This is a genomic window from Thalassobaculum sp. (assembly GCF_040219615.1).
Lineage (GTDB): Bacteria > Pseudomonadota > Alphaproteobacteria > Thalassobaculales > Thalassobaculaceae > Thalassobaculum_A.
The window spans coordinates 1-56,948 of the sequence record NZ_JAVJSE010000022.1; the positions used below are offsets into that span (position 1 = coordinate 1).

The 56,948-nt window shown below is 72.0% G+C and carries 44 protein-coding genes and 1 tRNA gene; 24 read left to right on the plus strand and 21 right to left on the minus strand.

Going from position 1 to position 56,948, the window contains the following annotated elements; genetic code table 11:
• Positions 1-216: 216 nt before the first annotated feature.
• Together RIC31_RS12700 and RIC31_RS12705 are read right to left on the minus strand one after the other, a co-directional pair.
• On the minus strand, positions 217-1,893 hold the full coding sequence (locus RIC31_RS12700; RefSeq protein ID WP_350107689.1) for a Rieske (2Fe-2S) protein: 1,677 nt from the start codon (positions 1,891-1,893) through the stop codon (positions 217-219).
• Between the two features lie 106 nt (positions 1,894-1,999).
• Entirely contained in the window at positions 2,000-2,320 is a 321-nt protein-coding gene (locus tag RIC31_RS12705) for a hypothetical protein (protein ID WP_350107692.1), read from the minus strand.
• Positions 2,321-2,573: 253 nt separating this feature from the next.
• On the opposite strand from RIC31_RS12705, the gene RIC31_RS12710 reads away from it, so the two are divergent.
• The 3 genes from RIC31_RS12710 to RIC31_RS12720 all read left to right on the plus strand — a co-directional run bounded on the left by RIC31_RS12710 (position 2,574) and on the right by RIC31_RS12720 (position 4,603).
• A tRNA-Ser gene (locus RIC31_RS12710) sits at positions 2,574-2,663 on the plus strand.
• A 59-nt stretch (positions 2,664-2,722) separates the two neighbouring features.
• Positions 2,723-2,959, plus strand: coding sequence for a GIY-YIG nuclease family protein (locus RIC31_RS12715; protein ID WP_350107695.1), 237 nt, complete (start codon positions 2,723-2,725; stop codon positions 2,957-2,959).
• A 471-nt stretch (positions 2,960-3,430) separates the two neighbouring features.
• Positions 3,431-4,603: a DNA sulfur modification protein DndB gene (locus RIC31_RS12720; RefSeq protein WP_350107698.1), complete on the plus strand. Its 1,173-nt coding sequence runs from the start codon at positions 3,431-3,433 to the stop codon at positions 4,601-4,603.
• Between the two features lie 635 nt (positions 4,604-5,238).
• Here RIC31_RS12720 and RIC31_RS12725 read toward each other — a convergent pair.
• Positions 5,239-5,865, minus strand: coding sequence for a class I SAM-dependent methyltransferase (locus RIC31_RS12725; protein ID WP_350107701.1), 627 nt, complete (start codon positions 5,863-5,865; stop codon positions 5,239-5,241).
• A 102-nt stretch (positions 5,866-5,967) separates the two neighbouring features.
• Here RIC31_RS12725 and RIC31_RS12730 point away from each other — a divergent pair, with 102 nt between their 5' ends.
• Positions 5,968-6,870, plus strand: coding sequence for a LysR family transcriptional regulator (locus tag RIC31_RS12730; RefSeq protein ID WP_350107704.1), 903 nt, complete (start codon positions 5,968-5,970; stop codon positions 6,868-6,870).
• A gap of 36 nt (positions 6,871-6,906) precedes the next feature.
• Here RIC31_RS12730 and RIC31_RS12735 read toward each other — a convergent pair whose 3' ends face one another.
• The 7 genes from RIC31_RS12735 to RIC31_RS12765 form a co-directional block, all read right to left on the minus strand.
• Positions 6,907-7,497, minus strand: coding sequence for a dioxygenase family protein (locus RIC31_RS12735; RefSeq protein ID WP_350107707.1), 591 nt, complete (start codon positions 7,495-7,497; stop codon positions 6,907-6,909).
• A gap of 34 nt (positions 7,498-7,531) precedes the next feature.
• Positions 7,532-8,209, minus strand: coding sequence for an ATP-binding cassette domain-containing protein (locus tag RIC31_RS12740; RefSeq protein WP_350107710.1), 678 nt, complete (start codon positions 8,207-8,209; stop codon positions 7,532-7,534).
• Complete coding sequence (locus RIC31_RS12745) at positions 8,206-9,900, minus strand: ABC transporter permease (protein WP_350107713.1); 1,695 nt, start codon at positions 9,898-9,900, stop codon at positions 8,206-8,208. Before RIC31_RS12745 ends, RIC31_RS12740 begins: the two co-directional genes overlap by 4 nt.
• Positions 9,901-9,927: 27 nt before the next feature.
• Entirely contained in the window at positions 9,928-11,145 is a 1,218-nt protein-coding gene (locus RIC31_RS12750) for an ABC transporter substrate-binding protein (RefSeq protein WP_350107716.1), read from the minus strand.
• A 136-nt stretch (positions 11,146-11,281) separates the two neighbouring features.
• The gene (locus RIC31_RS12755; protein WP_350107719.1) at positions 11,282-12,190 is read right to left on the minus strand and encodes a diguanylate cyclase; all 909 of its coding nucleotides are present in this window, start codon (positions 12,188-12,190) and stop codon (positions 11,282-11,284) included.
• Positions 12,183-16,232, minus strand: coding sequence for a response regulator (locus RIC31_RS12760; protein WP_350107723.1), 4,050 nt, complete (start codon positions 16,230-16,232; stop codon positions 12,183-12,185). Before RIC31_RS12760 ends, RIC31_RS12755 begins: the two co-directional genes overlap by 8 nt.
• A 113-nt stretch (positions 16,233-16,345) precedes the next feature.
• On the minus strand, positions 16,346-17,968 hold the full coding sequence (locus RIC31_RS12765) for an AMP-binding protein (RefSeq protein ID WP_350107726.1): 1,623 nt from the start codon (positions 17,966-17,968) through the stop codon (positions 16,346-16,348).
• Positions 17,969-18,096: 128 nt separating this feature from the next.
• Between RIC31_RS12765 and denD the strand changes: the two genes are divergently transcribed.
• Positions 18,097-19,092, plus strand: a complete 996-nt coding sequence (gene denD, locus RIC31_RS12770; RefSeq protein ID WP_350107729.1) for a D-erythronate dehydrogenase — start codon at positions 18,097-18,099, stop codon at positions 19,090-19,092.
• 5 nt (positions 19,093-19,097) lie between these two features.
• On the plus strand, positions 19,098-20,456 hold the full coding sequence (locus RIC31_RS12775) for a flavin-containing monooxygenase (protein WP_350107732.1): 1,359 nt from the start codon (positions 19,098-19,100) through the stop codon (positions 20,454-20,456).
• Between the two features lie 49 nt (positions 20,457-20,505).
• On the opposite strand, the gene RIC31_RS12780 is transcribed toward RIC31_RS12775, so the two are convergent.
• Together RIC31_RS12780 and RIC31_RS12785 are read right to left on the minus strand one after the other, a co-directional pair.
• On the minus strand, positions 20,506-21,054 hold the full coding sequence (locus RIC31_RS12780) for a class I SAM-dependent methyltransferase (RefSeq protein WP_350107735.1): 549 nt from the start codon (positions 21,052-21,054) through the stop codon (positions 20,506-20,508).
• A 35-nt stretch (positions 21,055-21,089) separates the two neighbouring features.
• The gene (locus RIC31_RS12785; protein ID WP_350107738.1) at positions 21,090-23,192 is read right to left on the minus strand and encodes an aminotransferase; all 2,103 of its coding nucleotides are present in this window, start codon (positions 23,190-23,192) and stop codon (positions 21,090-21,092) included.
• 79 nt (positions 23,193-23,271) lie between these two features.
• Here RIC31_RS12785 and RIC31_RS12790 point away from each other — a divergent pair, with 79 nt between their 5' ends.
• A complete protein-coding gene (locus tag RIC31_RS12790; protein WP_350107741.1) occupies positions 23,272-23,757 on the plus strand; it encodes a DUF1178 family protein in 486 nt (161 codons plus the stop codon).
• Positions 23,758-23,761: 4 nt separating this feature from the next.
• Here the strand turns inward: RIC31_RS12790 and RIC31_RS12795 are convergent, their stop codons facing one another.
• A complete protein-coding gene (locus RIC31_RS12795; protein ID WP_350107744.1) occupies positions 23,762-24,643 on the minus strand; it encodes a LysR family transcriptional regulator in 882 nt (293 codons plus the stop codon).
• A gap of 97 nt (positions 24,644-24,740) precedes the next feature.
• Between RIC31_RS12795 and RIC31_RS12800 the strand changes: the two genes are divergently transcribed.
• Together RIC31_RS12800 and RIC31_RS12805 are read left to right on the plus strand one after the other, a co-directional pair.
• Positions 24,741-25,445, plus strand: coding sequence for an RraA family protein (locus RIC31_RS12800; RefSeq protein ID WP_350107746.1), 705 nt, complete (start codon positions 24,741-24,743; stop codon positions 25,443-25,445).
• Positions 25,446-25,495: 50 nt separating this feature from the next.
• Complete coding sequence (locus RIC31_RS12805; RefSeq protein WP_350107750.1) at positions 25,496-26,230, plus strand: SDR family oxidoreductase; 735 nt, start codon at positions 25,496-25,498, stop codon at positions 26,228-26,230.
• A gap of 19 nt (positions 26,231-26,249) precedes the next feature.
• Here RIC31_RS12805 and RIC31_RS12810 read toward each other — a convergent pair whose 3' ends face one another.
• Together RIC31_RS12810 and ubiG are read right to left on the minus strand one after the other, a co-directional pair.
• Positions 26,250-27,260 (minus strand): Gfo/Idh/MocA family protein, encoded by a 1,011-nt coding sequence (locus RIC31_RS12810; RefSeq protein ID WP_350107753.1) that lies wholly within the window; start codon positions 27,258-27,260, stop codon positions 26,250-26,252.
• Positions 27,257-28,093 carry a bifunctional 2-polyprenyl-6-hydroxyphenol methylase/3-demethylubiquinol 3-O-methyltransferase UbiG gene (ubiG, locus tag RIC31_RS12815; RefSeq protein ID WP_350107755.1) on the minus strand — a complete coding sequence of 279 codons (837 nt, stop codon included), beginning with the start codon at positions 28,091-28,093 and terminating at the stop codon, positions 27,257-27,259. The genes RIC31_RS12810 and ubiG overlap by 4 nt, the downstream gene beginning before the upstream one ends.
• Positions 28,094-28,255: 162 nt before the next feature.
• Between ubiG and RIC31_RS12820 the strand changes: the two genes are divergently transcribed.
• The 9 genes from RIC31_RS12820 to RIC31_RS27805 all read left to right on the plus strand — a co-directional run bounded on the left by RIC31_RS12820 (position 28,256) and on the right by RIC31_RS27805 (position 40,888).
• On the plus strand, positions 28,256-29,485 hold the full coding sequence (locus tag RIC31_RS12820; protein WP_350107758.1) for an aspartate kinase: 1,230 nt from the start codon (positions 28,256-28,258) through the stop codon (positions 29,483-29,485).
• A 323-nt stretch (positions 29,486-29,808) separates the two neighbouring features.
• On the plus strand, positions 29,809-32,064 hold the full coding sequence (gene ptsP, locus RIC31_RS12825) for a phosphoenolpyruvate--protein phosphotransferase (RefSeq protein ID WP_350107761.1): 2,256 nt from the start codon (positions 29,809-29,811) through the stop codon (positions 32,062-32,064).
• A 268-nt stretch (positions 32,065-32,332) separates the two neighbouring features.
• A complete protein-coding gene (locus tag RIC31_RS12830) occupies positions 32,333-33,802 on the plus strand; it encodes a RodZ domain-containing protein (RefSeq protein WP_350107764.1) in 1,470 nt (489 codons plus the stop codon).
• Positions 33,803-33,932: 130 nt separating this feature from the next.
• A complete protein-coding gene (ispG, locus tag RIC31_RS12835) occupies positions 33,933-35,057 on the plus strand; it encodes a flavodoxin-dependent (E)-4-hydroxy-3-methylbut-2-enyl-diphosphate synthase (RefSeq protein WP_350107767.1) in 1,125 nt (374 codons plus the stop codon).
• A gap of 28 nt (positions 35,058-35,085) precedes the next feature.
• Positions 35,086-36,330, plus strand: a complete 1,245-nt coding sequence (gene hisS, locus RIC31_RS12840; protein ID WP_350107770.1) for a histidine--tRNA ligase — start codon at positions 35,086-35,088, stop codon at positions 36,328-36,330.
• 9 nt (positions 36,331-36,339) lie between these two features.
• A complete protein-coding gene (gene hemA, locus RIC31_RS12845; protein WP_350107773.1) occupies positions 36,340-37,623 on the plus strand; it encodes a glutamyl-tRNA reductase in 1,284 nt (427 codons plus the stop codon).
• Positions 37,620-38,690: a peptide chain release factor 1 gene (prfA, locus tag RIC31_RS12850; protein ID WP_350107776.1), complete on the plus strand. Its 1,071-nt coding sequence runs from the start codon at positions 37,620-37,622 to the stop codon at positions 38,688-38,690. The genes hemA and prfA overlap by 4 nt, the downstream gene beginning before the upstream one ends.
• Positions 38,691-38,710: 20 nt before the next feature.
• A complete protein-coding gene (prmC, locus tag RIC31_RS12855; RefSeq protein WP_350107779.1) occupies positions 38,711-39,577 on the plus strand; it encodes a peptide chain release factor N(5)-glutamine methyltransferase in 867 nt (288 codons plus the stop codon).
• A gap of 183 nt (positions 39,578-39,760) precedes the next feature.
• Positions 39,761-40,888, plus strand: coding sequence for a DUF4167 domain-containing protein (locus tag RIC31_RS27805; protein WP_502990123.1), 1,128 nt, complete (start codon positions 39,761-39,763; stop codon positions 40,886-40,888).
• An 18-nt stretch (positions 40,889-40,906) separates the two neighbouring features.
• On the opposite strand, the gene RIC31_RS12865 is transcribed toward RIC31_RS27805, so the two are convergent.
• Both RIC31_RS12865 and RIC31_RS12870 read right to left on the minus strand, forming a co-directional pair.
• Positions 40,907-41,590 carry a helix-turn-helix transcriptional regulator gene (locus RIC31_RS12865; protein ID WP_350107782.1) on the minus strand — a complete coding sequence of 228 codons (684 nt, stop codon included), beginning with the start codon at positions 41,588-41,590 and terminating at the stop codon, positions 40,907-40,909.
• 267 nt (positions 41,591-41,857) lie between these two features.
• Entirely contained in the window at positions 41,858-42,619 is a 762-nt protein-coding gene (locus RIC31_RS12870) for an MOSC domain-containing protein (protein WP_350107785.1), read from the minus strand.
• Positions 42,620-42,878: 259 nt separating this feature from the next.
• Between RIC31_RS12870 and clpB the strand changes: the two genes are divergently transcribed.
• The 3 genes from clpB to RIC31_RS12885 all read left to right on the plus strand — a co-directional run bounded on the left by clpB (position 42,879) and on the right by RIC31_RS12885 (position 47,630).
• Complete coding sequence (gene clpB, locus RIC31_RS12875; RefSeq protein WP_350107788.1) at positions 42,879-45,497, plus strand: ATP-dependent chaperone ClpB; 2,619 nt, start codon at positions 42,879-42,881, stop codon at positions 45,495-45,497.
• 151 nt (positions 45,498-45,648) lie between these two features.
• On the plus strand, positions 45,649-46,806 hold the full coding sequence (locus RIC31_RS12880; protein ID WP_350107791.1) for a TMEM43 family protein: 1,158 nt from the start codon (positions 45,649-45,651) through the stop codon (positions 46,804-46,806).
• 80 nt (positions 46,807-46,886) lie between these two features.
• Positions 46,887-47,630, plus strand: a complete 744-nt coding sequence (locus RIC31_RS12885) for an aldolase (RefSeq protein WP_350107794.1) — start codon at positions 46,887-46,889, stop codon at positions 47,628-47,630.
• Positions 47,631-47,803: 173 nt separating this feature from the next.
• Here the strand turns inward: RIC31_RS12885 and RIC31_RS12890 are convergent, their stop codons facing one another.
• From RIC31_RS12890 to RIC31_RS12905, 4 genes are read right to left on the minus strand one after another with little or no spacing between them, the layout of a single operon-like run.
• Positions 47,804-48,859 carry a DUF4340 domain-containing protein gene (locus tag RIC31_RS12890; RefSeq protein WP_350107798.1) on the minus strand — a complete coding sequence of 352 codons (1,056 nt, stop codon included), beginning with the start codon at positions 48,857-48,859 and terminating at the stop codon, positions 47,804-47,806.
• Between the two features lie 10 nt (positions 48,860-48,869).
• Positions 48,870-50,822 carry a GldG family protein gene (locus tag RIC31_RS12895; RefSeq protein WP_350107801.1) on the minus strand — a complete coding sequence of 651 codons (1,953 nt, stop codon included), beginning with the start codon at positions 50,820-50,822 and terminating at the stop codon, positions 48,870-48,872.
• A 2-nt stretch (positions 50,823-50,824) separates the two neighbouring features.
• A complete protein-coding gene (locus tag RIC31_RS12900) occupies positions 50,825-51,559 on the minus strand; it encodes an ABC transporter permease subunit (protein ID WP_350107804.1) in 735 nt (244 codons plus the stop codon).
• Positions 51,552-52,316 (minus strand): ABC transporter ATP-binding protein, encoded by a 765-nt coding sequence (locus RIC31_RS12905; protein ID WP_350107807.1) that lies wholly within the window; start codon positions 52,314-52,316, stop codon positions 51,552-51,554. Before RIC31_RS12905 ends, RIC31_RS12900 begins: the two co-directional genes overlap by 8 nt.
• A 112-nt stretch (positions 52,317-52,428) precedes the next feature.
• Between RIC31_RS12905 and RIC31_RS12910 the strand changes: the two genes are divergently transcribed.
• From RIC31_RS12910 to purH, 3 genes are all read left to right on the plus strand, one after another.
• Positions 52,429-54,144: an adenylate/guanylate cyclase domain-containing protein gene (locus RIC31_RS12910; protein WP_350107810.1), complete on the plus strand. Its 1,716-nt coding sequence runs from the start codon at positions 52,429-52,431 to the stop codon at positions 54,142-54,144.
• A gap of 211 nt (positions 54,145-54,355) precedes the next feature.
• Positions 54,356-55,315 (plus strand): DMT family transporter, encoded by a 960-nt coding sequence (locus RIC31_RS12915; protein WP_350107814.1) that lies wholly within the window; start codon positions 54,356-54,358, stop codon positions 55,313-55,315.
• 26 nt (positions 55,316-55,341) lie between these two features.
• Complete coding sequence (purH, locus tag RIC31_RS12920; RefSeq protein WP_350107817.1) at positions 55,342-56,931, plus strand: bifunctional phosphoribosylaminoimidazolecarboxamide formyltransferase/IMP cyclohydrolase; 1,590 nt, start codon at positions 55,342-55,344, stop codon at positions 56,929-56,931.
• Positions 56,932-56,948: the final 17 nt, after the last annotated feature.

Consider the following 56,948-nt stretch of genomic DNA (forward strand, 5'->3'; position numbering starts at 1 on the left):
GGGTTCCGGAGCCGGACGCTCGCGCGTCCCCTCCGGAATGACGAAGGTGGGCAGGATTTGGCCGGTTTCCCTCCCGGATCCACCCCTCACTTCGTCATCCCGGAGGGGCTGCGCGAGCAGCCGGCTCCGGGATCCACTGCGGGACGGGCACTGCCAAATACTTCAAGAAGCTGACGTTTTCGCGATGTGTGAACACCATAGACGGCGCGACGGGCATTACTCCCCGCGCACGGTCTCCCTGGCCTGGTGGGCGATGCGCCGCGGCAGGATCCGCCGGTACGGTTCGTTCAGGAAGCGGTTGAGGGCGGCCGCCAGCGCCGGCACCCGGGCGGCGTTCGGGGCGACGGCGACCTCCTCGCGGACCGCGCACAGCATCTTGGCGAGATGCGCGGTGACGATGTACTCGGCCTGCCCGTGGTCGATCACGCCGGCGGCGGCCGACGCCAGGAAGCCGTCGACGTCCGCCACCTGCCACTGCCGCCAGTCGTAGCCCGGGGCGACATAGCCGCCGTTGCGGCCGAGGAAGCAGGCGACCTGCAGCAGCACGTCGGGCCACAGCATGCGGTGCCGCGCCGCCATCCGGCGACCGGCGTTGGCGAAGGTGATGGCGTGGCTGAAGTCGAGCCGGTCGACGTTCCGGCTGACCGGCTGGTCGGCGCGGGCGGCGTATAGCGGGTCGGCGCGCAGCAGCTGCCAGGCCGCCGCCTCCAGCATGGCGTCGTACAGCCGCTCGACGTCGCCGCTGGCCGCCAGCGCGCGCTCCAGGCACTTCGAAACCGAGGCCCGGCAGAAATCCGCCGGCTTGGCCTTGGCCGACCCGCGCCCGGTCCAGGCCTCGCGGGCCGGGCGGTAGGCCCGGAACTCCGGGATCAGGTCCTCGCGCCGGGCATAGACCAGGCTGCGCACCAGGGCCAGGACCAGCGCCTCGACCGGGGCCTGGTCGCCGAGCCGGGCGATCGCCTCGCGGGTCTTCTCGACATAGATCGCCGAGTGCCCGAAGTCCTGGTAGTGGCCCAGCGCCGCCCGGCACAGGCCGCGATCGACCGCGTCGAAGCCGGCAGCCCCGGGGCCGCCGGCCGCCAGCCCGCCGCGCGCCAGCCGCACCGCCGCCGCCTCGTCCTCGGCCTCGACCGCCGCGACGAAGCCGTCCTCGTCCCAGGCAAGGCTGCCGGCCGGATAGGGAAAGGCCGGATGGCGCAGGGCGTCGTCGGCCAAGTGGCCGACGGTCTCGACCAGGCAGGCCAGCCGGTCGACCGGGTCGGCGGCGGCGTCGGCCAGGGCCAGCCAGTCCGGCAGGGCGGCATAGCCGTGCTCGGTGCCCCATTCCAGGCGGTCGTGGGTCCAGGTCACGGCGGCGGCCAGGGCCCGGCGCGGGTCGCCGCCGGCCGCCTCGATGCGCGCCAGGTCACGGGCGAAGCGGTCGCGCCGGGGTCGCCGGAATCCGTCCCGCAGCCCGGCCAGGGCGCGGTCCATGCGGGCCTCCGGCGGCGGGTCGGTGACGTCGAGGTGGACGACGCCGTCGCGGATCTCGACCGGGTACACCCGCACCGCGTCGCCGCCGCCGACCACCTCGCCGGTATCCAGGTCGAACTTCCAGTTGTGCCAGTTGCAGGTCAGCGTGCAGGCCGCGCCGTCGGCCCCCGCTCCCTCGGCCGCGCCGCCGTCCGCCAGCGTGCCCTCGGAGAGCGGGTAGCCCTCGTGCGGGCAGCGGTTGGCGATGGCGCGCACCCCGGCGGCGGTGGCGAACAGCGCGATCTGCCGGCCGTCGCGCCTGACCAGGGCCCGGCCCTTCGCCTGCAGGTCGGCGAGCGGCAGGGCGGCGACCCAGCGGCGCCCGCCATCGGCAGGCTTCGGGCGGGCCTCGGTGACGATACCCTCGATAACGGCGGACATGGCGACCTCCCTCGGTGGCTCGGGAAGCAGTATGTGGCGGTGGTGATTTTAAAACAAGAATTCACTTGGTAAATAAATGTTCGGCGCGCGTTCGTTTCCGTCCGCCTCAGCTCCCGAACCGGCGCGACCGGCGGCCGCGCCGCCGCCCGGTCGACAGCAGCAGCAGGGTCGCGACCAGGCCCAGCGCCAGCCAGGCCGGCGACAGCAGCACGGTCAGCATCACCGGGTCCCACAGGAACGGGTGGATGTGGCGGGCGATCGCCGGCTCGGCGAGCTGCAGCGAGCCGGGATGCACGGTCCACCACAAGGCACCGACGTCGATCGGCGACCAGTTGCCCGACTGCGCCAGCACGAACAGGTCGCGGCCCAGCAACGCCAGGGCAAGCCCGCCGGCGACCAGGCCGAGGACGCGAAACAGGATGCGCATGAGCTACCCATCACCGCCGTTGCGGGATCGGCGGCCCAAGCCGGCCCGCACGCCAATCCCTTTTCCCGCAGGAAGTTAACCACGGCCGGCGGGATCGCGGAACCCGCGGCGCGCAGCCCGCCGGCGGGCGCGACGATCGGCCCGCCCCCGGCCCGTCTCCCGGACCGCCCTCCGGCCCCCATCAGGGCCCCCATCAGGGCCCCCATCAGGGCGTTGCAAAGCCGGACGCGGTCCATTAGGTTGCGCGGCTTCCGGAGGGGTGGCCGAGTGGTTGAAGGCGCACGCCTGGAAAGTGTGTAGGGGTGAAAGCCCCTCGCGGGTTCGAATCCCGCTCCCTCCGCCATCCTCCGCGCCCTGGGCGAAGGAGTGTCCCCCGTAGCCTTGGCGTAGGGGGACCGGGACGTGTGGTACGTCTACTTCCGCGAGCTGGCCAGCGGCGACGTCTACGTCGGGTCGACCAACGACCTGCGGCGGCGATTCGACTCGCATGCGGCGGGGCAGGTCGCCTCCACCAAGCCGCACCTGCCCGCAACGCTGAAAAGCCATGTCGCCGTCGCGACGGAGCGGAACGCCCGGGAACTCGAGGCCTACTTCAAGTCCGGCTCCGGCAAGGCGTTCGCGAAGAAGCGGTTCTGGTGAGATGCTCGCGACCCTCGGGGCGTGCCGCCGGCGAATGCGCCGGACAGGCGACGGATGAGCGATCGGCGCCGAAAACGCCGGTGCTGAAGCGCGCGGAACTCGGTACCGCCAGATGCTGAGCAGGGTGTCCGCATCCTTTGGCAGCGACTCGCGCTGTCGATCAAGTGCACTGTCACTGAGATCCGAGAAAACCTCTCCTTGGCCAGATCAAGCCCGCCCCTAGCGCCCCTCCTCGAGACCGGCATCGACGCAGTTCAGCGACCTCAGCTCAGCGGAAATCCATCTCGAGATAGAAAGAAAGGAGCGTCGAGAAAAAAATCCATTGCACTCCCGCATCTCGAAGAGTAGAAACGAAAACGCCCGATCGGGAGTTCCCCGACCGGGCGCCGAGGACCCGAAGGTCCCCTTCTTGGACGAAGCGACGATACCTCCGGGCGCCTCGGCACGCAACCACGTGACAAGGAGCAGGTCATGACGACCGAAGCACCGGTTAAGCTCAACCCAACGCAGGGCAACAATATTGCCGGCGTGGAGATCAACACGCACCTCTTCCTGGCCCGAGTTCCTGCAACGCAGCTCTTCCAGATCGCGCCGGACCCGCGCGATGCCGAAGACCGCCGCAAGGTGGAGGCTCGGAAGGAGCTACAGGACCTCCAGGAGATCCGGCAGGAGGTGCAGCGCCTGTTCGCCGGGGCCAAGGCGCGGAACGTCCAGCCGTATGCCAACTACATCATCGATGTCCACCACGGGCATCTCGACGGAATGACCCCCCCGATCATCTTGTTTACCGAGCAGCCCCTTCTCTCGGAGATCGACGAGTACGGAAAGGGGTTCATCCAGATCCCGTTCGATCAGAGGCTGGTCGCAATCGACGGCGAAACGCAGCTCGCGGCTCGATACGAAGCCGCGCAGCTCGACCCGGAGACCAAGAAGCAGCTCATCCCCGTGTACATTGCGCACGGGTACGATAAGGCATGGGCACGTCAGTGCTTCCACGACCTGAACGTCTTGGGTGTTCGTCCGAACGCCGCACTCAGCATCGGCATGGACGCGCGCGACCCTTTGACCCGGGTGACGCGGGACATCGAAAGGCACGTCCCCTTCTTCCGAGACCGCGTGAACAAGGTCCGTCGACAGCTTCGGACTCAGGACCGCGAGGTCGTTACGATCACGTCCCTCCGCGGGGCGTGTATCACCTTCGCGGAGGGCATCGCGGGCGTGAAATATGGATCCCGACCGGTCCACATCGCCGACCATCGCCTGCCGCTCGTCACCCAAGCGGCGATCGAGTGGTTCAAGCTGGTCACGGACCAGATTGGCGCAGCCATGGAGGACCGGGAGAACAAGATCGCGTCCGCCCCGTCCGTTCTGGCGGCAATTGGGGCGATCGGTCATCCGCTGGCCGAGACCGAGGACTCTGCGGAACGCTCGCAGAGGGCCACCGAACTGGTCGCGATGCTGCGCGATGTGGACTGGCGGCGGGGTAAGCACTGGGAGGGCATCGCTGGAAAGTTCACGCCTCGAGGCGCGTTCTCGGTCGGCGGGACCAAGGAGACGGGGTACGCGGTCTTCGATGCCCTCTCCGATACCGGGTCCCCGGCCTACCGCCAAATCCGGCGCCCTACGGCGTCGGCAGCTGAGTGAGGTGGGCCATGCCATACCGCGCAGACCCAAGCGGCATCTCCCTGACCGAAGCTGACGCTGCGGTCGTCAAGGGCATGCTGAACCGCGGGGACCGTCAGCACGACATCGCAGCCTGGTTCGGTGTGAACTCCGGGCGGATCGCTGAGATCGCCACTGGGCACCGCTTCCACAACGTTCAGCCCGCCGCGAACCACCTGTTACCTCCGAAGGGGCCCTACCTGCCCGGTCGGGAGGCAGCGGAAGCCGTAGAGGCCTTGCAGGCAGCTCGAGCGGCCCTGGTCCAGGTCGAAGCAGCCCTGGCGCACAAGGGGGCATAACGGTCGCCCGGCGGCGATGCACACGGGGGGCGGCGAGAACCGCTGCCCCCCCTCCGCCGCTTCAATTCCTTGGTGGACGGGCTCGAGGCCTGATAGCTGTACCGCTGCGGTACAAGCTCGACTGGTACAGATATTGGCAATTTATTCACGATATTTCAGATAGTTACAGATCTTGGCCGAGGGTCCCTCTTCCTCCGCCACCCTCCGCCCTGCGGGCTTCGGCCGGCAAGCCACCCGGAACCGCCTCCCGCGCGAAGGGGTCCTCCCTCGAAGCCTCGGGGCCGGCGCCCTGCCGTGCGTCCCCGGCCCGGGACACGCTCATTTCCGGGCCACGATGAACAGCGCCTTGCGCCGCCCCGGCTGCCAGCGGTGCTCGGTGCGGAAACCGGCCGCGGCCAGGCTCGCCTCCAGCTCGGCCGCCGTGAACACCCTCACCATCGGGATCAGGCCGAGGGCGTGGCCGAGCGGGCCGACCAGCCGGAAGATCCGCAGGAAGTCGCCCAGGCACGGCGTGCTGGTGACGAACAGGCCGCCGGGCCTCAGCAGCCGATGAACCTTGCGGATCGCCGCGTCGCGGTCCTCCAGCAGATGCAGGACGCTGTGCGCCAGCACCGCGTCGAAGCACGCGTCCGGCGCCTCGAAATCCTCGATCCCGGCCTGCCGGAACTCCAGGTCGCCGGCGCCGGCCGCGTCGGCCTTGCGGCGCGCGATCTCCAGCATCCGCGCCGAGACGTCGACCGCCAGCAGCCGGCGCACGGCCGGCGCGTGGACCAGTGCGGTCGAGCCGGTGCCGCAGCCGAGCTCCAGGACCTCCATGTTCGCCCGCAGATACTCCCGGGTGACCCGCAGCTTGGTCCGGTAGGTGGCCTCGTCCGCCACCGGCGTGCGGGCGTATCTGTCGGCGATCCGGTCCCAGAACCGCGCGCTGCGCTGCATCGTCGTCATCGGTCTTCCGGCTGCTGTGTCGTCGGCCATCGGCGGGGGTGATACCCCTGCGTCATTCGAATGTGAATTGACCGATCATGATCAGCCAGTATGCATTTCTGCATGGACTGGCATGCCGTGACATTCGACTGGAACCGCGCCCGGGCCTTCCTGGTCACCGCCGAGGAGGGCTCGCTGTCGGCCGCCGCCCGCGCCCTCGGCCTGGCGCAGCCGACCCTCGGCCGGCAGGTCCGGGCCCTGGAGGAGGAACTCGGCGTCGCCCTGTTCGAACGGGTCGGCCGCAGCCTGTCGCTGACGCCGGGCGGCCTGGAGCTGGCCGAGCACGTGCGGGCCATGGGCGAGGCCGCGACCCGGGTGTCCCTGTCGGCATCGGGGCGATCGCAGTCGATCGAGGGCAGCGTGCGGATCACCGCCTCCGAGATCACGGCGGCCCATGTGCTGCCGCCGGTCATCGCCCGGCTGCGCGCCGCCGAACCGGGCATCGCGGTCGAGATCGTGGCCAGCAACAGCCTGGCCGACCTGCGCCGGCGCGAGGCCGACATCGCGATCCGCAACCCGCGCCCGACCGACCCCGACCTGATCGCCCGCAAGCTGTCCGACGACAGCGGGCACCTGTACGCGTCGCACGGCTATCTCCGGCGCGCCGGGCGGCTCGACACGCCCGAAGCGCTGGCGGCCGCCGAATTCGTCGGCTTCGCGGACAACGACCGCCTCATCGAGGCGCTGAACGGCCGCGGGATCGCGGTCGGCGCCCGCAACTTCCCGCTCCTGACCGGCAGCCACCTGGTGCTCTGGGAACTGGTCAGGCAGGGCCTCGGCATCGGCGTCATGGCGTCCGGGGTCGGCGACGCCGAGCCGCTGGTGCGCCGGGCGGCCCCGTGGATGGATCCCTTCGCCTTCGAGGTCTGGCTGGTGGCGCACCGGGAGCTGCGCACCAGCCGCCGGATCCGCCTGGTGTTCGACTGGCTGGCCGACGCCCTCGGCGACGCGGCCCGGACCCGGTAGCCGGCCGCTCACCCCAGGCCGCTCACCCCAGGCCGCTTACCCCAGCACGAAGTCGAACCGCCCGAACCGCTCGGCGCCGTCGCCCGCCATGCGCAGCAGCAGGCGCTCGTCGTACAGGAAGTCGCGGGCGTTGCCGGGCTCGCCGGGGAAGAACAGCTGGGTCGTGAGGACCCGGCCGGTGCCCCCAGCCTTGCCGGGGCCGACCTTGACGTGGATGTGCCGGGTCCGGCCGGGATAGCGCCCCGGCACCACCGTGGCGAACCACCAGCGCCCGGCGGCGTCGGTCTCGACATGGCCGCGCAGCCGGTAGCCGTCGTTGTCGTAGCGGCCCCGATGGTCGGCCTGCCAGACGTCGACCACCGCGCCGGCGACCGGCGCGCAGGCCGGGCCGACCACGAAGCCGCCGACCAGCAGCGCCTCGCCGCCGTCGACGTCGGCCGCCAGGTCGTGCCGGCGCGGGCTGAGGGGCGTGAAGAACGGACCCTCGGTGGCCCGCGGCGTCGGATCGGGGCGATCGTCGCAGGCCGGCGTCGGCGGCAGGGCCGGCGCGGCGGCGACCCGCATCGGCGACAGCAGCACCGGCGCGGCGAACAGGCCGGCTGTCAGATCGCGGCGGCTGATCGGCATCGGCTTGTCCTCGGCTCCCTGCGTTGTCCCGCCATCAGGGCAGATGGGGTGCCGGCGGGCACAAGTGAACAACCTCCCCGCCATCGGCCGGCCGGTCGGCCGCGTCGTGGGTGACCAGCACCGCCGGCAGGCCGGCGTCCCGCAGCCGGGCGAACACCAGGTCCCGGACCTCGCCGCGCAACGCGGCGTCGAGCCTGGAGAACGGCTCGTCCAGCAGCACCGCCCGCGGCTCCGACAGCAGCAGCCGCTGCAGGGCCACCCGGGCCTTCTGGCCGCCGGACAGGGTCGCCGGGTCGCGGTCCGCGTAGCCCTCGAGCCCGACCTCGCGCAGCGCCGCCCGCATGCGGTCGCGGCGGTCGCATTCCCGGGGGGCGCAGTTCCGGGGGGCGCGGTGCCGGGGCATGCCGAACAGCAGGTTGCCGCCGACCGAGAGATGCGGAAACAGCAGCGGGTCCTGGAACAGCAGGCCGATCCGGCGCGCCTCCGCCGGCCGGCCGGTCACGTCCTCGCCGTCCAGCAGCACCCGCCCGCCGGCGCTGAAGGCCGGATCCAGGAAGCCGGCCAGGAACGCCAGCAAGGTCGACTTGCCGGACCCGGACGGGCCCATCACGGTCAGCACCTCGCCCGGCCCGACCGTCGCGTCGATCGCCGCCAGGGTGACGCCGCCCAGGGCGATCGTCAGCCGGTCCAGCCGCAGCCGGTGCCCGGTCATCGGGCCGCACCCAGCCCGCGGCGCCGGCGCCAGGCCAGCCGCGGCAGCAGCAGCGCCAGCGCGAAGCCGGCGGCCGGCACCGCCGCCTGCGCCAGCGCCCATGCCCCGACCACCCGCCGGTCGCCGCCCGACGCCAGCGCCACCGCCGCCGTCGTCACGGTCTCGACCCGCCCGGCGCCGAGCAGCAGGGTCGGCAGGTACTGTCCGACGCTGACCGCCAGCCCGACCGCCAGCGCCGCCAGGCAGGGCCCCAGCAGGATCGGCAGCCGGACCGTCCAGAAGGTCCGGGCCGGCGACGCCCCGAGGGTCGCGCCCAGCATGATCCAGCGCGGGTCGAAGCGGCGGTAGGGCTCCGCGAGGACCAGGAGGACATAGGGCAGCACGAAGACCACGTGCCCGACCAGCACCAGGCCGTGGCCCGGCGCCAGGCCGACGGTCTCGGCGCCGACCACGAGGCCGAACACGAACGGCACCTGCGGCAGCAGCAGCGGCAGGTACAGCAGCCCGTGCAGCGCCCGGCCAGCCGCCCGATCCGCCGCCCGCCCGCGGCGCGCCGCCTGCTCGAGCACCGCCAGCACCGCGACCGTCGCCAGGACGGCGGCGAGGGCGGCCAGCAGCAGCGTCGTCGCCAGTCCGCCGGCGATTGCCGGCAGGCTGCGCGCCCAGACCGCCAGCGTGAGGCCGTCGGGCAGGGCGTCGGGAAACCGCCACGGCCCCGCCAGGGAACTGACGGCGAGGCCGAGGATCGCGACGGTCAGCGACATCGCGACCGCCGGCAGGCCGGCGAGCCCGAGCCAGGACACCGCCCGCCCGGCGACGCCGGGTGCACCGCCCGTCAGCCAGCCTCGGCCAAGCCCCGCCACGACCCGCTCGCCCGCCCACCATGCGGCCATGGCCGCCAGCGACACCAGCAGCTGCAGCAGCGCGCCGGCAGAAGCGACGAGGCGCATCGACAGGTCCGGATCGGCGAACCACCGCAGCACCGCGACCGCCAGCGGCGGCGGATTGGTCGGCCCCAGGATCAGCGCGACATCGGCGGTCGAGCAGGCGAAGGCCAGGACCGCGAACACCGGCAGTCGCACCAGCGGGTACAGCCCCGGCGCCACCGCCTTCAGCCAGGCGGTGAACGGCGGCTGGCCCAGCGACCGGGCGATCGCCAGCCGTCGCGTCGGGTCGAGCGAGGGCAGAACGGCCAGGCACATCAGCAGCAGGAAGGGCACTTCCTTGGCCACCAGACCGGCGATCATCGCCAGGCCCCAGCCGTCGTGCACGATCAGCAGGTCGGGCGGCCGCTGCCAGCCGGTCGCCCAGGGCGAGGCGAGCCGCGCCAGCAGGCCGGACGGCGCGATCAGGAACGCCACGCCGACCGCCGCCGCGGCGTGCGGCACCGCCAGCAGCGGCGCGACCAGCCGGCGCATCCATCCGAGCAGCCGGGTCCCGTCGGCCGCGGCCAGGAACAGGAACACGAGAAGGACGGCGATCAGGGTCGACCCCAGACCGGCGAAGAGGGCGACCGCCACCGAGCGGCCGAGCCCCGGCTGGTCGAGCAGCCGGAACCACGGGGCCAGGGTCGCCATGTCGCCGCCGAGGCCCGGCAGCAGCCCGAAGGCCGGCAGCGTCACGCCCAGCAAGCCGACGGCGATCGGCCCGGCGACCAGGCCGGCCGTCAGGTACGGCGCCAGCCTCAGCATCCGCCCGAGCGCGTCATCCGGCTTCCATCAGCGCGCCGTGTAGCGCGCCGCCCAGGCGGTCTCGAGCCGCTCGGTCCAACTCGGATGCGGTTCCGGCAGGACCGCGCCCTGGGCCGCCGGATGCAGGCCGGCGGGGCCGAGATCCAGGCCGTCGAACAGCGCCCGCGCCGGCGCCGCCAACCTGTCGACCGCCAGCACGGTCTCGCCGCCCCACACCGCGGGATCGTGCTTGCGGGCCTGGGCCTCGGGCGACAGCAGGAAGTTCGCCAGCACCATGGCGCCGGCCTTGGCGGTCGCGTTGAACGGGATCGCCAGGAAGTTGACGTTGCCGATGGTGCCGCCGTCGAGGCCGTGGGTCCGCACGCCGGCCGGCAACTCGCCGGCCAGCACCGCCGCGGCGACCTCGGTCGCACTGAAGGCCGGCGCGATGGCGAGCTCGCTGTCGCCGACCAGCCGGCGCAGGGCCGGGCCATCGGGCGGGAACGCCCGCCCGCCGCGCCAGAGCAGCGGGTGCAGCGCGTCGAGCCAGGCCCAGAGCGGCGCGGTCACGGCCTCGAACCCGGCCTCGTCCACCGGTCGGTAGAGCGGGGCGGTATCGACGGCCAGGCCGAGCGTCGCCTGCTTGAGGAAGGTCGATCCCAGGAAGTCCGGCGGCCGGGGATAGGCGAACCGCCCGGGATTGGCGCGCGCCCAGTCGAGCAGCGCCGACAGGTTGCGCGGCGGTTCGGCGACGTAGGCGGAGTCGCTCATGAGCACCAGCTGCGCCTTGCCCCAGGGCGCCTCGTAGCCCTCGACCGGCACGGTGAAGTCCTCCCGTACCGCCGGATTGTTCGCCGGATCGGTCAGCGCGAAGTTCGGCAGGGCCTCGGCCCAGGGCCCGAAAAGCAGTCCGCTCCGCTTCATCGCCGCGAAGTTCTCGCCGTTGATCCAGATGAGGTCGACACTGCCGCCCGCAACCTTGCCGGCGGCCTTCTCCGCCAGCACCCGCGCCACTGCGTCCGCCGTCTCGGACAGCTTCACATGCACGACCGAGACGCCATGGCGCGACGCGACCTGCCCGGCCGCCCAAGCGACGTACTCGTTGATCCGCGGCTCGCCCGCCCAGGCGTTCCAGTACACCGTCTGGCCCCGGGCGGCGCGCAGGACCGCGTCCCAGTCGGTCGGGTCGGGGGGCGCCGCGCCCGCCGGACCGGTCGACAGGAGCAGAAGCGTCACCGCGGCGATGAGACGAGTGAGGCGATGCATCCGCTTCCCGGCGTCGGTTGTCTGGGGTCGGTTGTCTGGTCCGGTGCGATTGTGTGCGCGAAAGCCGGGCCGGGGGCAACCCGCCCGCGGCCGCCTCACGCGCGAGTGACCGGCCGGGCCGGGACCGATGGAGCGGCTAGACCGCGGAGACCCGGTTGCGGCCGGCCGACTTGGCCCGGTAGAGCTGGGCGTCGGCCCGCGCCAGGGTGTCCTCCAGGGTGGACGAGGCGTCGACGACCGCGGTGGCGACGCCGATGCTGATGGTCACGCAGCCGGCCGCGCCGGCGCCGTCATGCGCGATCCCCAGTCCCTCGACCGCGGCCCGCATGCGCTCGGCCAGCACCCGCGCGCCCTCCGCCGGGGTCTCCGGCAGCACGCAGACGAACTCCTCGCCGCCGTAGCGCGCCAGCAGGTCGGCCGGACGGTTGACCAGCCCGCCCAGCACCGCCGCCACCTTCTGCAGGCAGGCGTCGCCGGCCTGGTGGCCGTAGTGGTCGTTGAAGTGCTTGAACTCGTCGACGTCGACCATCAGCACCGAGACCGGCCGGCCGTGCCGGCGGGCCCGCCGCCATTCGAGCTCGGCATACTCGTCGAACCGCCGCCGGTTCGCGACGCCGGTCAGCCCGTCCAGATAGGCCAGCTCGGCCAGGTGGTCGCGGTGGCGCTTCAGTTCCATGTGGGTGCGCACCCGGGCCCGGGTGATCGGCGCGCTGATCGGCTTCGCGACATAGTCGACGGCACCGGCGGCCAGCCCGGCCTCCTCGTCGGTCTCCTGGTCCAGGGCGGTGATGAACACCACCGGAATCTGCGCCGTCGCCGGGTTGTCCTTCAGCCGCCGGCACACCTCGTAGCCGTCCAGGTCGGGCATCACCACGTCCAGCAGCACGATGTCCGGCCGCTCGCTCTCGGCCATCGCCAGGGCGGCTTTCCCGCTGGTGGCGAACAGGATCTCGCCGTCCTCCTCGAGGATCGCCGCCAGCAGGTCGATGTTGGCGGGATCGTCGTCGACGATCAGGATCTTCGGCGGAACCGCGAAGTCAGCCATCGCCGTCTCCGATCTCGATCGCGTGCAGGGCGGCGACCGCCCGCAGGCGCCGGCGGGCCGACGGAAAGTCGAGCTGGGCGAGATCGGCCGCCATCCGCTCCAGCTCGCCGCCGGCGGAGTCCGCGCAGAGGCTGCGCAACTCGTCGAACCGCCGGCGTACCGAGATCCTGTTGGTCGCCAGTCCCGCATCGATCTCGCGGATCAGGGCCCCGAGGCTCGCCCGGTCGCCCGGTATCTCCGGCGCGCCGGACCCGCCGGACCCGCCGGGCGCGACCGCCGGGGACGGCGCCGGGACGGCCGCCGGTGCCATCGCCTCGATCTCGGCGATGACCCTGGCATGGCACCGGGTCAGCACCGTCAGGTCCGGCCGCTCGGGCCGGCCGGCTTCGCGGAGCACCGTCTCGATCCGGCGGGCCTCGGCCGACAGCGCGTTCGCACCGATCGTCCCGGCCAGGCCGACCAGCGAGTGCGCGTAGCGCTCGGCATCCTTCCAGGCTCCGGCGTCGAGATGCCCGGCCAGCACCGCGGGCGCGTCGCCGTAGCCGTCGGCGAACTGCCGGACCGCGCGCTCCAGCACCGGCATCGGAACGCCGAGCCGGGCCCGCGCGCCGTCCAGGTCGAGGGCGGGCCGGTCCCCGGAGGGCCTATCCTCAGGGGGTCGATCCTCGGCAGACCGGTCCGGCGGGGGTGCCTGGTCGGCGGAACCGACCCCGAAGAACTCGGACGGCGGATCGTCCGGCCGCTCCGCCTCGCCGGCGCCGGGCCGCGTCCAGCGCCGTACCGCCTCGAGCAGACGCCGCACCTCGACCGGCTTCGCGACATGGTCGACCATGCCCGCCGCCAGGCACCGGGCCCGCTCGTCGGCCGTGACATGCGCGGTCATCGCGATGATCGGGATGTCGGTCAAGCGCTCGTCGGCCCGGATCCAGCGGGTCGCCTCGTAGCCGTCCAGTTCCGGCATCTGCAGGTCCATCAGCACGGCGTCGGGCAGCACGGCGCCGGGCAGCACGGCGGCGTTGCGCAGGCTGGTCAGGGCCAGGGCGCCGTTCTCGGCGATCTCCACGGTGGCCCCGGCGTCCTGCAGGATCTCCTTGGCGATCTGCTGGTTGATCTCGTTGTCCTCCACCACCAGGACCCTGAGCCCGGCCAGGCCGCCTCCCTCCCCGTCGGGGCGTGACGACCGGTCGTCGCTCACCAGCCGCGTACCCTGCCCGACGTCCAGCGCCTCGGCGATGCCGTCCATCAGCATCGACACGTTCAGCGGCTTGAACAACACCTTCAGGATCGCCGCGTCCTGGGCCTGCTCGACCACCTCGGCCCGGGTTTGGGCGGTCATCAGCAGGATCGGCGGCACGGCGCCCGCAGCCGCCAGGGCCCGGAGGTTGCGGGCGGTTTCGATCCCGTCCATGCCGGGCATGCGCCAGTCCACCAGAACCACGTCGAAGGTCCGGCCGTGCTGCTGTGCGTCGCGGAACCGCATCACCGCCGAGGGGCCGTCGGCCGCCGCCTCGACTTCGGCGAACCGCAGGCCGCGGAGGGTATCCAGCAGGACGGCGCGGGCGACCGCGTTGTCCTCGACGACCAGCAGGCGGACATTCGCGGGATCGATGTTGCGCGGCAGTTCCCGGGGAAGCCCGGCCGCGTCACCGGTCTCGCCGACGACCACCGTGAAGGTGAAGGTACTGCCCTTGCCCAGGACGCTCTCGACCGCGATCTGGCCGCCCATCAGCTCGATCAGTTGCTTGCTGATGGCGAGCCCGAGGCCGGTGCCGCCGAACCGGCGGGTGGTGGAGCCGTCGGCCTGGGAGAACGCCCGGAACAGCTGGGCGACCTGCTCCGGCGACATGCCGATCCCGGTGTCCGAGACGTTGGCCTGCAGACGCAGCCCGCCGGCGTCGCGGCCGGCGGCGACGATCCGCACCACGATCTCGCCGGCGGTGGTGAACTTGAGGGCGTTGCCCACGAGGTTGACCAGCACCTGCCCGAGACGCAGCGGATCGCCGATCAGGGTCCGCGGAATCGCCGGATCGGACGAGAACACCACCTCGACCGGCTTGTCCTCCTGAAACTCGCCGATCAGCGTGGCCACGTCCTGCAGCACGTCGTCGAGATCGAACGGCGTCTCCTCGATCGACAGCCGCCCGGCCTCGATCTTCGAGAAGTCGAGGATGTCGTTGATGATCCGCAGCAGCGTCATCGACGAGCGGTTGATCTTCTCCAGGTAGTCGCGGGCGCGGTCCGGCAGCCCGGTCTTGAGCGCCAGCCCGCTCAGGCCGATCACGGCGTTCATCGGGGTGCGGATCTCGTGGCTCATGTTGGCCAGGAACTCCGCCTTGGCGCGCGCCGCGCCCTCGGCGTCGGCCTTTGCCATCGCCAGCCGGTTCACGGCGCGCTGCCGCTCGAGCTCCATGCCGAGCCAGCGGGCGATCAGCTCGACCAGGGCCAGCTCGCCGTCGGTGAACGGACGGGCGCGCGGCTCCATCGAGGAGAAGTTCACGGTGCCGTAGAGCTCGCCCTCGACGTAGACCGGCGCGCCGATATAGGCGCGGCGTCCGAAGGTCCGGAACGGCAGCGACCCTGCCAGCTCGCCGCCGGCCATGTCGCGGTCGGCCCAGGCGCGGCCGACCGCGAGCGTGCGCGAGCAGTAGGTGGTCGCCAGCTCGAAGCGGTCGCCCGGACGACGCGCCGGCTCGTCGGTCCCGACGGAGTTCTCCACGACATAGTCGCCGTCGCGGGTCCGGCTGACGTTTCCGAGGCTGAGACCGAAATGCGCGAGGCCGAAGGTCAGGATCCGCGAAATCCGCTGTTCCAGCGGCACGCTGACGTCGATCGACAGCCGCTGGAACTGCTGCAGGGTGGAGGCGTTCTGGGCCAGTTCCACCGCGTAGCCCTCGAACACCTCGATGGCGTCGGCCAGGGCCGACACCTCGGCGATCCGGCTCTGGACCCGCGTGGTGACCGCCCGGTCGCCCTCCGCCACCCGGTTCATGCCCTCGGCGATCTGGGTCAGCGGAGTCTGCACGGCCCGCAGCAGCACCCAGGCGACGAAGGCGCAGACCGCCGCGCCGACCGCGATCGCGATCAGCACCAGGGCGCTCGACAGGTCGGCGACGAAGCCGAGGGTGCCGTCGATCTGCCGGGCCCGCAGGCCGGCCTCGCGCGTGATCGCGAGTTCCAGGGACGCCAGACCGGCGACCGCCGCCTTGTCGTCGACCCGCACCGCGGCGTCGATCGTCCGCACGTCCGCGCCGGACGCCGCCATCGCCATGATCCGGTCGATCCGGCCGTCGTACTGGTCGAGCGCCGCCTCGATGTTCGTGAGCGCGCGCGCCTCGTCCTCGCCGCCGCCGAGAGCCCGGTAGCGTTCGAGGTGGGCCCTGGCCGCGACGATCCCGGATCGCGCCTCGTCCACCAGGGCGGGGTCGTGCGACAGCACCAGGTCCTTGAGGGCGTGGATCATGCCGCCGAAGCCGATCGCCCGGCGCAGGTCGTAGAGCAACGCCAGCTTGCTCGGCTGGTCGGCCCGCAACGCGCGCTGATCGCCGACCGCGGTCTCCAGCACCGCGAGCGCATCCAGCGTCGGCTGCACGTCGAACCGAATGGCGGCGTGGATCGTCTGCGGCGGCGCATTCGCCGCATGCATGGACTGCGCCGCGATCGCCGCATTCTCGATCTGCGAGAGCGTCGCCTCGATGGCGTCCAGGGCCGCCATCTCGCGGCTGCCCGGGCTCGCCGTCCGGTACCGGTCGAGCGCGGCCCGGACACCGCCGGCCGAGGTCCGCAGCCGCTCGACGTAGTACTGGTCGCCGCGCAGCACGTAGTTCAACAGATGGTGGACGGCGCCGCCGTAGCCGAGATGGGTGCCGATGTCGACCAGCGCGACCGCCTCGGGCGCGTTGGCGTCACGATAGGCGCGCCACTCCGCCTGGCTCGCCGCGATCCGGTCGGCGACCCACCAGGTGCCGGCGGTCGTGAGCACGCCGCTGGCGGCGATCGCCGCCACCAGTACGGTCGCCAAGGTCCGGAGCGATACGATGGCCATCGTCCCCCACGTCAATCCACCGGCCGACCATGGCCCCGACAGGGGGGCCACGTCCGGCATGACGAGAGGAACCTTAACGGCAACTGCGTATCGAAATCATTAACCGGTCCCGCTCACGCGAGGGACTCGCGCTTCAGCCGGAACCCGGCCGCCTCCCGGTCCCAGGTGCCGGGTGTCAGGCCGTCGGCCCGCAGGACGTGTTTCTGCAGCTTGCCGCTGGCGGTCTTCGGCAGGTCGTCGAGCACCCGGACGTAGCGCGGCACCATGTAGTGCGCGACCCGGTCGGCCAGGAAGCCGGTCAGCTCGGCCGGATCGATCGTCGCGCCCTCGACCGGCGTCACCACCGCCAGCACCTCGTCCTCGCTGTCGGCACTGGGGACCGCCACCGCGACCGCCTCCCTGACCGCCGGATGGGCGGTGATCTCGGCCTCCAGCTCGAAGGACGAGATGTTCTCGCCGCGCCGCCGGATCACGTCCTTCAGCCTGTCGACGAAGAAGAACCGGCCGTCGGCATCGACCCGGAAGGCGTCGCCGGTGTGGAACCAGCCATTGCGGAGCGCTGCCACGGTCGCCTCCGGATTGCGGTAGTAGCCGCTGAACAGCGCCCAGGGCCGGTGCGACCGCACCGCCAGCTCGCCGACGGTCCCGGCCGGCACCTCGACGTCGTTGGCGTCGACAACGCGCAGTTCGAACGGCGCGCGCGGCCGGCCGGCGAGCCCGGGCTCGCTGATCCCGGGACCGGCGATCAGCGGGCTGGAGATCTCGGTCATGTTGTAGACGGTGTGCAGTTCCACCCCGAAGCGGTCGTGGAACGCCCGGGCATCCTCGCCGAACGGCACGATGTAGACCTTGCGCAGCGGGTGGTCGCGGTCGCCGGCCGCAGCCGGTGCCTTCAGCAGGAAACTGGCCATCACGCCGAGCAGCAGCACCACCGTGCTGCCGGTCTCGCGCACCGCCGGCCAGAAATCGGCGGTGCGGAACTCCGGGATCATCGCCATGCAGCCGCCCTTCGCCAGCATGGCGTAGACATACAGCGTGCTGCCGCAGTGGAAGATCGGGCCGGCGATCAGGCAGCAGTCGTCGGCGCCGATCGCCTGCATCGCCTCCGGGCCCATGGTCCAGTGCTGGGTATAGGAGAACAGCACGCCCTTGGCGTTCCCGGTGGTGCCCGAGGTGTACATGATCGCCTGCACGTCCCACGGCTCGATCGGCCGCTCGAGCGCCAGGGCGTCGTCCGGCACGGTCGCGGGGTCGACCAGCCGGGAGACCGCGAGGCCGGCGGCCGCCGCGGCCTCGCCCGGCCCGGCCAGCAGCACCTGCTCCAACGCCCCGTGCGCGAGCCCGTCCAGCCGCGCGACCAGGGCCGGATGGGCGACCATCAGCCGCGCGTCGGCGTTTTCCAGGACGTGCGCCAGGGGCCGGCCGCGGGCCGCGGTGTTGATCGGGACGTAGACCGCGCCGAGGTAGTTGACCGCGAACCACGAGACCAGCAGCTCCGGCCCGTTGCCCATCCAGCACAGCACGCGATCACCCTGGCGCACCCCGGCCGCGCGAAGCGCCGCGGCGCGCCGCCGCACCCGGTCCAGGGTCCCGGCATAGCTCCAGGTCTCGCCACGCCAGAACCGCGCGAAATCCTGCACCGGCCGCTCGCGTGCCCGGCGCTCCAGGAGATGGCGCAGCACGCACTCCGACGCCGGGGGCACCGCCGCCGCGTCGATGTCGAATCCCGTGTCCATGCCCCGATCCGCTCCCGTCGCCGATCCCGTCGCCGCCGGCCGCGAGGTTGAAGCATGCGGCCCGACTGTGTCAAAAAGTGAAATCACCTTTCAAAAGGTGGAAGCCAGATCCGGCACCGGGGGCATCGATGCGGGTACTCGTCACCGGCGCGGGCGGTTTCATCGGCCGCCATCTCACCGACACGCTGCTGCGGCGTGGCCGGATCGCCGGTGCGGACGGGACGCCGACCGCCATCGACGAACTCGTCCTGGTCGACCGCGCGCCGGTCGCGCCGCCGACGGCCGCGAGCGGCGTAACGATCACCGCCCTCGCCGGCGACCTGCGGGACGACGGCCTGCTCGCCGAGGCCATGGCCGGCGGCGCCGACAGCCTGTTCCACCTGGCGGCGACCCTGACGATCGACGCCGAGCGCGACCTGGACACCGGCTGGGCGGTCAACCTGCAGCTGCCGTTCCGCCTGCTGGAGACGTGCCGCCGGGCCGGAACGCGGCCGCGCTTCGTGTACGCCAGCTCGATCGCGGTGTTCGGCGGCGCCCTGCCGGACCGGGTCTCCGACACCCAGGTGCAGACCCCGAAGACCTCCTACGGCACCGCCAAGGCGGTCACCGAGCTGCTGGTCAACGACTACACCCGCCACGGCTTCGTCGACGGCCGGGCGCTGCGCCTGCCGATCGTGCTGATCCGGCCCGGCGAGCCGGCCCCGGCGGTGTCCGACATCATCGCCGGGCTGGTGCGCGAGCCGCTGCGCGGCCGACCCGTGGTCTCGCCGCTGCCCGAGGACGCGCGGTTCCCGGTGGTGTCGGCCCGGCGGGTGGCCGAGAACCTGGTCCGGCTGCACGACGCGCCGGCCACCGCCTTCGGCGACAGCCGGGCGGTCAACCAGCCGGGCCTGACGGTCTCGGTCGGCGACATGCTGGCGGCCCTGGCACGGGTCGCCGGACCCGAGGCGGCGGCGCTGGTGCGGATCGAGCCGGACGAGGCGATCCGCCGGGTGGTGGCGGGCTGGCCGACCGAGTTCGTCAGCGACGCCCGGCTCGACCCGGCACTGCGGCCCGACCCGGATTTCGAGACCATCCTGCGCGGCCATCTCCGCGACCATCCCGACGCGACCGGAAGGGCATAGCCGCCATGGCGAACGCGGAGAGCGCGGAGACGGTCACGGCCAAAACCGGGGCGGCCGCTGCCGCCCAGGTCTGCATCATCGGCGCCGGGGTGTCCGGCCTGACCGCCGCCAAGGCCCTGCAGCAGGCCGGGGTGTCATACGACTGCCTCGAGCGCGGCTCCGATCTCGGCGGCATGTGGCGCTACGAGAACGACAGCGGCACCTCGTCGGCCTATCGCAGCCTGCACATCGACTCCAGCCGCCAGAGCCTGAACTTCCCGGACTTCGTTATCCCGGACGACCGGCCCGACTACCTGTCGCACGCCCAGGTGCTGGGCCATCTCGAGGCCTATGCCGAGCGTTTCGGGATCCGGCCTTCGATCCGCTTCGGGACCACCGTGCTGCGGGTCGAGCCGGCGCCGGACGGCGGCTGGGACGTCACGGCGGCGCCGACCGGGGACGAGGCCGGGCCGCATGCCGGGACCCGACGCTACCGCCAGGTCATCGTCGCCAACGGCCATCTGAGCGAGCAGCGCTATCCCGCGTTTCCCGGCCGGTTCGACGGCACGGTCGTGCATTCCCACCACTACCGGGTCAGCGACCCCTACGAGGGCAGGTCGGTCCTGGTGGTCGGCCTCGGCAATTCCGCCGTCGACATCGCGGTCGACCTGGCGCGGCGCGCCGCCACGGTCCTGCTGTCGACCCGGCGCAGCGCCTGGATCATGCCGAAATACCTCATGGGCCTGCCGACCGACCGCTGGTCGGCCTACCTGGTCCGCCGCTTGCGGCTGCCGGTGCCGCTGGCGCGCGGCATCCTGCGGCACGTCGCCCGCCTGGCGATCGGCAACCAGGAACGCTTCGGGGTGCCGCGCCCGGCGCACCCGATCTGGCGCGAGCACGCCACCATCAGCCAGGACCTGCTGCCCTATCTGGGCCACGGCTGGATCCGCATGAAACCGAACGTCGCCAGCCTCGACGGCGACGGCGTGACGTTTATCGACGGCAGCCGCGAGCCGGTCGACGCCATCGTCTACGCGACCGGCTACCGGACCCGGTTCCCGTTCCTGGACGAGGCGGTGTTCTCGGTCGAGGAAGGCCGGCCGCCGGCGCTCTACCGCCGTATCGTCGCGCTCGACCGGCCGGGCCTGTTCTTCGCCGGCCTGCTGCAGCCGATCGGTCCGACCATCACCCTGGTGGAGATCCAGGCGCGCTGGATGGCGGCGGTACTGTCCGGCCGCCTCGCGCTGCCGGACCGGCAGTCGATGCTGGCCGAGATCGAGCGCCACCGCGCCCGGGTGGCCCGGCGCTACGTCGACGCCGCGCGCTACACCCTGGAGGTCGACTTCAAGGAGTATGCCGGCCAGCTCGGCCGGGACCTGCGGTAGCGGGCGCCCGGCGCGCTTCAGATCGGCCCGCCTCAGATCGGCCCGCGCCTCAGATCGGCCCGTCCGGGCGGACCGCCATGACGCGCTGGCGCACCGCCGGCCGCGGGTCGGTTTCCTCGACGTCCTCGTAGGCCATCACCACCAGTTCGGGCCGGACCGCGATCAGCAGTTCCTCGCGGCGCAGCAGGTAGTCCGGGTTGGTCGGATGGCCGTAGGCCTCGTTGCCGACCGCGAAGGTGTCGTAGATCAGGACCCCGCCGGGCTCGACCGCAGCCACCAGCGCCGGCAGGATCGGCCGGTACAGGTAGTTCACGACGATCACCCCGGCGAACTGCCGGCCGGTGAGCGGCCAGGGCCGCCCGCCCTCCAGGTCGCGGGCGACGATCTCGACGTCGTCGAAGCTGGCCATGTCGGTGACCCGGGTGATGTCGCGGTCGAGCATCACCACCGGATGGCCGAGGCTTCGGAAGAACCGGCCGTGCCGGCCGGCCCCGCAGGCGACGTCCAGCACGGTTCCGCCGGGCCGGATCATGCCGCCATGCCTGACCACCCACTGCGCCGGCGCGGGAATCGTCCGATCGGCATCGTTGTCCATCATCGCCCCCCCTCCGCGGTCAGGCCGTCAGCCCCTCATCATGCCGGTACCCGGGCGCCGGTGAAACCACAGGCCGGGGTCGCCAGCCGCACGAACACGTCGGTGACGGCGGCCGGCTCGGTCAGCCCTTCCGGGTCTTCGGCCGGGAAGGCGGCGGCCCGCATCGCAGTGCGGACCTCGCCCGGATCGACGATGTTGACCCGGATCCCGGAGTCCCTGGTCTCGGCCGCGTAGCCGCGCGCCAGCGCCTCCAGCCCGGCCTTGCTGGCGGCATAGGCCGACCAGCCGGAGTGCTCGCCCTCGGCGGCCCCGGAGCTCACCACCAGCACGCGCCCGGCGGGCGACTCCGCGAGCAGAGGGTGGAGTTCCCGGACCAGCCGGAACACCGCGGTCAGGTTGACCGCCACCACCCGGTCGAACAGGCCGCCGTCCATGGCTGCCGTCGGCAGCACCTCGCCCAGCATGCCGTGGTTGGCCACCAGCACGTCGAGCCGGCCGAGCTTGCCGGCGAGCCGGCCGGCCAGCCCGGCCACCGCATCCGGATCGGCGAGATCGATGGCCAGGGTCGCGGCCTGGCCGCCGGCGTCGCGTATCCGGGCGGCGACGGCATCGAGGTCCTTCTGGCTGCGGGCCGCCAGCACGACCCGCGCGCCCTCGGCGGCATAGCGTTCGGCGACCGCCGCCCCGATACCCCGCGACGCCCCGGTGACCAGGCAGGTCAGCCCTTCCAGCGCGCGGCCGCCGGCGGTCGCCTCGGCCAGCGCCCGGTCGGCCTCGACCAGGCCGAGTTCGTCGCGGATCAGGTCCAGCACCTCGGCCAGGCTGTCGACGATGCGGTCGATCTCGGCATGGCTGACCACCAGCGGCGGCGCGACCACCAGGGCGTCGCGCACCGCCCGCAGGATCACCCCGCGCTGCTGCATCTGGTCGCGCACCACGGCCGCGACCACGCCGACCGGATCGAAGGCGATGCGGGGCTGGCGCTGCTGCACCAGCTCGACCGCGCCGATCAGCCCGATCGAGCGCACCTCGCCGACCAGCGGGTGATCCGCCAGCCGCTGCAGGGCGCCGGCGAGATAGCCCTCCAGGTCGTCGCGCACCCGCTCGACCAGGCCCTCGCGGGCGATGATCTCGATGTTGGCGAGCGCCACCGCCGCCGCCACCGGGTGGCCGGAATAGGTGAAGCCGTGGGCCAGGTCGCCGCCCTTGTCGATCAGGGAGCGGGCGACCCGGTCGCCGATCATCACCGCCGAGATCGGCTGGTAGCCGGACGACAGCCCCTTGGCGAGCGCCATGAAGTCGGGGGTCAGGCTGAACCGCTCGGCCGCCGACCAGGCACCCAGCCGGCCGAACCCGCTGACCACCTCGTCGAGCACGAACAGCACGTCGTGGCGCCGGCAGATCTCCTGCACCCGCTCCAGGTAGCCGGGCGGCGGGATGATGACGCCGCCGGCGCCCTGCACCGGCTCGACCACCACGGCCGCCACCTTGTCGGCGCCGATCTCGCGGATCTTGGCGTCGAACCAGCCGGCCGCCTCCTCGGCGAACGCGGCCGGGTCGGCGCCGGGCGCGTATCTGAACCCGTAGGGTGCGGCGACCTGGGCGAAGCCCGGCAGCGGCAGCCGGCCCTGGGCGCGCATGCCGGAGATGCCGCCCAGGCTGACGGTCGCCAGGGTCGAGCCGTGATAGCCCTCCTCGCGGCCGATCATCACCCATTTGTCGGGCCTGCCCTCGAGCGCCCAGAAGTGCCGGCTCAGGCGGATGATGGAATCGATCGCCTCGGACCCGGAGTTGGCGAACAGCACCCGCTCCAGGCCGGCCGGCATCAGCGCCGCCAGGCGGGCGGCGAGCGCCGCGGTCGGCGGGCTCGTGGTCTTGAAGAAGGTGTTGTAGTAGGCCAGCCGGCGCATCTGGTCGGCGGCGACGTCGGCCAGCTCGTCCCGCCCGTAGCCGACGTTGACGCACCACAGGCCGGCCAGCGCGTCCAGGTAGGACCGGCCCTCCTCGTCCCACAGCGTGCAGCCCTCGCCGCGGACGATCACCGTGGGACCGCCCTCGTCGATCAGAACACGCGGATCGGTGAAGGGATGCAGGTGGTGGTCGCGGTCCTGGCGCGCCAGATCGGACGAGTGTTCGGGCATCGGCCTCCCACCGGTGCGGTGCGACTGGATCGTCGCCGCTTTGAGCCTATATTAAGTTGCCCTTACGGAACGAACGACCATGATCCTGTACCGACTCCGCTGCAACGACGACCACGAATTCGAAGGCTGGTTCCGCAACGCCGACGCGTTCGACGCGCAGCGCGCGGCCGGCAGCCTCGAATGCCCGGTCTGCGGCAGCGCCGAGGTCGGCAAGGCGCTGATGGCGCCCAGCATCGCCTCGGGCGCCGCGAAGGGTCGCGAGGTGGCGGTTCCGGCCGCCGCGACGCCGGCCGCCGAGGTCCACTCCCCCGCCGAGCTGCAGGCCATGCACCCGGCCGTCCGGCAGGCCGCCGAGCTCAAGCGCCAGCTCCGCGCCCTGCGCCGGGTGGTCGAGGAGAACTGCGACTATGTCGGCCCGCGTTTCGCCGAGGAGGCCCGCAGGATCCACTACGGCGAAGTCGACCCGCGCGGCATCTACGGCGAGTCGACCCCGGAGGAATCCGAGCGCCTGAAGGACGAGGGCATCGAGTTCGGCTCGGTCCCCTGGGTGCGCGACGACGCCTGAGCCGCTACCTGGCCGTCGCCCCGGCCACGCGTTCCCGCACCACCTCCCGAACGATCGCGCACAGCTCCGCCGCCGCCGGCGACAGGCCGTCGGCGGCGAGCAGGCGCAACTCGATCGCCGGCAGGGCCGGCAGATCGAATTCGCGGCCGGCATCGCAGATGCCGGCCGGCACCCGATGCGCGGTTCGAACCGTGACGCCATGCCCGAGCCGCAGCGCCGCCCAGACCCCCGGCAGGCTGGGCGTCGTGAGCGCCGGCCGCCACCGCCGGCCGGCCCGCTCCAGGCTCTGCAGCGCCGTCTGCCGGAACAGGCAGGGGTGATCGAACAACACGAGCGGCAGCGGGACATCGACGCCGGGCGCCTGCGCCGCCCCGCCTGCGTACCAGTACAGCGGCTGCCGGCCGAGCATTGCCCCGTGGCCGTCGGAGCCTTGCGGGAAATACGCGATCGCCACGTCCAGGCGGCCGGCCCGCACCTCCTCCTCGAGCGCGAAGTTTCGCCCGGCCCGCACCTCGACATGGACGCCTGGCCGGCACCGCTCGAACCGCGCGACGGCGTCGGGCATCACGTCCTCGAAATAGTCCTGCGGCAAGCCCATCCGCACCGACGCCTCGGCCGCCGCGGCCCCGAGCGCGGCCGCCGCCTCGTCGTTCAGCGCGACGATCCGGCGGGCATAGGCCAGCAGGGCGTCGCCCGCCTCGGTCGGCACCAGGCCGCGGCCGTCGCGGCGGAACAGCGGCCGGTCGGCCTGCTGCTCCAGCTTCTTGAGCTGCATGCTGACCGCCGACTGCGACCGGCCCAGCCGCTCGGCGGCGCGCGCAAAGCTGCCGAGTTCGGTGCCGAGCACCATGGTGCGCAGGGCGTCCAGGTCGAAGGCAGGCCTCATTTACCCGATATTCCAAAGTAATTCTTCAATACTATTCGATATTCGAAATCAGGCCCAAACGCTAGCCTCTCCCTGTCGCGACCGAGAGGAGATCGCCGTGAACCGGAGCGCGTTCGAGAGCCTGGACCACCTGACCACGCCGCATCTGGCCGACGGCTGCCTGAGGGCCGGGGTCCCGGTCCGCTGCGGCCCCGCCGGGCTGCTGCCGCTGTCGCCCGGCATGCGCTGCGCCGGCCGCGTCCGGCCGGTCCGTCACGTCGGCAGCATCGACGTCTATTTCGAGGCGCTGGAGCACGCGGTTCCCGGCGAGGTGATGGTGGTCGACAACGGCGGACGCCGGGACGAGGCCTGCATCGGCGACATCGTGGCGCTCGAGGTCAAGGCCGCCGGCCTCGCGGGCATGGTGATCTGGGGCCTGCACCGCGACGACGGGGAACTCCGCGACATCGGCTATCCGGTATTCAGCCTCGGATCCTTGCCGACCGGCCCGCAACGGCTGCATTCGAGGCCGGCCGACCTGTTCGAGCGGGCGGCCGTCGGGCCGCATGGCGTGACCGCCGGCGACGTCGTGGTCGCCGACTCGAACGGCGTGCTGTTCCTGCCGGCGGATCGCCTGGACGCGATCGCCGAGGCCGCGATCGGCTACCGTGCGACCGAGGCGAGGCAGATCGAAGCCATGCGGGGCGGCCGCAGCTACCGCAGCCAGGTCCGGTTCGCCGACTACCTGTCGCGGCGCCAACGCGACCCCGGATACGATTTCCGCCGGCACCTGCGCGAGATCGCCGGGGCCGGCGAGGTCTGAGCCGCCACGCCACCGCCCGGGACGGACACAGGACAGGGAGCACGCAGCCGATGCCGACAGGATTGATCGTCACCGGCGGCAGCCGGGGTATCGGCGCCGCCACCGCCCGCCTCGCCGCCGGCCGGGGCTTCCGGGTCTGCGTCAACTACGCCCGCGATGCGCAGGCCGCGGAGACCGTCGTTACCGCGATCCGGGCCGCCGGCGGAACCGCCGTCGGCGTGCAGGCCGACATCGGCACCGAGCGCGGCGTCCGCGACCTGTTCGACGCCGCCGAGGCCGCGATCGGCCCGGTCCGGGCGCTGGTCAACAACGCCGGGATCACCGGTCCGATCGGCCGCTTCGAGACCGTCGAGACCGAAACCCTGCGCCGGGTCCTCGACGTCAACGTGCTGGGCAGCATGCTGTGCGCGCGCGAGGCGGTAAGGCGGTTCGGCAACCAAGGCGGCGCCATCGTCAACCTGTCCTCGGTCGCCGCCACCACCGGGGCGGCCGGCGAGTATGTCCACTACGCCGCCTCGAAGGCGGCGGTCGACGCCTTCACCCTCGGCCTCGCCCGCGAGGTGGCGGGCCGCGGGATCCGCGTCAACGCCGTGGCGCCCGGCTCGACCCTGACCGACATCCATGCCGCCGCCGGCGAGCCCGACCGGCCGGCCCGGGTGCGCAGTCGCATCCCGCTGCAGCGGCTGGCGGAGCCGGAGGAGATCGCCGAGGCCGTCGTCTGGCTGCTGTCGGACGCGGCCTCCTACGTGACCGGCACGGTGCTGCGCGTCGCCGGGGGTTTCTGAGCCGCCGGGGCCGCGCCGCTCAGCCCTCGCTCGGCCACCCCGCCAGCCGGTACACGTCGTCGACCAGCGCCAGGGTCGCCAGGTTCTCGGCGGCCGTGGTCTCGAACGCCGGCCCGCCGCGCAGCCAACCGGCGAACTGCGCCATCACCGCGTCGAACGAGGCCTGGTAGGCGGCCTCGCGCTCCCAGGTCTCGGCCGGCCCGCCGTCCGAGCAGGACAGCACCCAGTCGCGGAAGCCGATCGTCCCGCGCTCGCCGATCAGCGTCAGGGTGTCGCTGCTGCGCGGGGCGGCGCCCGGCACCGCCAGCGAATGCGACAGCGTGCCGATGGCGCCGGCCGGGCTCTCGAACAGGATCATCGCGGTGTCCTCGCCGACCACCCGGTCGCTGAGGCGGGCGAGCCGGGCGCCGGCGACCGACAGGCCGTCGAGCAGGAAGCGCAGGGTGTCGATCTGGTGGATCATGCCCTCGAGCACCGTGAACCGCGGCATGCCCGCCATGAAGGGCTGGCGGCGCAGCGCCGGCGGCGGCTGGCCCGGCAGGTCGGGGATCAGCCCGCCGGTCATCACCTCCATGGTGAAGGCCCGCACCCGGCCGATCCGCCCGTCGTCCAGCCAGCGCCGGATCGCGCGGTAGGGCGGCCGGAACCGCCAGTTCTCGTGCACCGCGAACGGCACCCGGCCGCCGATCTCCGCGACCAGGGCGCGGGCCTCCCCGAGGGTCGGGCACAGCGGCTTCTGGCACATGATCGCGATGCCGCGGTCGGCGGCGGCCCGGCAGATCCCGGCGTGAAACTCCATCGGCGCGGCGATGTCGACGGCGTCCGGGCGGACCGCGTCCATCATGGCGTCGGCATCGGCGAACACCTGCGCGACCGCGAACTCGCCGGCCCGGCCGCGCGCCGCCGCCTCGGACGGATCGGCGATCGCCACCACCTCGGCCCCCGGGCAGCGCCGCCAGGCCGTCAGGTGGTAGCCGCTGATCATGCCGGCCCCGACCAGGCCGATCCGCAGCGGCGCAGACGCCGTCATGGGACGCCCGGCTCCGCCTTGCGCGCCACCAGCGCGTAGTTGACCCGGGCGTCGGCCGACTGCCGGAAGCCGCCGTCGAGCGGATCGTAGGCGAGGCCGACCGGCGGCTCGACCGCGAAGCCGCGCGGCGCCAGCAGTGCCGTCAGTTCGTCCGGCGTGGGAAACTTGTTCCAGTCGTGGGTGCCGCGCGGCACCCAGCGCAGCACGTATTCGGCGCCGACGATGGCGGCGCCGTAGGAGCGCGGCGTGCGGTTGATGGTGGTCAGCACCAGGGCGCCGCCCGGCCGCACCAGCTCGGCGAGCGCGTCGGCGAAGGCCTCGCGGTCGGCGACATGCTCGATCACCTCGCTCGCCACCACGGCGTCGAAGCGCCGCCCCTCGGCGACCAGGTCCTCGGCCGCCGCGCAGACATAGTCGATCTCCAGCCCGGCCTCGCCGGCATGGGCGGTCGCGGCGGCGATGCCGGCGGCGTCGGCGTCGACCCCGGTGACCCGGGCGCCGAGCCGGGTCATCGGCTCCGACAGCAGGCCGCCGCCGCAGCCGATGTCGAGCACCGCGAGGCCGGCGAGCGGCCGCCGGAGCGTCGCCTCCACCGCCAGCGGCGCCAGGGCGTCGCGGATCACCGCCATGCGCACCGGCACGAAGCGGTGCAGCGGGCCGTGCGGCCCGTCCGGGTCCCACCACTGCCCGGCCAGCCGGGCGAACCGGTCGATATCGGCCGGATCGACGGTCGCGCGGGCGGCGGCCGACGGCTCGCCGACGGCGCGGGCGGGGGCCGCCTCGACGACCCGGCGGGCGGCCCGGAACGCGGTCCGGCACAGTGCAGCGATCATCGCGGACTCCCAGCCTCTCCAATACGTGCATTTCCGCGGCCGTTCCCGGGGCGGCGCGCTTGCCCGGCGGCCTCGCAAGTAATATGGATACGCCCGCCCGTGGCCGGCAAGCAAACGCCGTCCCGGCCGCGGCACCCCATTGGCTCGGATACGGATCCCGCGATGGCACGCATCGTGATGAAATTCGGTGGCACCTCGGTCGGGGACGTCGAGCGAATCAAGAACGTGGCCCAGCGCGTCAGGCGCGAGGTCGAGGCCGGCCACGAGATTGCGGTCGTGGTCTCGGCGATGTCCGGGACCACCAACCAGCTGGTCAAGTGGTGCAGCGACGTGTCGCGGCTGTACGACGCCCGCGAGTACGACGTCGTGGTGGCGTCGGGCGAGCAGGTCACGGTCGGGCTGCTGGCGATGGCGCTGCAGGACATCGGGATCAACGCCCGCTCCTGGCTCGGCTGGCAGATCCCGTTCGGCACCGACGGCATCCACGGCAAGGCGCGGATCGGCAAGATCGAGACCGCCGAGCTGGAGAAGCGCTTCGCCCAGGGCCAGGTGGCGGTGGTCGCCGGCTTCCAGGGCATCGGCCCGGACGACCGCATCACCACGCTGGGGCGCGGCGGCTCCGACACCTCTGCGGTGGCGCTGGCCGCGGCGCTCAAGGCCGACCGCTGCGACATCTACACGGACGTGGACGGGGTCTACACCACCAACCCCCGGATCGTCTCCAGGGCCCGCAAGATCGAGCGGATCACCTACGAGGAGATGCTGGAACTGGCGTCCCAGGGCGCCAAGGTCCTGGAGCCCCGTTCCGTCGCCATGGCCATGCAACACGGGGTGCGCGTGCAGGTGCTGTCGACCTTCGTCGACAAGCCGGGCACCCTGGTCGTCGATGAGGATGAGATCGTGGAACAGCAAGTCGTCACCGGCATCGCCTACAGCCCGGACGAGGCCAAGATCACCCTGGTCGGCGTGCCCGACCGGCCGGGCGTCGCCGGTGCGATCTTCGGCTCGCTCTCCGATTCGGCCGTGAACGTCGACATGATCGTCCAGAACGTCAGCCAGGACGGCAAGACCACCGACCTGACCTTCACCGTCGGCCAGGCCGACCTGGACCGCGCCACCCACGTGCTGGACAGGCTGAAGGCCGAGCTGTCCTTCGGCGAGGTCGTCGCCGACCCGAACGTCTGCAAGATCTCGGTGGTCGGCGTCGGCATGCGCAGCCAGCCGGGCGTAGCCAAGACCATGTTCCAGACGCTCGCCGAGAAGGGCATCAACATCCAGGTGATCTCGACCTCGGAGATCAAGGTCAGCGTGCTGATCGGCGCCGACTACACCGAGCTCGCCGTGCGCGCCCTGCACACCGCCTACGGCCTCGACGCCGACGCGGAAGTCTGAGGGCGAGGCAATGGGTCCCGACACGGTCTGCGTCGCGTCAGGAAGCCCGCCGGCCAGGAGCGGTGGCGAAGGCGATGCGGCGCATCGGCGAGGCGCCGCGACGCGGTCCGGCGGACTTCCTGACGTGACCCGAAGGGCCGGTCTTCCGCGCCCGTCCTCGGCGTCGGCCGGCTTGCCCGATGTCCCTGCATCGCGCTGCGCCGTCCTCCTGGCGGACGGGCGCGGAAGACCGGCGCAGACCGCGCCGGGGTCCATTGTCTCGCCCTGAGATGACCGGCGCCACCGCCTCCCGGGGTGTCGACCGGGGCGGTGGCCCCCGCGAGATGCTGCGCCACCTGCGCGACGTGATGGCCGGCAGCGGCACGCCGCAGGAGCGCCTGGACAGCATCGTCAAGGTCATCGCCGGCGCGCTCGGCGCCGAGGTCTGCTCGATCTACGTGCGGCGCACCGGCAACGTCCTGGAGCTGTGCGCCACCGAGGGCCTGAACCGCGAGGCGGTCTACCGCACCCGCATGAAGTTCGGCGAGGGCCTGGTCGGCCATATCGCCGAGACCGGCCGGCCGATCGCGCTGGCCGAGGCCCAGACCCACCCGAAGTTCGCGTATTTCCCGGAGACCGGCGAGGAGGTCTACCACTCGCTGATGGGCGTGCCGATCCGCCGCTCCGAGCGCGTGCACGGCGTGCTGGTGATCCAGCACACCGACAAGCGGCAATACACCGAGGAAGAGGCCGAATCGCTCGAGACCCTCGCCATGGTGCTGGCCGAGATGATCTCCGGCGGCGACATGCCGGGCTCGGCGACCGGTCGTGGCGACGGCACGCCGCTGCGCATCGCCGGAACCCGGATCAGCAGCGGCCTGGCGATCGGCCGGGCCCGCCTGCACCGGCCGCGGATCGTGATCCGGCGGGTGGTCGCCGAAGACCCGGAGGACGAGGCCCATCGCCTGGATACGGCGCTGTCGGCGATGCACCAGTCGCTCGACCGGCTGCTCGACTCCGACGCCCTGGCCGCCGCCGGCGAGCACCGCGACGTGCTGGAGACCTACCGCATCATCGCCAGCGACGCCGGCTGGATCGGCCGGATCCGCGAGGCCATCGTCGGCGGCCTGACCGCCGAGGCGGCGGTCCAGCGGGTGCGCGACGACACCCGGGCCCGCATGGCCGGGGTCGAGGACCCCTACATCCGCGAGCGGCTGGCCGATTTCGAGGATGTGGCGCTGCGGCTGATGCAGCACCTGTCGCCGGAGAGCACGCCGGGCGACGAGGCCGAACCGGAAGGCGACTGGATCCTGATCGCCCGCTCGCTCGGCCCGGCCGAGATCCTCGACTACGACCAGTCGCGGCTGAAGGGGCTGGCGCTCGAGGAAGGCTCGGCGACCGCGCATGTGGCGATCGTCGCCCGCGCGCTCGACATCCCGGTGGTCGGCCGGCTGGCCAACCTGCTGGGCGAGGTCGAACCCGGCGACCCACTGATCGTCGACGGCGACCATGCCCAGGTGTTCGTGCGCCCCGGCGAGGACGCCCGCGCCATGTTCCGCGCCAACGTGGCGGCGCGCGCCGAGCAGCGGGCCCGCTACGCCAGGCTGCGCGACCGGCCCGCGGTCAGCACCGATGGCGTGCGGATCAACCTGCTGATGAACGCCGGGCTGCTGGTCGACGTCACCCAGATGGCGGCGGTCGGCGCCGAGGGCATCGGCCTGTACCGCACCGAGATCCCGTTCCTGGTCCGCCGCGAGTACCCGGACGTCGACGCCCAGACCCTGCTGTACCGCCGGGTTCTGAGCGCCGCCGAGGGCCGCCCGGTCACCTTCAGGACGCTCGACGCCGGCGGCGACAAGCGGCTGCCGTCCTTCGAGCACGAGCCGGAGGAGAACCCGGCGCTCGGCTGGCGGGCCCTGCGCATCGGGCTCGACCGGCCGTCGCTGCTGCGCCAGCAGATGCGCGCCCTGATCCGGGCCGCCGACGGCCGGCCGCTGCGCGTCATGGTGCCGATGGTGACCACGGTCGACGAGTTCCGGGCCGCCCGGTCACTGCTCGACCTCGAGCTCGAACGGGCGCGCGCCCGCGGCGTTCCCGAGCCGGAGACCGTCGCGGTCGGCGCCATGGTCGAGGTCCCGGCCCTGGTCCTGGCGATCGAGGCGCTGGCCCGCGAGGCGGACTTCCTGTCGGTCGGCAGCAACGACCTGCACCAGTTCCTGTACGCCGCCGACCGCGGCGGCGAGCGGGTCGCGAACCGCTACGACACCCTCGACCCGGTGTTCCTGCAGGTCCTGCGGCGGATCGTGGCGGCCGGCGCGGCCGCCGGCATCCCGGTCACCTTGTGCGGCGAAATGGCCGGCCGGCCGCTCGAGGCGTTGGTCCTGGCGGCGCTCGGCTATCGCGCGATGTCGATGTCGCCCGCCTCGGTCGGCCCGGTAAAGGAGGCCATTATATCTTCGAACATCAACGATTTACGCCAATATGTTGAGTATTTGACTAAATTATCGGCATCGAGTGTCAGGAATAGATTGCAGAACTATGTTCGCGAACGTCTGTGCGATTGGTCTGACAACCATGCGACCGACACTCGGGACGATTGAACTCCAATCGCCAGTCTCGGCAATAGCTTATTGATATCGCAACAGATTCGAAGTAACTTGGTAGCCTATCAGATCAGACGCCGCGGGACAGGGGCGGGTTCTGCGTCGTTCAGGCGGTCCGCCATTCGTCCGAGGGACCATGGCTTTGAAGACGGAACGGTCGCGTATCCGGTTCAAGGATATCGAATCGGTTGAGCCGTATGAGGCGGTTCGCCCGACCGGGCGTCCGACCCCATTTTCCGAGCCGCCGGCCAACGAGGAGCGGGGGATGAGTTCACAACCGCTGTCGGTCGGTGACGAACTGCGGCGAGCCCGGGAGGACGCCGGTCTCGATCTGGCAGACGTCGCCGCGCATCTCCGCATTAGAAGCAATTTCCTGTCCGCGCTCGAGGAAGGCCGCCCCGACGCGCTGCCCGGGATCACCTACGCGATCGGTTACGTGCGGACCTACGCCGCCTTCCTGGGCCTCGAGCCGGACGCCGCGGTGCGGCGCTTCAAGGAAGAGGCGGCCGGACTGAACTCCAAGACCCAGCTGGTGTTCCCGTCGCCGGCGCCGGAGGGCCGGGTCCCCGGCCTGGTCCTGATGCTGGTGGCCGCGGTGCTCGCCGGCGGCGCATATGGCGGCTGGTACTGGGTATCCGAACGCGACGGCAGCCTGCGCGACCTGGTTCCGCCGGTGCCGGAGCGGCTGGCGCAGTTGATCGAAGGCGATGCACCGCCGCTGCCGCAGGTGGCGAGCGGCCAGCGCGCCGCCGGCACCTACGCCGACGCCAACCCGGCCGGAGTGGCGGTCCCGCGCAGCAGCCCGGCGGCAGTGGCGCCCGCCGTCCCGGCACCGGCGACCGGCGGCACCTCGACCCAGCCGACGGCGACACCGCCGGTGGCGGCGCTGCAGCCGACACCGCAGTCCATCCCGCAGGCCGTCCCGCAGGCCGCGCCGGTTCCGCCGACGCCGACCGCGTCGCCCGGTCCGGTCGCTCAGGTTCCGGTGGCATCGGCCCCGGCCGCGCAAGCCCCGGCCGCGCAAGCCCCGGCTGCACAGATCCCGGCAGTCGAGCCGTCGGTGCCGGCCCGGAGCGGCGTTCCGCGGTCCGCCCCGCAGGACGCGCCCCGAACCGCGGCGGCGCCGACCGCAACCACCTCGCCGACGGCCTCTTCCTCCTTGCCGGCGGCGGCCGCCGCCGACGGAACGCCGGACGTGACGGCGCCGCCGGAGACGGTGGCGGACACGGCATCCGCCGGCGACCCTCCCGCCAGCGACCCTCCGGCCAGCGCCCCTCCGGCCAGCGACACGCGCACCGCTACCGCAGCGACTGGCACCGCAGCGTCCGAGGCGGCGGCTCCGGCGGCCGCGCCTGCTGCGGGCGCCGGCGACGACGTCCCGGCAGCCCCGCGTATCGCCAGCCTGATCGGCGCATCGGAGGCGGCGGTACCGGCGGACCGGACGGCCGCCGGGCCGATCGACCGGGTGATGATCCGGGCCACCGGCGACAGCTGGGTGCAGGTCCGCGACGCCCAGGGCACCGCGCTGTTCACCCGGGTGCTTCGCGAAGGCGATGTCTACCGGGTCCCCGACCAGGCCGGTCTTCGCCTGGCGACCGGCAACGCGGGCGCGCTGCAGATCCTGGTCGACGGCAATCCGGCGCCCAGCCTCGGCGACTTCGGCGAGGTGGTCCGCAACGTCATGCTCGACCCGACGCGCCTGTCGGCCGGAACCGCGGCCGGCGGCAACCGCTGAGGCATCGGATCGCGTCGCGCCGAAGGCCCCGCCGCGGCTTCCGCGACCGGGCGGCTTTCGCTATAACGCGCTCGACATCGTCCGGCCGGTCCGCATCCGGCCATCCGCCGCGACCCCCGCGAGGCACCCCATGAGCGTGCGCCCGTATCGAGACATCCAGCGCCGTGCGTCCCGCCGCATCCATGTCGGCCGCGTGCCGGTCGGCGGCGGCGCGCCGATCACCGTGCAGACCATGACCAACACGCTGACGACCGACGTCGCCGCGACGGTCGCCCAGATCCAGCGGGCCGAGGCCGCCGGCGTCGACATCGTCCGGGTGTCGTGCCCGGACGAGGAGTCCTCGGCCGCCCTCGCCCGGATCGTGCCGCAGGTCTCGGTGCCGGTCGTCGCCGACATTCACTTCCACTACAAGCGCGCCATCGAGGCGGCCCGGAACGGCGCCGCCTGCCTGCGCATCAACCCCGGCAACATCGGCTCGGCCGCGCGCGTCCGCGAGGTCGTGCAGGCCGCCAAGGACCACGGCTGCTCGATGCGGATCGGCGTCAACGCCGGCAGCCTCGAGAAGCACCTGCTCGAGAAATACGGCGAGCCCTGTCCCGAGGCGATGGTCGAAAGCGCGCTGGACCACGCGAAGATCCTCGAGGACAACGACTTCCGCGAGTTCAAGATCAGCGTGAAGGCGTCCGACGTGTTCCTGGCGGTCGCCGCCTACCAGGGCCTTGCCGACGCCTGCGACTATCCGCTGCATCTCGGCATCACCGAGGCCGGCGCCCAGCGGGTCGGCACGGTGAAGTCGTCGATCGGCATGGGCATGCTGCTGTGGGCCGGCATCGGCGACACCATCCGGGTGTCGCTGTCGGCGGCGCCCGAGGAGGAGGTCAAGGTCGGCTTCGACATCCTGAAGTCGCTGAACCTGCGGCACCGCGGGGTCAACGTCATCTCCTGCCCGTCCTGCGCCCGCCAGCAGTTCGACGTGATCGAGAACGTCCGCCTGCTCGAGGAGCGGCTGGCCCACATCACCACGCCGATGACGGTGTCGGTGATCGGCTGCGTGGTCAACGGCCCGGGCGAGGCGCGCGAGACCGATATCGGCATCACCGGCGGCGGCAACGGCACGCACATGGTGTATATCGCCGGCCAGCCGCATCACCGCCTGAAGCAGGCCGACGTGGTCGACCACATGGTCGAGCTGATCGAGCAGAAGGCGGCCGAGATCGAGGCCGAGATGGCCGCCGCGGCGGCGGCGGCCGAGTAACCGCCGAGTAATCACGGGAGTTCCTGACTTGTCGAAGCTGCAGCCGGTCCGCGGTACCCACGACCTCCTGCCCGAGGAGGCACGACGGCACCGCCATATCGTGGACACCGGGCTCGCGGTCTCCGGCCGCTACGGCTTCGGCGAGATCGAGACGCCGATCTTCGAGTTCACCGACGTTTTCAAGCGGACGCTCGGCGAGGCCTCGGACGTGGTCGCGAAGGAGATGTACACCTTCACCGACCGCGGCGGCGAGGAGCTGACCCTGCGGCCGGAAGGCACCGCCAGCGTCTGCCGGGCCCTGATCACCGGCGGCCTGACCCAGAACCTGCCGGCGAAGTTCTACTACCAGGGTCCGATGTTCCGCTACGAGCGGCCGCAGAAGGGCCGGATGCGCCAGTTCCACCAGATCGGCATCGAGCTGCTGGGTGCCGCCGAGCCGCAGGCCGACATCGAGGTGGTGGCCTGCGGCGCCGACATCCTGGACGCCATCGGCGTGCTGTCGCGCACCACCCTGGAGCTGAACACCCTCGGCGACACCGACAGCCGCAAGGCCTACCGGGCCGCCCTGGTCGAGTATTTCGGCGGCCACCGCGACCGCCTGTCCGAGGACAGCCGGCGCCGGCTGGAGCTGAACCCGCTGCGCATCCTCGACAGCAAGGACGAGGGCGACCGCCGGCTGGTCGACGGCGCGCCGTCCTTCGACGACTACCTGAACGACTACTCCAAGGACTTCTTCGCGGCGGTGGTCGCCGGGCTCGACGCCCTCGGCATCGCCTATCACCGCAACACCCGGCTGGTCCGCGGCCTGGACTACTACTGCCACACCACCTTCGAGTTCGTGACCGACGCGCTCGGGGCCCAGGGCACGGTGATGGCCGGCGGCCGCTACGACGGGCTGGTCGAGACCATGAGCGGCCCGGCGATCCCCGGCGTCGGCTGGGCCGCCGGCATCGAGCGGCTGGCGCTGCTGGTCGAGGGCGTGACCGAGCCGGCGCGGCCGATCGCCATCGTGCCGATGGGCGGCGACAGCGCGATGGCGGCGCTCAAGCTCGCCCACCGGCTGCGGCGCGCCGGGTTCGCGGTCGAGCACGGCTATACCGGCAATGTCGGCAAGCGCCTGAAGCGTGCCGCCAAGGTCGGTGCCCGGGCGGCGCTGATCCTGGGCGAGGACGAGCTGGCCCGCGGCATGGTGCAGCTCCGCGACCTGGACGCCGGGGCGCAGGACGAGGCCCCTCTCGACCGGATCGAGGAGAGCCTCGCCCGTTTCCGTTAGCGCGGCGCCGTGACGGTCGCCCCCCCTCCGATCTCGGTGATCGGGGTCAATCACCGCACCTGTCCCGACAGTCTTCGGGAGCGGCTGTATGTCGACGACTCCGAGGTCGCGGCGGTGATCGGCACCCTGCGCATCCGCGGCGTCCGCGAGGCCCTGGTGCTGTCGACCTGCGACCGGGTCGAGGTGACGGCGGTGTTCCAGGACGGGCCGATGGCGCCGCTGACCGTGGCCACCGCGCTCGGCGCCCCGGTCGGGCTGCGCGGCGACGAGCTGGTGCCCTACCTGTACCGCCACGACGGCGGCGACGCGGTCCGCCACCTGTTCAGGGTGGCCAGCGCGCTCGACAGCCAGGTCGTCGGCGAGCCCCAGGTGCTCGGCCAGCTGAAGGCGGCGCAGCGGCTGTCGCAGGACCTCGGGGCCTGGGGGCCGTCGCTCGACCATGTCCTGCAGGCCGCCTATGCGGTCGCCAAGCGGGTCCGCACCGAGACCCGGATCGGCGAGGGCGCGGTGTCGCTGGCCGCCGCCGCCGTCGCGCGGGTCCAGGACCTGCACGGCGACCTGTCGGAGCGCTGCGGCCTGCTCATCGGCGGCGACGAGCTCGCGCTGATGGTCGCCCGCCAGCTGCGCGCCGCCGGCCTGCACGACCTCACCGTGCTCGACCGGTTCCGGCGCCGGGCCGCGGTCACGGCCGCCGAGCTCGAGGCCCATCACGGCCCGCTCGACGACCTGGCCGGCGCGCTCGACCGGGCCGACGTGGTGATCGCCGGGCTGGGCGCCGGGCGCTACCTGATCACCGCCGAGACCATGGAGGCGGTGCTGCGCCGGCGCCGCCGCCGCCCGGTGTTCCTGCTCGACATGGCGGTCCCGGCCGACATCGAGCCGGCGGTGCACCGGCTGGACGAGGCCTATGTGTACGACACCGGCGACCTGGAGCGGGTGACCCGCGAAGGCCGCGCCGGGCGCGAGGCCGAGGCGGCCAGGGCCGAGGCGCTGGTCGAGGAGGCGGTGGCCGCCTTCGACCAGAACCTGGCGGTGCGCGACGCCGGGCCTGACATCGCCCGGCTGCGCAACCATCTGGAAGCGCAGATCCGCGACGGCATCGGCGACGGCCCGGACGCCGACGCGATCGCCAGAAGGGTCGCCGGCCGGTTGCTGCACGCACCGAGCGAGACCATGCGCCGGCGCGCCGCCGCCGGCCGGCTGGACGACGAGACCCGCGGCCTGATCGCCGAGCTGTTCGGCCTGGACGCGGCGCGCGGGACGGCCGGAGGGGCCGAGGGAGACGGGAAGTGAGCCTGGACGAGAAGCTCGACCGCGTGCTGACGCGGGCGCAGGAACTGGAGGCCCGGCTGGCCAGCCCGGACGGCTTCAATTCCGACGAGTTCCGGCGCCTGTCGATGGAGTTCGCCGAGCTGGCGCCGGTGGTGGAGACCGTCGAGACGCTGCGGCGGACCCGCGCCGAGCTGGCCGAGGCCCGGGTGCTGGCCGCAGAATCCGACGGCGAGATGCGCGCGCTCGCCGAGGAGGAAGCGGAGGCGATCGAGGCGCGGCTGCCGGACCTCGAGCGCCAGGTGATGCTGCAGCTGCTGCCGCGCGACGAGGCCGATTCCCGCAACGCCATCCTGGAGGTGCGCGCCGGCACCGGCGGCGACGAGGCCGCCCTGTTCGCTGCCGAGCTGTTCGCCATGTACCAGCGCTACGCCCAGCTGCACGGCTGGCGCTTCGAGGTGATGGAGGTCTCCGAGAACGAGATCGGCGGCTACAAGGAGGCGATCGCGACGATCAGCGGCAACTCGGTGTTCGCGCGCATGAAGTTCGAGTCCGGCGTGCACCGCGTGCAGCGCGTGCCGGTGACCGAGTCGCAGGGCCGGATCCACACCTCGGCCGCCACCGTCGCCGTGCTGCCGGAGGCCGAGGAGGTCGACGTCGCCATCAACGACAACGACCTGCGGGTCGACGTCTACCGCTCCAGCGGGGCCGGCGGCCAGCACGTCAACACCACCGACAGCGCGGTCCGGATCACCCACCTGCCGACCGGCCTTGTGGTCACCCAGCAGGACGAGAAGTCGCAGCACAAGAACCGCGCCAAGGCGATGAAGATCATGCGGGCCAGGCTGTTCGACCTGGAGCGCGGGCGCCTCGACGCCGAGCGCGCCGCCGACCGCAAGAGCCAGGTCGGGTCCGGCGACCGGTCGGAGCGGATCCGCACCTACAACTTCCCGCAGGGCCGCGTCACCGACCACCGCATCAACCTGACGATCTACAAGATCGACAAGGTTATGACCGGCGAGGCGCTCGACGAGTTCGTCGACGCGCTGATCGCCGAGGACGAGGCCGAGCGGCTGGCGACCCTCACGTGACCGGGGCGGCGATCGACGCGGTGCTGCGCGACGCCGCCCGGCGGCTGGCCGGCGCCGGGATCGACACCGGCCGGCTCGACGCCCGGCTGCTGCTGGGCGCCGCCCTGGGTCGCGAGGTCTGGCCGCACGAATCGGCGCCGGTGCCGGCGGACGCCCTGGAGCGCTTCGCGGGATTGCTGGAGCGGCGGCTGGCGCGCGAGCCGGTATCGCGGATTCTCGGCCGGCGGGCGTTCTGGACGCTCGACCTCAGGGTCGGCCCGGACACTCTCGATCCAAGGCCGGACAGCGAGACGCTGGTGGAGGCGGCGGTCGCGGCGTTCGCCGACCGGGCGCCGCCGCGCCGCATCCTCGACCTCGGCACCGGCACCGGCTGCCTGCTGCTGGCGGTGCTGACCGAGTTTCCGCAGGCCGTCGGGCTCGGCGTCGACCGGTTGCCGGGCGCGGTCGAGACGGCCCGCGAGAACGCCCGGCTGGCCGGGCTGCAGGACCGTGCCGAGTTCCTGGCCGCCGACTGGGACGAGATGCCGCGGGACGCCGCCGACCTGGTCCTGTCGAACCCGCCCTATATCGTGGACTCGGCGATCGCGGAACTGGAGCCGGAGGTCGCGCGTTTCGATCCGCATGGCGCGCTGGCCGCCGGTCCCGACGGGCTCGATGCCTATCGCAGTCTGCTCGGGCTCTTGCCGCGACTGTTGGCGCCACAAGGAATCGTGGTGCTTGAATTGGGACTTGGCCAACGCCAAGTAGTATCTGCGCTTGCAGAAGGCGCAAATTTCACGGTGTGGCATGCCCGACGCGACTTGGGAGGCGTTGAGCGAGCGTTAGTTCTGAAATGGAACGACACTGCTGATGACTACCTGAACACGAACGATTTTTACTTGGAATAGGCCGGAATCCGGTCTACTGTTAACACGTACCGCAGGCCATAGGGGCCCGGTACCGCCACTCACTCGAACGACCAATGACCGCATGGCTGGCCCGCGATTTTGCGGGGTGGGCCGTGCCAGAGGGGCACGAGTGACCGAACGGACGAGGGGTCCGTTCATCGACAACGGGACTCGCGACAAGGCATGAGACAAGGCCCACACCAAAAGCGTGGACGCGGTCGCGGCAATCGCCGATCGAGCACGCCGAACCGCAACCAGACTTACGACAGCAACGGTCCCGACGTCCGGATCCGGGGCAACGCCAGTCAGGTGTACGAGAAGTACTTGAACCTGGCGCGCGACGCGACCGCTTCCGGCGACCGCGTGCTGGCGGAGAGCTACTACCAGCACGCCGAGCACTACTACCGGATCCTGGCCGCGTTCCAGGACGCCCAGGGCGGCGAGAACCGGGGGCAGCCCTTCTCCGGCGGCTCGCGCGAGTGGGACCAGGACGACGACGACCGGGAGTCCGGCGACGACGGGAACGGCAGCGAGCACTCGGGCCGGGGCGACCAGTCGGGCCGGGGCGACCAGTCGGGCCGGGGTGACCAGTCGGGCCGGGGCGACCAGTCGGGCCGGGGTGACCGGCCGCGTGGCGACAATGACCGCGGCGGCGATCGCAACGGCGACCGCGGCGACCGGTCCAATCGGGATCGCGGCGAGCGCAACGACCGGGCCGAGCGGGGCGACCGCAACGACCGGACCGAGCGCAACGACCGCGGTGACCGGGCCGAGCGCAGCGACCGGGGTGACCGGGCCGAGCGCAGTGACCGGGACGATCAGCGCAACGATCGGGGTGAGCGCCGTCCGGCCCGCGCCGAAGGCGACGCCGAGCCCCGGGGCGAGCGGGCCCCGTCGGCCGAGCCCCGGGTGGAGGCTCCGGCCGCCGCGCGCGAGCCCGCGCCGGTCGCCGTCGCCGTTCCGGCGCCCGAACCGGCTCCGGCCCCTGTCCAACCGGCGGCCCCTGTCCAACCGGAGGCCCCTGCCGAACCGGCGGCGCGTGCCGAACCGGCGGCCGACGGCAACGACGCCGACGGCATCCGGCGCACCCTGCGGCTGAGTTCCGGCCGTGCCGCCCGCGGCGCGGCGCCGGTGGTCGAGGAGCCGGTCGCACCGGTCCCTGCCGCCGTCGAGGCGACCCCGGAAGCCGACCCGGAGCGCAAGCCCCGGCGACGCCGGGCCAGCCCGAAGGCCGTCGAGGCGGACAGCGGCTCCGAGAAGCCGGTGGCAGCGCCGGTGATCGACGACGACGGGGCGGTCGCCGCGAGCTGATCGCGACGCGGCCCCCCGCTACTCGCTCCAGCGGTCGAGAAAATCGGCGAGCGTCCGGCCGGGCTCCGGTCGGAACCGCTCGTCGATCGACTGCACCGCCGCGATCCGGTCGAGCCGGAACGTGCGGAAATCCTGCCGCAGCTCGCACCATGCGGCGAGCAGCCACTTCGGCCCGTAGAACAGCAGTCCGAGCGGCCTGACCCGGCGCTCGGTCCGCTGTGCCGATTCGTCCTCATACAGAATCTGCAGCGTCTGGCGATCGCGGATCGCCCGGCGGTAGGGGCCGCTGTCGATCCGGTACTCGGGATCGACCGACTGACGCGGCGGCGCGAACAGCGCGAGATCGGCGATCCGCCGGTCCAGCTGTTCCGGGACCGCCGCGCGCACCCGGTCGACGGCGCGGCCGGCAGCCTCGGCCATCGCCGGGTCGGTCCAGCTCTGGACGATCCGGAGGCCGAACACCAGCGCCTCGATCTCGTCGGCATCGAACATCAGCGGCGGCATGTGGTAGCCCGGCCGCAGAAGGTAGCCGACGCCGGCCGAGCCCTCGACCGGCACACCGCTCGCCATCAGGTCGGCCATGTCGCGGTAGATCGTGCGCGACGACACCTCCAGCAACGTCGCGAGCTCGGACGCCCGCGTCGCCCGCCGCCGGCGGCGCAGTTCGTCGACGATCCGGAACAGGCGATCGGCACGGCGCATGGCGCAGTCTACCCCGGTCTGCTGTCAGGACGCTGTCAGGAAGTACCCGGGCTGCCGCCTCCCTGCTGACACCGTGCTGTCGGCAGCCTGGGCGCAGGGTGCGGGCATGGGACCTTGCTACGACACCGACAGACAGATCGCGCTCGGCCTCGACCCCCGGGTCCGGGCTCCCGCGCCGTCACGGCACGCGATGCCGGCATCGCCGTTCAGATGGCTCCTGAAGCTCTGGGTTCTGAGGCGCCGGCTGTGCTTGCGGCCGGTCCCGGCTCAGTCCAGCACGGTGACCGGGTCGCCCGGAACCACCTGACCGCCGAGCGTCACCCGGGCGTAGATCCCGCAGTCCTCGTGCCCGAAGCCGCGCAGCAGGTCGCGCGGAACGGTCAGGTCGCGCTGTCCGGTCGACGGATCGACGTTGGTCGCGGCGCAGCGGCCGATCCGTTCCTCGACCGTCAGCTCCGCCGACCCGATCCGCAGGCGGCGGCCGACCCAGCCGAACTCGACCCAGGGCGCGGCGCCGTCCAGCAGGATGTTGCCGCGGAAGCGCGCCGGGTCGACCGGCCGGCCGACGACCCGCTCGAGGTCCGCGACCGAGGCGCGGTTGATGATCGACACGAACGGCGCGTCGGCGTCGCTGAACGACTCGTCTCCGCGGTCGACCAGTCGCGGGGCACCGCGCAATTCGGCCTTCAGATAGGCCGCGAAGAACTGCTCGATCACGGTCCGCCCGGTCTGGGTGGACAAGGCGCCGCGCGCCACGGTGCGGCCGCCGCGCTGCAGCACCAGGGTGGTGGTCTCCGGATCGTACTCGACCGACAGCGCCGCCAGCCGTGGATTGCTCATGAGCTGAAGGAAATGCGCCTTGGACAGCCATTTCGGCGCCGCCGGGTCGATCGGCGCGGTGCCGTGCGCGACCGCGAACCGCCGGTCGTGCGGGATGGCCCGACCGGCGCGCAGTTCGACCGTCGCGAGCGCCTGCGCGGACAGGCCCTTGACCGGGTAACGTTGCAGTGCAGCGACGGTGATGCTCATGGTTCGAAAGAACGCCCGCCCCCGGCGGATGTCAACGTTCCGGCGAGGGGTCGACAAGGTGTCGCGGGCGCTTGTGTTGCAATACGGCAACACCCATATGCCATCGTGACGGAGGGCGGGGCCGTATCGGACCGTGCCGGGTCGGTCGAGAGTCCACGAGTCCTCGGCAAACCGGTATCCTCCGCCGAACGTCGCACGATCGCCTGAACGGGGTCGGCGCGGCGGTACTGGCGAAACGCGGTACTCGACGGAGACACTGATGAACTTCGAGAAACTGTCCGACCGCTCGCGCGGTTTCCTGCAGTCGGCCCAGACCTATGCGCTCGGCCAGGGTCACCAGCGCCTGCTGGTCGACCACCTGCTGAAGGTCTTCCTGGACGACAAGGAGGGTCTGGCCTCCAGTCTGATCGAACGCGCCGGCGGCGACCCGAAGGCCGCCCGGATCGCGGTCGAGGCGACGCTCGGCAAGGTCCCGCGCGTCGAGGGCAGCGGAGCCGGCCAGGTCTACATGTCGCCGGAACTGGCCCGGGTGCTGAGCCAGGCCGAGCAGGTGGCCGAGAAGGCCGGGGACCAGTTCGTGACGGTCGAGCGGCTGCTGCTGGCGATCGCGATGGCGGCCGGGACCGACGCGGCCAAGGCTCTCAAGGACGCCGGCGTGAACCCGCAGGCCCTCGAGCATGCGATCCAGGACATCCGCAAGGGCCGGACCGCCGACTCCGCCAACGCCGAAGGCAACTTCGATGCCCTGAAGAAATACACCCGCGACCTGACCGAAGCGGCCCGCAACGGCAAGATCGACCCGGTCATCGGCCGCGACGAGGAGATCCGCCGCACCATCCAGGTGCTGTCGCGCCGCACCAAGAACAATCCGGTCCTGATCGGCGAGCCCGGGGTCGGCAAGACCGCCATCGTCGAGGGGCTGGCGCAGCGCATCGTCAACGGCGATGTCCCCGAGGGCCTCAAGAACAAGCGCCTGCTGGTGCTCGACCTGGGCGCCCTGATCGCCGGTGCGAAGTTCCGCGGCGAGTTCGAGGAGCGGCTGAAGGCGGTGCTGAACGAGCTCGGCCATTCCGAGGGCGAGGTCATCCTGTTCATCGACGAGCTGCACACCCTGGTCGGCGCCGGCGCCGCCGAGGGCGCGATGGACGCCTCCAACATGCTGAAGCCGGCGCTGGCGCGCGGCGAGCTGCACTGCGTCGGCGCCACCACGCTGGACGAGTACCGCAAGCACATCGAGAAGGACGCCGCCCTGGCGCGGCGCTTCCAGCCGGTGTTCGTGTCGGAGCCCGGGGTGGTCGAGACCATCTCGATCCTGCGCGGCCTGAAGGAGAAGTACGAGCTGCACCACGGCGTGCGGATCACCGACGGCGCCCTGGTGGCGGCCGCCAACCTGTCGAACCGCTACATCACCGACCGCTTCCTGCCCGACAAGGCCATCGACCTGATGGACGAGGCCGCCAGCCGCCGGCGCATGGAGGTCGACAGCAAGCCCGAGGCGATCGACGAGCTGGACCGCAAGATCATCCAGCTCAAGATCGAGCGCGAGGCCCTCAAGAAGGAGGACGACAAGGCCAGCCGCGACCGTCTCGACAAGCTGGAGAGCGAGCTCGCCGACCTGGAGGATCGCGCCGGCGAGCTGACCGCGCGCTGGCAGAACGAGAAGGAGATGCTGTCCGGCTCGCAGAAGCTGAAGGAGAAGCTCGACCAGGCCCGCCAGGAGCTGGAGGTGGCCAAGCGCCAGGGCGACCTGACGCGCGCCGGCGAGCTGACCTACTCGGTGATCCCCCAGCTCGAGCAGACCCTGGCCCAGGCCGAGGACGCGTCGTCCAAGCGGATGCTGAAGGAGGAGGTCAACGACAGCGACATCGCGTCCGTGGTGTCGAAGTGGACCGGCATCCCGGTCGACAAGATGCTGGAGGGCGAGCGCGAGAAGCTGCTGGCCATGGAGGTCAACCTGCACAAGCGGGTGATCGGCCAGGACGAGGCGATCGGCGCGGTCGCCAACGCGGTGCGCCGGGCCCGGGCCGGGCTGCAGGACCCGAACCGGCCGATCGGCTCGTTCCTGTTCCTGGGCCCGACCGGCGTCGGCAAGACCGAGCTGACCAAGGCGCTGGCCGAGTTCCTGTTCGACGACGAGCAGGCGATGGTCCGCATGGACATGTCCGAGTACATGGAGAAGCACGCGGTCGCCCGGCTGATCGGCGCCCCGCCAGGCTATGTCGGCTACGAGGAGGGCGGCGCGCTCACCGAGGCGGTGCGGCGGCGGCCCTACCAGGTGGTGCTGTTCGACGAGGTCGAGAAGGCCCATCCGGACGTGTTCAACGTGCTGCTGCAGGTGCTCGACGACGGCCGCCTGACCGACGGCCAGGGCCGTACCGTCGACTTCCGCAACACGCTGATCATCATGACCTCCAACCTCGGCGCCGACCTGCTGGCCGGCCAGCCCGACGGCGAGTCGGTGGAGGCGGTCCGCGACGGCGTGATGGACGTGGTGCGCCACGCGTTCCGGCCGGAGTTCCTGAACCGGCTGGACGAGATCCTGCTGTTCACCCGGCTCGGCCGCGACTCGATGAAGCACATCGTCGACATCCAGCTCGGCCGCCTGCGCAAGATGCTGACGGACCGCAACATCTCGCTGGAGCTCGACGACGCCGCCCTGGCCTGGCTGGCCGACGCCGGCTACGACCCGGTCTACGGGGCCCGGCCGCTGAAGCGGGTGATCCAGCGCTCGCTGCAGAACCCGCTGGCCAACCGGATCCTGGAGGGCCGGATCCGCGACGGCGCCCGGGTGACGGTGTCGGTGCTCGACGGCCAGCTCGCCATCGACGGCGAGAAGGCGGCGCGCGCCGAGGAAGTCACCATCGAGGCGGCGGAGTAGTCGCCCGGTCTCGTCGCCGTCCCGGCCCGCCGCCGGGCGGCGACGAGATCCCGTATCGCCCCCCCCCCGATCCAGCGTAGTCTGATGCCAGCGACCTGCCGGAGGCCCGGAAAGGCGCGGGTTCGGTACCTCCAGCGGACGCGTGGCTCCCGTGCGGGAAGACAGCTTCACCGAAGTCAGCGAGAAGAGCTGGGCGAGCCGGCTCGGCGGATCCCTGGCCGGTGCGCTGGTAGGCGTCCTGCTGTTCGCCGGCAGCTTCTTCGTGCTGGTGTGGAACGAGGGCCGGGCGGTCGACGCCATCGTCGCGCTCGACGCCGGAGCCGGCATGGTGGTCGTGGTTCCGGCCGACCGCGTCGATCCCGCCAACGACGGCAGGCTCATCCACGTCTCCGGGCCCGCCACCGTGACGGCGCCGCTGGTCGACCCGGTCTTCAAGGTCGGCGGCGACCGGCTGCTGCGCCTGGAACGCCGGGTCGAGATGTACCAGTGGCGCGAGGACAAGGAGACCTCGACCGAGACCGGCGTCGGCGGCAAGGAGACGACGCGCACCACATACAGCTACGTCACCGGCTGGTCGGAGGCGGAGATCGATTCCTCGACGTTCCGGCGGCCGGAAGGGCACGGCAACCCGAGGCTGCCGTACCGCAGCCAGACCCTCGACGCCCGCCCGGTCCGGCTCGGCGCCTATACCCTCGGGGAGTCGCAGATCCGGCAGATCGACGACTTCGAGCCGTTGCCGGTGGACGGCGACGCCGCCCTGCCCGCCGGGTTCCGGCGCGACGGCGAGGCGATCGTGCGCGGCGCACCGGAGAGCCCGCAGGTCGGCGACCTTCGTATCCTCTTCCAGGCGGTGCCGGCGCAGACCGTCAGTGTCGTGGCCAGACAGGCGGCAGGCGGCCTCACGGCCTACCGCGCCGCGAACGGCCACGTGATCGAGCTGGTGCGGACCGGTGCCCACGACGCCGAGTCGATGTTCCGGGAGGCCAAGGCCGAAGAGGCCCTGTTCACCTGGATCCTGCGGGCGGCCGGCTTCCTGATGATGCTGGTCGGCATCGCCCTGCTGGCCAGCCCGCTGACGTGGCTGGCAAGCGTGCTGCCGTTCCTGGCGAGCATCGTCGGCTTCGCCGCGTTCGGTATCGCGCTGATCGCGGCGGTGCCGCTGACACTGCTGACCATCGCCCTGTCGTGGCTGGCGTTCCGGCCGCTGATCGCCGGCGGCCTGATCGTCGCCGCGGTGGTGCTGATGCTGGCGATACGACGGCTGGTCCCGCGCCGCCGGTCGGCGGCGCCCGCTCCCGCGGAAACCTGACGCCGCCCTCCCCCTTCCCCATGCCCGCCGGGCGCGGCACACTCCGGGAAAATCGAAACCGTCCCGGGGAGTGAGCATCCATGAACACCGTCGCCCAGCTTCGCGTCGACCTCGCCTGCGCCCTGCGCTGGGCCGCCCGCATGGGGCTGAACGAGGGGGTCGACAACCATTTCTCGGCGGCCGTCCCGGAGCCGGACGGCACCATCCGGGGCGACCGGTTCCTGATCAATCCGTTCGGCTGGCACTGGTCGGAGATCACCGCGTCGTCGCTGGTGCTGTGCGACGCCGACGGCACCGTGCTGGAGGGCGACGAGACGGTCGAGGCGACGGCGTTCTGCATCCACAGCCGGATCCACGTGAACCACCCGAGCGCCGCCGTCGTCCTGCACACCCACCAGCCCTATGCCACCGCCCTGACCCTGCTGGAGGGCGGCCGGCTGGAGATGGTCGAGCAGAACGCCCTGATGTTCGACGACCGGATCGCCTATGACGATGACTACGAGGGCCTGGCGCTGGCCACCGAGGAGGGCGACCGGATGGCGGCGCAGATGGACGGCAAGCCGATCCTGATGCTGGCGTCGCACGGGGTGCTGGTGTCGGGGCCGACCGTCGCCGACGCCTTCAACGACCTGTACTACCTGGAGCGCGCGGCGATGTTCCAGGTGCACGCCAAGTCGACCGGCGGCACCCTGCGCCGGATCGGCGACAACGTCCGGGCCCGGGTGATGGGGCAGATGGAGGAGGAGCGCCGGGCGGTCGCCGACCGGCACTTCAAGGCGCTGCGCCGCATCCTCGACCGCGAGGAGCCGGGCTACCGGATGTAGCCGGCGGCGCCGATGCAGTGCGGCACCGATGTCGGTGGCCGGTGGGTTCCGGAGCCGGGCGCCGACGCGCCCCCTCCGGAATGACGGAAGAGAGATGGAATCGTCATCCCGGAGAAGCCGCGTGAGCCGCTGGCTCCGGGATCCACGGAGCGACGGGCCGTCCCGACCGGTGCCTACGAGCCCTCGGCCGGCTTGGTCAGGGACTCGATGGTCGCCTGCAGGCGCTCCAGGTTGTAGGACGACAGCCGGTAGGCCCAGCCCTCGGTCTGCGCCCGTGCCGCCTCGCCGCGCTTGCGGGCCTCCTCGCCGGCGTCTCCGGCGATCGCCACCTCGACCCTGATCCACGGCGACGCCCCGTTGCCGTCCGGCGCCGCCGCCAGGTCCAGGCTGACCGTCAGGCCGTCACCGGTGGAGTACACGGCACCGCCCGGCCCGCCGTCGAAGTCCAGCCCGGCCGCCGACCGCACGTCGTCGAACAGCAGCCGCTCGATCAGCGTCGCGGCGTTGTTCACGCTGTACTGCGAGCCGATCTTCCGGCCCTCGGGCAGTCCGGCGATCCGGAAATCCTGGCCGTCCCGCTCCAGCCGCAGGATCTCGCCGGCGGCCGAGGTCAGCTCGGCCGCCACGATGGTCTCCTTCGGGATGTTCACGACCTCCTGCACCAGCCACTCGACCGGGCCGCCGCGCAGGTCCAGCTCGCCCTCGGCTAGGTAGCTCTGGTTCTCGCCGCCGCGCCGGACATAGACCATCGGCTTGCCGCCGGTCAGGCTCTCGCGCTTCTTGCCGATGAACAGGTCGGCCAGGGTGTCGCCGCCGGCGGTGGTCACGGCGATCCGCGACGCCTGCGAGCCCTTCTGCCCGAGATCCGCCAGGTCCAGGCGGTCGAGGCGGGCCGGGTCGGCGGTCTTGCGTTCGATCAGCTCGAGCTGGCCCAGGTCGAACAGCAGCTTGCGGACCAGGTCGGTGCGCGCCGGATACTGGTCGCGTTCCTTGAGGATCCAGCCGTTCTCGGTGCGCAGCAGCGTGACCGTGCCGGTCTCGGCCCCCTCCGCCCGGGCGATCCTGACCTGCTGCACCTCGCCGGCCCGCTCCTGCAGGTCCGGGAACAGCCGTTCGGCCTCGACCTCGCTGCGGGTCTCCGCGGTCCGGTCGATCACCGCGACCACGGCGGCGGCGGTGGCCACCAGGGTGGCGGCGCCGAGCAGGAAGACGGTACGTCGTCGGATCATGGCCCCCTCCTCACGCCTCGACCGCGCTGCGGCGCGACCGGCGGCGGACCCGCCAGGCGGCCAGGGCCAGCGCGAAGATCGCCACCAGCACCGGCATCAACGCGATGTTGGCGAACAGCACCTTGGTCTCCAGCCGCTCGACGTCCTCGCGCAGCGAGCGCTGGACCTCGCGCAACTCGTTCCGCAGCCGCAGGATCTGGCGCTGGTACTCGGTGACCTGCCGGCGCTCCTCGTCGCTGAGCGCCACCGGGCCGCCGGTGCTGGCCTGCCGGTCGCGCAGGGCGTCCAGCTTCGTCTGGGTCTCGGCCAGGGTCTCGCGCAGCTCCTGCTCCTTGGCCTGGTACTTGCGGTCGGCCTCGCGCTTGATCTGCTCGATCACCTCGAACGGGCGGTAGGACGAGCCCTGGCCGCGCAGGTCGAGCAACGCCGACGAGCCGGTCAGCCCGTCCATGACGTTGGCGACGAAATCGCCGTTGCCGGCCCCCGGCACCGCCACGCGGCGGCCGAAGAACTCGCGGTACTGCACCCAGAAGCGGTCGATCAGCACGTCGCTGTCGGCCACCACGACCGCCTGGATCGGGCCCTTCGACTCGGTCAGCACGGTGTCGAACACGGCGGTCGGGTCGTCGTCCTGGCCGTCGGCCAGGGCCGGTCGACCGTCCGGGAAGGCGGTCTTGACGGTGCCGGTCACCATGCCGGCCAGGACATAGGCGTCGCCGGCCTGGTATTCGCGCAGCAGCTTCTCCGGCTCCGGCACCGGCCCCATCAGCTTCTTCGCGTCGATCAGCATCGAGCCGGGGCTGGAGGTCACCAGCGGCGTCAGGGTGATCGCCGCGCCGTCCTTGACCGACAGGGCCCCGGCGCTGGCCACCGCGAGGGTGTCGATCTGCGCGGTGATCGGCGATTCCCGGTTCAGGTTGCGGGCCCCGCGCAGCAGCAGCCACGGCACGTAGGACACGTAGTCGCGACCGTTCGGCTGCCCGACCCGGCGGGCGGCGAAGCGGTCGCCCACCACCTTGTCGATCGGCATCTGCAGGCCCCAGGCCTCGAAGATCGGCTCCAGGGTGCTCGACGGCGCGTCGGCCATCGGCCCGCCGGTCATCGGGCCGGCCTGGGACTCGGCATAGGGATCGACGAAGATCGCCGCCTTGCCGCCGCCCAGGATGTACTGGTCGATCGCGAACAGCGTGCGCGGCGACAGGTTCTTCGGGTGCGCGACCATCAGGATCGCGATGTCGTCCGGGATCTTCTGGACGTCGTTCGGCAGAGTCTCGATGTCGAGGACCTCGCGGATGCGCTCGGCGACCACCATCGGCGGGACCTGCTCGGGCCGGCCCGTCTGGCCCATGCGGACGTCGCCGTCGATCTTCAGCGAGCCGATCAGCCCGACCTTGCCGGACGCCCCCTGCGACAGCGCGTAGATCATCTTGGTGAGGTCGTATTCCAGCAGCGCCTCGCGGTCCGGCTGCAGGAACGGGATGGTCTCGACGTCGTCGGTCATGTTCGACCCGGCGAGGCCGAAGAACACGTTGCCCTCGACGCCCTCGAGCGGGATCTGCTGCAGGCCGAAGGACACCGCACGGTCCTCGACCGGGGTGAACGGCGTCGGGTCGTAGATCTCCAGGATCACCTTGCCGTCGGAAAGGCTGGCGTATTCGCGCAGCACGTCCTGCACGCGCTCGGCATAGATGCCGTAGCCGGGCGCCTGGGTGCCGAGCCGCTTGGAGTAGAACAGCCGGAGCGTGACCGGCTCCTCGATGGCGTCGAGCACGCGCTGGGTGGCCGGCGACAGCGAGTACAGCTTGTCCGCCGTCAGGTCGACGCGCTGGGCCGTCAGGGTGAACGACACCAGGACGTTGACCGCGACGAACAGCACCGCCAGCAGGGCCAGCGCCAGGGCGGTCAGGCGGGCGGGGTCGCGGCGGCGCGCGGTGTCGGTCGCGGCGGGATGCGGGGTGGTCATGGTCAGTCCGCCTTCTTGAGGTCCACGATCAGCGCGTTGGCGAACAGCGCCAGCGCGATGGTCGAGCCGAAGAAGATCGCATCGCGCAGGTCGATCACGCCGCGCGCGATCGCCTGGAAATGCGTGAGGAAGCCGAAGCCGGCGACGATGTCGACGACCATGGCCGGCGCCCAGCCGCGGAACGCCTCCAGCACGAAGTCGCTGCCGGCGAGCGCGAACACGAACAGCACGGCGGTCGTCACCACGAAGGCGATGACCTGGTTCTTGGTGGCGGCCGAGATCATCGAGCCGACAGCCAGGAAGGCGCCGGCCATCAGCAGGCTGCCGATGTAGGACGCCAGGATCACCCCGTTGTCGGGATTGCCGAGCAGGTTGACGGTGATCCACAGCGGGAAGGTCAGCGCCAGCGCGATCGCGGTGAACACCCAGGCCGCCAGGAACTTGGCGATCACCGCCTCGCCCATGGTGATCGGCAGGGTCAGGAACAGCTCGATGGTGCCGGTCCGCCGCTCCTCCGCCCACAGCCGCATCGACAGCGCCGGCACCAGGAACAGGTACAGCCAGGGATGGAAGGTGAAGAACGGCTGCAGGTCGGCCTGGCCGCGCTGCAGCAGCCCGCCCAGGAAGAAGGTGAGCGCGCCGGCCAGGACCAGGAAGATGACGATGAAGATATAGGCCAGCGGGGTGGCGAAGTAGCCGCGCAGCTCGCGCCGGGTGATCAGGGCGACGTTACGCATGGGCCGCCTCCGTGCCGACGGTCCCGGTCGTCACGGCCCCGGTCGTCACGGCGCGGAACACGTCGTCCAGGTTTCCGCTGGGCGCCAGGCCGCGCAGGCCGTCCGGGGTGTCGTCGGCCAGGACCCGGCCGCGCGCGATGATCATGGCGCGCGAGCACACCGCGTCGACCTCCTCCAGGATGTGGGTCGAGATCACGATCGCCTTGTCGGCCGCCATCTCGCGGATCAGCTTGCGGACCTCGAACTTCTGGTTCGGGTCGAGGCCGTCGGTCGGCTCGTCGAGGATCAGCACCGGCGGCTCGTGCAGCAGCGCCTGGGCCAGGCCGACCCGTCGCTTGAAACCCTTCGACAGGGTCTCGATCGGCTGGTGGGTGACCTCCTCGAGCCGGGTCTTGGCCATTGCGCCGGCCACCCGCTCGCGGCGCTCGGCGCCGTCGTAGCCGCGCACCCCGGCGATGAACTCCAGGAAGCCGATGGTGGTCATGTCGGGATAGGCCGGCGCGCCTTCCGGCAGGTAGCCCAGCGCCCGCTTGGCGGCGATGGGATCCTCCAGCACGTCGTGCCCGCAGATCACCGCGGTGCCGGCGGTCGGCGCCAGGAACCCGCAGATCATCTTCATCGTGGTCGACTTGCCGGCCCCGTTCGGGCCGAGAAAGCCGAGGACTTCACCGGCCGCTACTTCGAAGCTGAGGCCGTCGACCGCGGTCTTCGGCCCGAAGCGCTTGACCAGACCGCGCACCGATAATGCGTTCGTCATGTTCGATGGACCATGATGACTGGAAAGACCGCCGCATGCGGTTGGCTGGTGTACCAATTTCCCTGCGAATTACAAGTTACCGCGGTAGTCTGCCCGACATTGTGGAGAGATCATGGCAGCGATCGTCGACCGTCCGGGACCGTCCCGCACCCTCTCCCTGAACGCCGCGATCGCCCGGATCCGGCTGGTCTCCGGGCTGATCCTGTTCGCCTACGTCCTCACCCATCTGCTGAACCACGCGGTCGGGATCTGGTCGCTGGAGGCGCTGGCCGCGGCCAGCGGCCCGTTCGTCGCCCTGTGGCGCAATCCGGTCGGCACGGTGCTGCTGTATGGCGGGCTGGCGGCCCATGTGCTGATCGCGCTGCGGGCGATCTGGCTGCGCGACTCGCTGCGCGCCATGTCGCCGGCCGAGATCGCCCAGCTGGTGCTGGGGCTGGCGATCCCGCTGCTGCTGCTCGACCACGCGATCGCCACCCGCTACGCCAGCGCGGTGCTGGGGGTGAACGACAGCTACACCTACGCGCTGCTGAACATGTGGGTGTTCTCGTCCTGGCAGACGGTCAAGCAGCCGGTCGCCCTGACGGTCGCCTGGGTGCATGGCTGCGTCGGCCTGTATCTCTGGCTGCGCTTCCGGCCGTGGTTCGAGCGGGCCGCACCGTGGCTGCTGGCGGCCGCGGTCGCGGTGCCGACGGCGTCGCTGGCCGGCTACGTCGCCGCCGGCATGGAGATCCGCGAGCTCGCCCGGGACCCGGCCTGGCTGAGCGCCGCGGTCGCCGCCATGAACCTGCCGGCGAGCCCCGAGATCGCCGCTACCGTTCGGCTGATGGACTGGGCCCGCATCGGCTTCGCGGCGGCGGTGGCGGCCGCCTTCGTCGCCCGGTCGGTGCGCCTGGCCGTCGAGCACCGCAGCCGCGACGCCACCCTGCGCTACGGCAGCGGCAAGAGCGTCCGCGCCATGGCCGGCATGACGGTGCTGTCGGTCAGCCAGCATTACGGCATCCCGCACGCCTCGGTGTGCGGCGGCCGCGGCCGCTGCTCGACCTGCCGGATCAGGATCGGCGCCGGCCTGGACGACCTGGCGCGGCCGAGCGAGGCCGAGGCCAGGGTGCTCAGCCGGATCGCCGCCCCGCCGAACGTGCGCCTCGCCTGCCAGACCGTGGTGGTCGACGGCCTGGAGGTCATGCCGCTGCTGCCGCCGCACACCGCCGGGGTGGGCCATGCGCGCGGCGGGCCCGACTACCTGCAGGGCCGCGAGCTCGACATCGCGGTGCTGTTCGCCGACCTGCGCGGCTTCACCCAGCTGTCCGAGCACCGCCTGCCATACGACGTGGTGTTCATCCTGAACCGGTACTTCGCCGAGATGGGGGCCGCGATCGAGGGCGCCGGGGGCCGCATCGACAAGTTCATCGGCGACGGCATCATGGCGCTGTTCGGCATAGACTCCGGCCCGGGCGAAGGCGCCCGCCAGGCGCTGGCCGCGGCCCGCGCGATGGGCGAGCGGCTGGCCGACCTGAACGCCAGCCTGGAGGGCGACCTGAACGCGCCGCTGCGGATCGGCATCGGTATCCATCTCGGCTCGGCGATCGTCGGCGAGATGGGCTACGGCCGGGTGCGCGGCGTGACCGCGGTCGGCGACACCGTCAACACCGCCAGCCGGCTGGAGGCGCTGACCAAGGAGCACGGCGCCCAGCTGATCGTCTCGCAGTCGCTGGTCGAGGCCGCCGGCGTCGACCTCGGCGCCGCCCCGACCCTGGAGATCGACATCCGCGGCCGCAGCCGGACCCTGGCGGTGCGGGTGGTGGCCGACGCGTCGGCGCTGCCGGGGTAGTAGCCGCCTCGACGCCCCGTCGCTCCGTGGGTCCCGGAGCCATCCGCTCGCGCGGATTCTCCGGGATGACAGATAGAAATTGCACCGTCATTCCGGAGAGTCCCGGACTTGATCCGGGACGGCTCCGGGACCCATCCGCCGCCTCGGCGCACACCGCACCCGTTCCCCTCCGGCGCTTGTCGCAGTGCAGCACGGGACCTAGGGTGGGTCGGTGGCATTCGCACCCCCCTTCCGTCGGCCGACGTCGATCCCCGCCCCGCTCGCCGGCGCCCTGATGATGGCGCTGGCCGCGGCGGCGTTCAGCATCATGCATGCCGGCATCCGGCATCTCAGCCTGACCGGCGAGATGCACCCGTTCGAGGTCGCGTTCTTCCGGGTGTTCTTCGGCTTCGTCGCGCTCGCCCCGGTGTTCATGCGCCAGGGCTGGGCCCCGCTGAGGACCGGCAAGCTGAAGCTGTTCGCGCTGCGCGGCGCGCTGAACGCCGCCGCCATGCTGATGTTCTTCTACAGCCTGTCGATCACGCCGCTGGCCACGGTCGCGGCGCTGGGCTTCACCGCGCCGCTGTTCGCCACCCTGCTGGCGATGCTGCTGCTCGGCGAGGTGGTCCGGCTGCGGCGCTGGACCGCCATCCTGGTCGGCTTCGCCGGCGCGCTGATCATCCTGCGCCCGGGCATCGTCGAGGTCGGGTTCGGGCCGCTGCTGGTGATCGGCTCGTCGGTGGTGTGGGCGGTCGCGCTGATGGTCATCAAGGTGCTGACCCGCACCGAGTCCAGCGTCACCATCACGGCCTACGCCTCGATCTTCCTGGCGCCGGTCGCCCTGGCGGCGGCCGCCCCGTACTGGACCTGGCCGGGGCTGGAGGCGCTGGCGATACTGGCCGGGCTCGGCATCCTCGGGACGGTCGCACAGACCGCGATGAACCAGTCGTTCAAGCTGGCCGACGCGTCGGCGGTGCTGCCGATGGACTTCAGCAAGCTGATCTGGGCCGCCGCCATCGGCTTCGTGATGTTCGGCGAGGTGCCGGACCTGTGGACCTGGGTCGGCGGCGCCCTGATCTTCGCCAGCGCCACCTATATCGGCATCCGCGAGTCGCGGCTGCGGCGACAGCCCGTCGCCGCGCCGGCTGTTGACCCGATGGCCGCGAGCGAGGATAAGCCCGGGCGAGCCTGACCGCCGTTCCGAGGAGTTCCCGCCCGATGGCCGAGATCGATCGCGTCCCCGTCGCCCGTGCCCTGATTTCCGTGTCCGACAAGTCCGGCCTGGTCGAGTTCGGCCGCGCCCTCGCCGGCATGGGCGTCGAGATCCTGTCGACCGGCGGCACCGCCAGGGCGCTGGCCGATGCCGGCGTGCCGGTGGTCGAGGTCGCCGACCGCACCGGCTTCCCGGAGATCATGGACGGCCGGGTCAAGACCCTGCACCCGGTGATCCACGGCGGCCTGCTCGGACGCCGCGACCTGGACGACCATGTCGCGGCCATGCAGAAGCACGGCATCGCGCCGATCGACCTGCTGGTGGTCAACCTGTACCCGTTCGAGGCGACCCGTGCGCGGGGGGCCGGCTGGGAGGAATCCGTCGAGAACATCGACATCGGCGGGCCGGCGATGATCCGCGCCGCCTCCAAGAACCACGACTTCGTCACCGTGGTGGTCGACGTCGAGGACTACGACGCGGTGCTCGACGAGATGCGCGCCAACGACGGCGCCACCAGCCTGGCGCTGCGCCGCAAGCTGGCCGCCACCGCCTATGCCCGCACCGCCGCCTACGACGCCGCCATCGCCGGCTGGCTGGCGGGCGAGCTGGGCGACGGCTTCCCGCGCCGCTTCACGCTCGCCGGCTCGGCCCCGCAGGTGCTGCGCTACGGCGAGAACCCGCACCAGCAGGCCGCCTTCTACAGGACCGCCGAGAACCGGCCGGGCGTGGCCAGCGCCGAGCAGCTGATGGGCAAGGCGCTCAGCTACAACAACCTGAACGACACCGACGCCGCCTTCGAACTGGTCGCCGAGCTCGACGGGCCGGGCATCGCGATCATCAAGCACGCCAACCCCTGCGGGGTGGCGGTCGCCGACTCGCTCAGCGCCGCCTGGGATGCGGCACTGGCCTGCGACCCGGTCAGCGCCTACGGCGGCATCGTCGCCCTGAACCGCACCCTGGACGGCGAGACCGCCGAGAAGATCGGCCGGATCTTCAGCGAGGTGATCATCGCGCCGGCATTCGACGACGACGCGCTCCGGGTGTTCGCCGCCAAGAAGAACCCGCGGATCCTGCTGCGCACCGGCGCGCTGCCCGACCCGACCGCGCCGGGCCATATGGTCCGCAACCTGGCCGGCGGCCTGCTGGTGCAGAACCGCGACAACGGCCGGGTCACGGAGGCCGACCTCAGGGTCGTCACCAGGCGGGCGCCGACCGCGCAGGAGATGCGCGACCTGCTGCTGGCGTTCCGGATCGCCAAGCACGTCAAGTCGAACACCATCGTCTACGTGAAGGACGGCTCGACCGCCGGCATCGGCGCCGGCCAGATGAGCCGGATCGATTCGGCGCGCATCGCCGCCCTGAAGGCCCAGGACGCCGCCCGGGCCGCCGGCTGGGCGGAGCCGCGCACGGTCGGCTCGGCCGCCGCCTCCGACGCCTTCTTCCCGTTCGCCGACGGCCTGCTGGCGGTCGCCGAGGCCGGCGCCACCGCGGTGATCCAGCCCGGCGGCTCGATGCGCGACGACGAGGTGATCGCCGCCGCCGACGAGAAGGGCCTGGCCATGGTGCTGACCGGCATGCGGCACTTCCGGCACTGAGGCCTCCGCTTTTCCTC

Bases quoted from the DNA above. Each gene is read 5' to 3' on its own strand.
- RIC31_RS12700 (WP_350107689.1), bottom strand. From the start codon at position 1,893: ATGTCCGCCGTTATCGAGGGTATCGTCACCGAGGCCCGCCCGAAGCCT.
- RIC31_RS12705 (WP_350107692.1), bottom strand. From the start codon at position 2,320: ATGCGCATCCTGTTTCGCGTCCTCGGCCTGGTCGCCGGCGGGCTTGCC.
- RIC31_RS12720 (WP_350107698.1), top strand. From the start codon at position 3,431: ATGACGACCGAAGCACCGGTTAAGCTCAACCCAACGCAGGGCAACAAT.
- RIC31_RS12725 (WP_350107701.1), bottom strand. From the start codon at position 5,865: ATGACGACGATGCAGCGCAGCGCGCGGTTCTGGGACCGGATCGCCGAC.
- RIC31_RS12730 (WP_350107704.1), top strand. From the start codon at position 5,968: ATGGACTGGCATGCCGTGACATTCGACTGGAACCGCGCCCGGGCCTTC.
- RIC31_RS12735 (WP_350107707.1), bottom strand. From the start codon at position 7,497: ATGCCGATCAGCCGCCGCGATCTGACAGCCGGCCTGTTCGCCGCGCCG.
- RIC31_RS12740 (WP_350107710.1), bottom strand. From the start codon at position 8,209: ATGACCGGGCACCGGCTGCGGCTGGACCGGCTGACGATCGCCCTGGGC.
- RIC31_RS12745 (WP_350107713.1), bottom strand. From the start codon at position 9,900: ATGCTGAGGCTGGCGCCGTACCTGACGGCCGGCCTGGTCGCCGGGCCG.
- RIC31_RS12750 (WP_350107716.1), bottom strand. From the start codon at position 11,145: ATGCATCGCCTCACTCGTCTCATCGCCGCGGTGACGCTTCTGCTCCTG.
- RIC31_RS12755 (WP_350107719.1), bottom strand. From the start codon at position 12,190: ATGGCTGACTTCGCGGTTCCGCCGAAGATCCTGATCGTCGACGACGAT.
- RIC31_RS12760 (WP_350107723.1), bottom strand. From the start codon at position 16,232: ATGGCCATCGTATCGCTCCGGACCTTGGCGACCGTACTGGTGGCGGCG.
- RIC31_RS12765 (WP_350107726.1), bottom strand. From the start codon at position 17,968: ATGGACACGGGATTCGACATCGACGCGGCGGCGGTGCCCCCGGCGTCG.
- denD (WP_350107729.1), top strand. From the start codon at position 18,097: ATGCGGGTACTCGTCACCGGCGCGGGCGGTTTCATCGGCCGCCATCTC.
- RIC31_RS12775 (WP_350107732.1), top strand. From the start codon at position 19,098: ATGGCGAACGCGGAGAGCGCGGAGACGGTCACGGCCAAAACCGGGGCG.
- RIC31_RS12780 (WP_350107735.1), bottom strand. From the start codon at position 21,054: ATGATGGACAACGATGCCGATCGGACGATTCCCGCGCCGGCGCAGTGG.
- RIC31_RS12785 (WP_350107738.1), bottom strand. From the start codon at position 23,192: ATGCCCGAACACTCGTCCGATCTGGCGCGCCAGGACCGCGACCACCAC.
- RIC31_RS12790 (WP_350107741.1), top strand. From the start codon at position 23,272: ATGATCCTGTACCGACTCCGCTGCAACGACGACCACGAATTCGAAGGC.
- RIC31_RS12795 (WP_350107744.1), bottom strand. From the start codon at position 24,643: ATGAGGCCTGCCTTCGACCTGGACGCCCTGCGCACCATGGTGCTCGGC.
- RIC31_RS12805 (WP_350107750.1), top strand. From the start codon at position 25,496: ATGCCGACAGGATTGATCGTCACCGGCGGCAGCCGGGGTATCGGCGCC.
- RIC31_RS12810 (WP_350107753.1), bottom strand. From the start codon at position 27,260: ATGACGGCGTCTGCGCCGCTGCGGATCGGCCTGGTCGGGGCCGGCATG.
- ubiG (WP_350107755.1), bottom strand. From the start codon at position 28,093: ATGATCGCTGCACTGTGCCGGACCGCGTTCCGGGCCGCCCGCCGGGTC.
- RIC31_RS12820 (WP_350107758.1), top strand. From the start codon at position 28,256: ATGGCACGCATCGTGATGAAATTCGGTGGCACCTCGGTCGGGGACGTC.
- ptsP (WP_350107761.1), top strand. From the start codon at position 29,809: ATGCTGCGCCACCTGCGCGACGTGATGGCCGGCAGCGGCACGCCGCAG.
- RIC31_RS12830 (WP_350107764.1), top strand. From the start codon at position 32,333: ATGAGTTCACAACCGCTGTCGGTCGGTGACGAACTGCGGCGAGCCCGG.
- ispG (WP_350107767.1), top strand. From the start codon at position 33,933: ATGAGCGTGCGCCCGTATCGAGACATCCAGCGCCGTGCGTCCCGCCGC.
- RIC31_RS27805 (WP_502990123.1), top strand. From the start codon at position 39,761: ATGAGACAAGGCCCACACCAAAAGCGTGGACGCGGTCGCGGCAATCGC.
- RIC31_RS12865 (WP_350107782.1), bottom strand. From the start codon at position 41,590: ATGCGCCGTGCCGATCGCCTGTTCCGGATCGTCGACGAACTGCGCCGC.
- RIC31_RS12870 (WP_350107785.1), bottom strand. From the start codon at position 42,619: ATGAGCATCACCGTCGCTGCACTGCAACGTTACCCGGTCAAGGGCCTG.
- clpB (WP_350107788.1), top strand. From the start codon at position 42,879: ATGAACTTCGAGAAACTGTCCGACCGCTCGCGCGGTTTCCTGCAGTCG.
- RIC31_RS12885 (WP_350107794.1), top strand. From the start codon at position 46,887: ATGAACACCGTCGCCCAGCTTCGCGTCGACCTCGCCTGCGCCCTGCGC.
- RIC31_RS12890 (WP_350107798.1), bottom strand. From the start codon at position 48,859: ATGATCCGACGACGTACCGTCTTCCTGCTCGGCGCCGCCACCCTGGTG.
- RIC31_RS12895 (WP_350107801.1), bottom strand. From the start codon at position 50,822: ATGACCACCCCGCATCCCGCCGCGACCGACACCGCGCGCCGCCGCGAC.
- RIC31_RS12900 (WP_350107804.1), bottom strand. From the start codon at position 51,559: ATGCGTAACGTCGCCCTGATCACCCGGCGCGAGCTGCGCGGCTACTTC.
- RIC31_RS12905 (WP_350107807.1), bottom strand. From the start codon at position 52,316: ATGACGAACGCATTATCGGTGCGCGGTCTGGTCAAGCGCTTCGGGCCG.
- RIC31_RS12910 (WP_350107810.1), top strand. From the start codon at position 52,429: ATGGCAGCGATCGTCGACCGTCCGGGACCGTCCCGCACCCTCTCCCTG.
- purH (WP_350107817.1), top strand. From the start codon at position 55,342: ATGGCCGAGATCGATCGCGTCCCCGTCGCCCGTGCCCTGATTTCCGTG.